We start from the raw sequence: 57,671 nt of genomic DNA, 5'->3' as shown, positions 1-57,671 counted from the left end.
GGAGTTCTTCTTTTAAAAGATTGGATCTAAAAAGTTCCAAAACGAGGTTATTTTGCGTGTCAATTCGTTAATTATGTCTGCTTCAGCGCCTATGGGCTAGCGGATTTCTTTGAGGACGGTGACAAAAGTGGCAAACATTTTAGAAACAAAGCAGCTAACCATTCAGTTTGGGGGGCACCTTGCAGTGAATGAGGTGGATTTCTGCGTTGCGGAAAAGGAATTTAAATCTATTATTGGACCGAATGGTGCAGGGAAAACAACTTTTTTTAATCTATTAAGCGGACAACTAACTCCAACAAAAGGAAGTATTCTTCTTAAAGGTGAGGATATCACCTCTATGCCCCCAGCGATGAGAACCAGAAAAGGGATTGGAAGATCCTTTCAGATTACGAATGTATTCCCTAATTTAACGGTTTTAGAGAATGTAAGATTAGCAGTTCAATCGCAAATGGCGATACGGTACCAAATGCTATTTCATTTTAACAAGTATAAAAAAGCAATAGAGAAATCTTATGAATTGCTCAGGCTAGTACTTTTGGAAGAAAAAGCAGATGCATTGGCAAAAAACTTAGCCCATGGTGAAAAGCGAAAGCTTGAAATCGCCATGCTGTTAGCACTTGAAACGGAAATTTTGCTGCTCGATGAACCAACTGCCGGAATGTCTCTGGAAGAGGTTCCCGCGATTTTGAAGGTAATTCGAAATATTAAGGAGGACGGGAAGAAAACCATCATTCTAATTGAGCACAAAATGGATATGATTCTCGATCTATCAGATTCGGTGACCGTTCTTTTTAATGGCACACTGCTCGCGGATGGTACTCCTAAGGAAATAATGGAAAATGAGACCGTTCAAACAGCATATTTAGGAGGTATGCACAATGGACACTCTGCTTAAAGTAGAAAATCTCCAAACTTATATTGGACAATATCATATTTTACAAGGGATTTCCTTTGAGGTGAAAAAAGGGGATGTAACGGTTTTATTGGGCAGAAATGGCGCCGGAAAAACGACAACATTACGCAGTATTATGGGGCTGAATCCTCCGTCACAAGGAAAAGTATGCTACAAGGGCAGTGAAATACAGGGATTGTCAACCTATAAAATTGCAAATCTAGGGATTGGTTATGTTCCTGAGGATCAGGGAATTTTCAAGGATTTAACCGTTGAAGAAAATATGAAAGTAGCGATGAAAAAACAGGATACAGAAACGTTGGAAAGACTGGAATGGATCCTTCAGCTATTTCCCGATTTAAAAAAGTTTTGGAAAAAGCCTGGCGGATTATTAAGCGGCGGACAAAAGCAGATGCTGTCTATTGCCAGGGCATATTTAAATAATAACCAACTGTTGCTAATAGATGAACCGAGTAAGGGTCTCGCACCGATTATGGTAGAAAAAGTAATGGAATCGATTTTAGAAATGAAAAAGCAAACCACGATTGTATTAGTGGAACAAAATTTTATGATGGCAAGTACACTTGGAAATCGTTTTTTTATTATCGATGATGGCAGGACCGTATATTCGGGAGGGATGTCAGCATTAAAAGAGGATGAGAAGTTAAAAAGAAAATACTTGGGAATTGCATAAACAGGAGGTGAGTCCTTTCATGGCATTGTTTTTGAATTTAATGATTAATGGTCTTGCAACCGGTATGCTCGTGTTTTTACTGGCAGCAGGGTTGACATTGATCTTTGGTTTAATGGACGTATTGAATTTTGCTCATGGCGGTTTCTTTGCCTGGGGCGCTTTCAGTGCCGTTTGGTTTTATTCCTTGTCCGGCAGCTTTTTCGTGGCAACTTTAGGCGCACTTGCAACAGGCGTTATATTGGGAATCATTACGGAAAAAGTCATTATTAAACCTGTTTATGGAAACCATATTCAGCAAATTTTAATAACATTAGGATTTATGCTGGTTCTTACAGAATTCATTAAAGTGGTTTGGGGGCCGAATCAAATGGCTGCAAAAACCCCGCAAGTTTTAACCGGAAGCTGGGAACTGGGGAATGTCATCCTTATTAAATATCGGGTTTTTATTATTATTGTTGCTTTAATTGTGTTTACCTTGGTTCAAGTTGTATTAAAGAAAACAAAAATAGGATTAATCGTTCGTGCGGGAGTTATGGATAAAGAAATGGTGCAGGCACTCGGCATCAATATAAAAAAAGTATTTATGTTTGTATTTATCGTGGGGTCAGCAATGGCTGCTCTTGGTGGTGCTTTAATGGCTCCTTATTCTGGAGTTGTTTATGCAGAAATGGGGATGGAATATGCAATTTTAGCATTTAATGTCGTTGTTATTGGCGGAATGGGAAGTTTTTCAGGTTCATTGTTCGCGGCAATATTAGTCGGCTTATCCGGTTCATTCATGGCATATTTTGTTCCGGATCTTTCTCTTGCCGTTAATATGCTATTGATGGCCATTGTCCTAATCTTTAGACCACAAGGCTTGTTCGTATCTAGGGGGTGAAAAGGATTGAAAAGATTAGGAAGTATTTCACAAATATCCCTCATCATTATCTCTGTTTGTTTAATGGTAATTCCATTTGTTTATGAATCAAGAAGTACGCTGATTTTATTAACACAAATCTTTATTTTTGCTATTTTTGCGATGAGCTATGACATATTGCTTGGATTTACTGGGATTGTTTCATTTGGTCATGCTATGTTTTTCGGAATTGGAGCCTATACAACCGGGATTTTACTCCAGCGAAATGAACCGACAATGGGGCTTTTTCTCCTATCTATAGTCGTTGGAATAGTAATTTCTGCAGTGGTAAGTTATATCGTCGGGCTAATGACACTACGGCTAAAAAGTCATTTTTATGCGATGCTAACCTTGGCTTTTGCCAGTCTTTTTCAGGTTGCTTCCGAAAAATGGCGCACCCTTACATTTGGGAATGATGGATTTACTTTCAGAATTCCGGAAGTACTGATTGACCGAACAACATTTTATCTCATTTGTCTTGTCCTAATGATCATCATTTATTGTGTGCTCCAGCGTTTTACGCATTCTCCAATGGGAAGTGTTTTACTTGCTATCAGGGAAAATGAGCAGCGTGCAGAATCTCTGGGCTATAAAGTGCTTCATTATAAGATAATGGCAAGTATTATTTCAGGCGTTACGGCATGTCTTGCCGGTTCTTTATATACCACATCCTTACGTTTTGTGAATACGAGTGTATTTACAATGGATACTACGTTAGATGCATTATTAATGACCATTATCGGCGGCGTTGGTACATTGCTCGGACCTGTAATCGGTGCGGGATTAATTGAAATTGCCCATCATTGGTTAAGCGGTTTGGCAGAAAAGTACCCAATATTCGAAAGATGGATTATCTTCTTTGGGATTATTTATATATTAGCAGTTATGTTTTTTCCAAAAGGGATTGTTGGGTCCATTCAAGGATGGAAGGCTGAAAAGCGTGTTAAAAGGGGAGCCAATGTGAAACAAGAGAAGAAAATAGCAGGGTAATGCGAGGTGGTAAGAATGAAAATCGGAATATTGAGCACAGGGATTTATATTCCAGAACAGTTTATAACAGGAGAAGAGATTGCAAAACGTGCAGGAATCCCACCAGAAGTGGTAGAAATGAAAATGGGAATCAAAAGGAAGCCTATCCCTGGAGACGAGGATCATACATGTCAAATGGGCATTCTTGCTGCTAAGCAGGCAATTGATAGGGCAGGCATTGATCCTAAAGATATTGATCTCATTATCTATATTGGGGAGGAGCATAAAGAATATCCGTTATGGACTGCTGCAATTAAAATGCAGGAGGAAATAGGAGCTTACCATGCTTGGGCTTTTGATGTGGCTCTGCGCTGCGGAACAACAATCATGGCCATGAAAGTAGCGAAAAGCATGATGATGGCGGATCCTGCTATTCAAACCGTGCTTTTAGCTGGAGGTTATCGTAACGGAGACTTTATCGATTACGGAAATGAGCGTACAAGGTTTATGTTTAATTTAGGTGCCGGCGGCGGGGCAATGCTTTTACAGAAAGGATTAAAGAGAAATATTTTATTAGAATCAGAGATTATGACAGATGGATCTTTTTCGGAAGATGTAGTCGTAACAGCGGGGGGCACAAAGCAGCCAATCACATATGAAGTTTTAGAAAAGGGCCTATACAGGCTTGATGTTCTCGATCCGGAAGGAATGAAACGCAGACTGGAACAAAAATCGATGGATAATTTTTTGAAGGTAGTTCGCGGGAGTCTTTATAAAAGCGGATATACGGAAAAAGATATTAATTATGTCGCTATGCTCCATATGAAGAGATCTGCACATCAATATGTGCTAAAGGAACTTGGATTATCGGAGGACCAGTCTATTTATCTTGAAAATTATGGACATATTGGGCAGATCGATCAAATATTATCTTTAGAGCTGGCAGAAAAGGAAGGAAAACTTCACGGTGGGGATATTGTTGTTTTAGTAAGTGCAGGAATTGGATATGCATGGGGAGCAACTGTTATTAAGTGGGGAAACAGTTTAAATAAGGGGGAATAAGAGATGACTGTTGTGATGAAAAAGGTTGAATTGCCAAATGGAGAAACATTGAGTTACCGGGAACGCTCAGGCGGTGAAGAACTAGTATTACTCATTCATGGGAATATGACCTCCTCGAAGCATTGGGATGTTTTAATCGAGAAAATGGCCCCTTCATATAAGCTTATTGCCGTGGATCTAAGGGGATTTGGAGATTCGACCTATCATAAGCGTATAAAGGGGATTAAAGACTTTTCCGATGATGTGAAGCTGTTTGTCGATGCTTTAGGGCTCCGCGATATTACTATTATAGGATGGTCAACAGGTGGGGCTGTTGGGATGCAATATGCTGCGGACTATCCTGATGATTGTGGGAAGCTTATCTTGTTAGCATCAGCTTCTACACGGGGGTATCCTTTTTTCGGAAAAAAGGAAGATGGAAGCCCGGATTTTGAAAGACGGTTGGTCAACATAGAGGACGTCGAACGAGATCCCGCAACAATTGCTGTTCAAGCTGCATATGACAATAATGATCGTGAATTTTTAAAAGCACTTTGGAATGCTTTGATTTATACACATAATCAACCAGATGCATCCTTGTATGAAGAATATGTCGATGATATGAGAACCCAAAGAAACTTAGCAGATGTGTATCAAGCCCTGAATACATTTAATATAAGTCCTGTTCACAATGGTTTAATCGAGGGTACCAATAAGGCTGCAGCCATTCAAATTCCTGTTCTTATTTTACGAGGGGAAAGGGGTTATGTGGTAAGTGATGAAATGACAAAAGAAATTATTCAGGACATAGGGGATAATGGAAGATTTGTCGAATTAAAGGATTGTGGACATTCTCCATTAATCGATAACTTAGATTTATTAGTGGATAAAGTGGAACAGTTTTTACAGGAGTAGGAGGAAATGAATATGCGTTTAAATGAAAAAGTAGCTATCATTACCGGCGCTGCAGGAGGAATTGGTTTTGCCGCAGCGCAAAAATTTGCAAAAGAAGGGGCAAAGGTTGTCATTGCGGATTTTAATGAGGAAGAAGGAAATGCAAGAGAAGAGGAATTAAAGGCTCATGGACTTGAAGGAAAATTTATTCAAGTAGATGTATCAAATCGCGAGAGTGTCAATCAAATGGTATCGGAAGTGCTGGAGACATACGGTAAAATTGATGTTTTAATCAATAACGCGGGTATTACAAGGGACTCTATGCTGGTAAAAATGAAACAAGAGGACTTTCAAAAAGTACTGGATGTTAATTTAACTGGTGTATTCAATTGCACGCAAGCAGTCGTTCCAACTATGATTGAACAAGGAAAAGGGAAAATTATCAGCACATCTTCTGTAAGCGGGGTATACGGGAACATTGGGCAAACTAATTATGCCGCAGCGAAAGCCGCTATTATTGGGATGACAAAGTCATGGGCGAAGGAGCTTGGGCGCAAGGGAATCAATGTGAATGCAGTCGCACCGGGATTTACGGAGACCAATATGGTTGCAACTGTTCCGGAAAAGGTGATTGATTCCATGAAAGCAATGATTCCTTTACAACGTTTAGGGAAACCGGAAGATATCGCAAATGCTTATCTATATTTAGCATCGGATGAATCCGACTATGTTCATGGTACTGTTCTTCATGTGGATGGCGGGATTATGATGTGAAAATGAGGACCAATCTTAAATGATTGGTCCTTAAATATCCTTTTTTACTTTTTATATGGAAGTAGATTTATTAACTTGAGAGCATACCGGACACCTGTTCCGTTATATGTGACAAAACGGGCTAATTCCCTATGTTTGCGGACAGAGGATCCGTTATTTAGCAAAAAAGTAGTTTTTTCCTTGTGTTTTTACATGAATAACGGAACCAGTGTCCCCTTAATCCTTAAAAGTAGGGCATTTAATCAAAATTACGGATTCTGAGTCCGCTTAAAATATTGTAGTTCCATTTTTATAATGTTTTTCTAAAAATTCCTTCAAGATTCCTTTATGACTTCCGATCATTTGAGCTGGTAATTCCTCAGGTTTAAAATATTGAAGCTGTAGGGATTCATTTTGATCCATGGTTATATTTCCTTCCACCTTATTTGTGTAATAAGCAACTGTTACAACATAAAACTCATCACCATTTTCAGCGACGGCAAAGTGGTTTGCACCGGAATATACATTAATCAGGTTTAAATCATGGACTTTTAAGCCTGTCTCTTCCAAAACTTCTCTGCAAGCGGTCTCTTCGACGGACTCTGCCAGCTCCATTAAACCACCGGGAAGTCCCCATACCCCATTCGGATATGTACGCTGCTGCATTAGAATTCTTTTTTGTTCATCTAAAATTATTACCACTGCACCAACAAAAATAAGCGGCCGATGCCCAACAATAGCTCGTAAATCTTCAATATAACCCATTTTATTACTCCTTATTTTCGACTATTTATGATTAGTATCTCATGTTGTAACTACTTTGTAACTCTTCTTTTTACAATAAAAAGAAAGAGAGAAGGGAGAGTCAGCGGTGGAATTGGATTGGATTTCAAGTCGGACACGATTAACGCCTAATAAAATGGCATTAATGGATGTTACTAATGATACATCTTTAACATATAGCGAATTAAATGAAAGAGCAAACAAATGGTCAACCTTTTTTGCGGAAAAAGGGATTGAAAAAGGTGACAGGGTTACATTGCTTGCTTCTAATCAAAAAGAAGTTTTTGAGATTATGTTTGCGTGCGGCAAGCTAGGAGCGATTTTTGTTCCTCTTAACTGGAGATTATCAGTAGATGAATTAAATTATATTCTTGAAGATTGCAATCCTAAACTTCTTCTTTATAACGAAAAATTTTCAGAAACTGTTTCACATTTAAAAAATGTAAAGAACAACTTTGCATTGAGGGATATTATACAATCAGATATAAGAATAAGTCAGCCATTTGACATTTTGCTTACAGAAACAGATCCATGGCTGATGATTTATACAGGGGGAACAACAGGTAAACCAAAAGGGGTTATTTTATCCCACCAATCGATTATTTGGAATGCGATTAACACAATTATCAGCTGGGGATTAACGAGTGAAGAGGTTACCCTTAACTATCTCCCGTTGTTCCATACTGGAGGAATAAATGCCTTATCTGTTCCAATTTTAATGAATGGTGGAACGGTAGTGATCGGCGATCAGTTCCATGCTGAGGAGGCTGTTCATTACTTAAATAAATATAAGTGTACGATAGCATTGTTTGTTCCGACCATGTACCATATGATGGTCGGAACGAAAGGATTCCAAGCATCAACGTTCCCAAGTATGAAGGTCTTTCTTTCCGGAGCAGCCCCATGTCCTTTATCCATCTATGAAAAATTTTTTGCGAAAGGACTGCCATTTAAAGAAGGTTATGGTTTAACAGAAGCAGGACCGAATAATTTTTTCATTTCTCCTAATGATGCAATATGGAAAAAAGGTTCTGTAGGAAAACCGATGGCGTTTAATCAAATTAAGCTTATAAAGATAGATGGAACGGAAGCAGGTACTGACGAGGTTGGCGAAATTCTTATTAGTGGGAAACATGCTTTCAAGGAATATTGGAATAATCCAATAGAAACAGCGGAAGCCTGGAAGGATAGCTGGCTTTATTCAGGCGATTTAGGAAAAAAAGATAGGGATGGTTATTATTATATTGTCGGCCGTAAAAAGGATATGATTATCACTGGCGGAGAAAATGTGTATCCGCTTGAAATTGAGCACTGGTTATGTGAGCACCCTGATGTGGATGAGGCAAGTGTCGTGGGACTATCAGATGAAAAATGGGGTGAGCGAGTGATTGCATTTATTGTCTTGAAAACTGACCGAATTGGAAAGGAAGAAGAGCTGAAAATTCATTGCTCTCAAAAATTAGCAAAATACAAAATCCCGAAGGAGTTTGTATTTTTGCAGGAATTGCCAAAAACGCATGTCGGGAAAATTGACAAAAAGTATTTAAAGGAACAATACGAACACAATTGGAAGAACGCTTAGTATTAGGCGTTCTTTTTAAAACGTAAGAAAAAATGAAACATTTTCGCCACAAAAACAGTTAACAATATTAGCAATTCCAATCCTCAATATTTTAAAATTATATTATGACCAAGAAAATGGAGGAAAATATATGAACAACCATGAAATTGATTACAAAATTTATGGCGATGATATGCAATTTGTCGAAGTGGAGCTTGATCCCGGGGAAACAGTAGTAGCAGAAGCGGGAAGTTTAATGATGATGGAAGATAATATTCATATGGAAACAATCTTTGGTGACGGCTCCAATAGTTCTTCCGGTTTAATGGGCAAGCTTTTTAGTGCGGGAAAAAGAATGCTGACGGGTGAGAGCTTGTTCATGACAACCTTTACGAACGAAGGATATGGTAAAAACCATGTTTCCTTTGCTGCTCCGTATCCGGGAAAAATCATTCCAATGGATTTAAGTGAATTAGGCGGAAAAATTGTGTGTCAAAAAGATGCTTTTTTAGCGGCAGCTAAAGGAGTATCGGTCGGCATTGAATTTCAAAGAAAGATTGGAACAGGCTTCTTCGGCGGTGAAGGCTTCATCATGCAAAAGCTGGAAGGAGATGGCTTGGCATTTATTCATGCTGGAGGGACGATACATAAAAAAGACTTAGCACCTGGTCAATCGCTGCGTGTTGATACAGGCTGCTTAGTAGCAATGACAAAGGATGTTGATTACAGCATTGAATTTGTGAAGGGAGTAAAAACCGCATTATTCGGAGGCGAAGGACTATTTTTCGCTACCTTAAGAGGACCGGGCACAGTTTGGGTACAATCCCTTCCATTTAGCCGTCTTGCTAGCAGAGTATTTGCAGCAATGCCGCAAGTTGGCGGTTCGAAGGATGAAGGCAGCGTAGCGAAAGGATTATTTAATTTATTTGATGGTGATTGATGAGTAGGGCGATAATAGCCCTATTTTTTTTATGTTTAGGAAATAGAACTTTTGTTCCATTGTATTGCTTCAGATAGTAATAATTGATTTTTCTCTGTCTTTATCCAGTTAGCATAAATACTTCTAGTAATAATTTTTCCATATTTGTTCAAAATACCTCTAAAAGGAGGTTATTTACTTGAATCATGCTAAAGCATTTATCTTAAAATTTATTGCTACATTTGTTGTTTTGTATATTATTCTTGGTGTAGTATACAACATGGCGTTAAGAGATGTTTTCTTTATCTCATTAGTTTTAGGTGTAGTTGCATATATCTTAGGTGATTTGTTTATTTTACCTAGAACAAACAACACAATGGCCACCATATCTGATTTTGTCTTATCTTTAATTGTGATTTGGGTATTAGGTAAGGCTTTAGGATATGACCGAAATTTATTATTAATCTCTTTCATTAGTTCTGTGGTCGTCACTGTATTTGAATTTTTCTTCCATATCTATGTTGCCAAGTTATTTGATACCGGTAGAGAGCGAAGAGATGAAATAAACACAAATCAACGTAATTTGAAATATCAAACAGAGACATCAGAAGAAATTTACCCAGTTAGTCCAAATCAGGATAATGATACAGATAAAGACAGATAAGTAATCCTTCTAATACCCAATTTTATTGGGTATTTTTTATGGAAGTGAAATCGAAGGATTGTCTGAAGAAATTTTAAGCATGGATCCATGTCTTATGATGTTCTGTCCTATTAGAGTCTTGCTGCATCATTTCACAGTGGATAAGGGTATTACTATTTTTGTCAAAGACGACGAAATCTGTACGTTAACGCAGCGTCGTCACGCAAAAAACATCCGATAAAAAATTCCGTAACTCTGGAATAATTCCGGGAATACGGAATAATTGTTCTGTCAAATTTCCGAGTTTTCGGAATCTTTAACGATCCTTTTACCTAATATAATAATTATTCTCATATTTCACCCTGAATTTTACGATTGGCATAAAAATTGCATATTAATTATGAGCTGGGAGTTAAGCAGTGGAGGTGAATGTATCACTGAAATGTAATCGCTTTCTGAAGAGCTGTTAATCACGAATCTTAGGGAAAATTTAACTTAAAAAGGGGATATCTGATGGAAATAATTATTATTCTTTTAGCACTCGGCCTTTTAATGTTTGTTGCGTACCGAGGCTTTTCGGTCATTTTATTTGCTCCGATTTGTGCGTTGTTTGCTGTCTTATTAACGGATCCTAGTCATGTTTTACCGTTCTTTTCTAATGTCTTTATGGAAAAAATGGTTGGGTTTATCAAAAATTATTTTCCTGTCTTTTTACTTGGCGCCATTTTTGGAAAGGTGGTCGAAATGTCCGGACTTGCCGAATCCATTGCAAAAACAATCGTCAAGATCGTTGGAGCAAAAAGAGCTATTTTTGCTATCGTCCTTTTAGGAGCCATTTTAACCTTTAGCGGAGTAAGCTTATTTGTTGCTGTTTTTGCCATCTATCCATTTGCAGCCCATTTATTTCGCGAAGCCAATATTCCGAAGCGCTTAATTCCAGGTACGATCGCACTCGGCTCTTTTGCCTTTACGATGGATGCTTTACCAGGGACACCGCAAATTCAGAATGTTATTCCAACCTCTTTCTTTAAAACCGATATTTATGCGGCGCCAACCCTAGGGATTATTGGATCTATTTTTGTCATAATATTAGGTCTTTTATATTTGGAATCTCGAAGAAAGAAAGCAGAAAAAGCTGGGGAAGGCTATTTAGGTTTTAAGAATGAAGAATTAGCTGCTGCGAAGGAATCTGGTTCTCCTTTAGCATATGAACCTAATTCGATGCCTGATTTACAATCAAACACATCTGTTGCCCGTCAAATACTGGCCTTTGTTCCATTAGTACTAGTAGGAGTTATGAATAAAGTATTTACCATTTTCATTCCAAAATGGTATCCTAATGGTTTTGATTTTTCCGCTATCGGTTTGAAGGCGTTTGGAACGGTTGATGTATCTGCGGTTGCGGCCATTTGGGCGGTAGAAATGGCATTGATCGTTGGGATTATTTCAACCATTCTTTACGATTGGAATAAAGTGAAGACTAATTTTAAAGAAGGACTTAATACCAGCATTGGCGGGGCATTATTAGCAACCATGAACACTGGTGCAGAGTATGGATTTGGCGGAATCATCGCTGCCTTACCGGGATTTACTTTAATCAGCAACGGAATATCACATACTTTTACAAATCCATTAGTGAATGGTGCCGTTACTACGACTACATTAGCAGGTATTACAGGATCCGCTTCCGGAGGGATGGGAATTGCGCTAAGTGCGATGGCAGATAAATATAACGCAGCAATCGCCCATTTTAATATCCCGCCAGAAGTAATGCACCGTGTCATCGCAATGGCATCAGGCGGTATGGATACGCTCCCTCATAACGGAGCAGTTATAACTTTACTAGCCGTAACAGGATTAACACATAAACAATCGTATCGAGATATTTTTGCTATCACGATTATCAAAACACTTGCAGTATTTTTTATTATCGCACTTTATAGTATAACTGGTCTTGTCTAATAGAAAATTTCAAATAAATTAATCATCTTAAGGAGGAGCTACAGTGGAAAATAATTTATCTGGAAGAGTCGCTTTTATAACTGGTTCAGCTAGTGGAATTGGTTTAGAAATTGCGGAAACCTTTGCACGTGAAGGTGCTAAGATTGTTATTTCAGATTTAAATGAAGAAAAGAGCGATACAGCAGTTCAAAAACTTAAAGATCAAGGATACTACGCCACCTCTTTTCCATGCGATGTAACAAATGAAGAGAAATTAACCGATGCACTTGACCAAACGATAAAGGAATTTGGCAGACTAGACATTCTTGTCAATAATGCCGGCTTACAGCATGTTTCACCGTTAGAAGAGTTTCCTACAGAGAAATTTGAATTAATGATTAAAATAATGTTAACTGCCCCTTTTACAGCTATTAAACATGTATTTCCGATTATGAAAAAGCAAAAATTTGGGCGGATTCTTAATATGGCCTCAATAAATGGATTAATTGGATTCAGCGGTAAAGCAGCATATAATAGTGCGAAGCATGGGGTGATTGGTCTTACGAAGGTAGCAGCGTTGGAGGGAGCGGAATACGGAATTACTGTTAATGCCTTATGTCCCGGTTATGTTGATACCCCGTTGGTTCGCAATCAGCTGCAAGATTTAGCCAATACGAGAAATGTCCCTTTTGAAAGGGTAATTGAAGAAGTAATCTTTCCGCTAGTCCCGCAAAAAAGACTGTTAGACGTTTCTGAAATTGCGGATTATGCAGCCTTTTTGGTAAGTGAGAAAGCAAGAGGGGTGACAGGTCAAGCGGTTGTACTAGATGGTGGCTATACGGTACAGTGAAAATTTGAAAAATAAAAAAATTCTCCCCTCCTTTGCTATAATAGTTAATATAAAATCTTGAACGGATGGGGAGAAATACGATGAATTTAGGAATCGGCAGACTTCCATTTAAGTGGCTGGATGAAATCGTCAATCTTGCAGCTGAAAGAATTGTCGTTGTTGATCGCGACGGTATTATTCGTTATATTAATCCAGCTTATTGTGAATTTCTTGGAACAACAATTGAGAAAGCAACGGATCAACCGGTACAGGATATTATCGAAAACTCACGAATGCATATTGTAGCGAAAACTGGTCAGGCTGAATTAGCCGCAATTCAGCCTATCAATAACAGTGAAATGATTGCAAATCGCTATCCTTTGTATATAGAGGAAGAATTAGTTGGCGCCGTAGGAACTGTAATGTTTAAAAATCCTCAAGAGTGGTGGGAGTATTCGAAGAAAATCCAGCCAATCCTCGATGAACTAAACTATTATAAAAACAATTTTGAAAAAGGGTTAACTAGTAAATATACATTCTCTGATTTAATTGGGACAAGCCCCGAATTTATAAAATCTAAAAAGCTAGCTGAAAAAATATCGGTCAATCATTCAGCTGTATTATTAATAGGAGAATCGGGAACCGGCAAAGAATTATTTGCCCATGCCATACACCAAAATAGTCCAAGGCAGCATTTCCCATTAGTCCGTATTAATTGCGCTTCCATACCTGAACATCTGCTGGAATCAGAATTATTTGGATATGAGGAAGGCGCTTTTACGGGAGCGAAAAGAGGAGGAAAAAAGGGGAAATTTGAATTAGCAAACTATGGAACTATCTTTTTGGACGAAATAGGTGATATGCCATTAGCTATGCAAAGCAAACTGCTTCGGGTTTTACAAGAAAAAGAAATCGAACGGGTAGGCGGGCAAACACCGATATTTATTGATGTAAGAATTATCGCTGCAACTCACCGAAATTTAGAGAAAATGGTAGAAGAGGGTAAATTCCGTCAAGATTTATACTATCGGCTAAATGTGATAAGAATTGAGATTCCGCCTTTAAAAAATCGAAAGGATGATATACCCGCAATCGCAACAAATCTCCTAAGAAAACTAGAAAATAGATTCCATCGGCAAGGGGTGGAAATGTCTTTCGAAGTTTTAAACAAACTTATGAACCATAAATGGCCGGGAAATATACGCGAATTAGAAAATGTGCTGGAACGTGCCATTAATGTTTTAGAGGGTACCAACAAAATAGAAATGAAACATCTCCCATTATATTTACAAGACGATCAAATCTATATGAATGGATATCAGGTTTTACATAATGAAAATAGTCAAAATAATATAGATGGAATCGAAACTGTTCGTCCATTAAAAGAAACACTAGCCTTTGTGGAAAAACAAGCTATTTTAAAAGCCTTGAAAATTACAAACGGAAATAAGCAAAAAGCAGCAAAGCTATTAGGAATCGGAAAAACAAAATTATATGATAAATGTAAATGGTATCAAATTAAGTAGCATGAAAGGTTGTGCTACTTTTTCTTTTTGAAAAAACATTGAATAGGTTAAAGCGATCCTCTTTTTAGCAGCAAAGCAGGTAAATCGATACTTCATGATCGTTCTGTTATTATTGTGGTTTTAAAGGAAAAATAGTAATCTATTAATAAGAATATATGTTCTGATACGTATTATATCCAGTATTTTTCTCAAATATTGGCGGATGATTATATTATAATAGATACATATCTAGGAACGGTTTGTTTTGAGAGGAGATGAGTAAATATGTCTGTTCGTTTTGTGATTGGGCGTACTGGTACGGGAAAGTCGAAGCTTTTTATGGATGAAATAACGGAAAATCTTAAAGAATCCCCTAGTGGAAATCCGCTTATTTATATTGTTCCGGATCAGATGACATTCTTATCGGAATATCGTCTCATTAATACCCCGGGATTAAAGGGGATGATTCGAGCTCAAGTATTTAGTTTAACGAGGTTGGCTTGGCGAATTTTACAAGAAACTGGCGGTATCAGCAGAACGCATATTTCTAGTGCCGGCCTCAATATGCTTATTCGCAAAATAGTGGAGGATAAGAAGGACCACTTGAAGCTTTTTGGACGAGCAGCAGATAAGACAGGTTTCATTGAACATGTAGAAACGATGTTAACGGAATTCAAACGATATTGTATTAAGCCGGAAGAACTTGCAATAGAAAATCAGGAAGCACCTAATTCATTGAAGGATAAATTACATGATTTAGAGTTGATATATCACCATTTTGAAGAAGCATTACAGGGAAAGTATCTAGATACGGAAGACTATATGAGGCTATTAGCGGAATCTATTGAAAAATCTACTTATCTGCAAGATGCAGAAATATATATTGATGGTTTTCACAGCTTCACCCCGCAAGAATATATGGTGATTGGCCAATTGATGAGGGTCTGTAAACGGGTTTCTATTGCTTTAACACTTGACCAGTCATTTCGCACGGAGGAACCGGATGAATTACATTTATTCCGTATGTCTGGAGAGGCATATCATACACTCTATAAAATGGCGCTGGATGTGCAGGCAGGGGTAGAGGATGATGTTCTTCTTACTTATCCACATCGCTATGAAAATAGGAGTATCCAGTACTTAGAATCTGTATTTGAGAAAAGGCCAGCAAGACCATTCTTAGAGGATACAAAGATGCGTATTTTCCATTCTGCTAACCGCCGGGCGGAAATAGAGGGGATTGCACGAGAAATCCGCAGGCTAGTAAGGACAAAAGGCTATCGCTATATGGATTTTGCTATTCTAGTTCGGAACGGACAAGATTACCAGGATGTGATGGAGACGGTTTTCTATGACTATGAAATTCCTTATTTCATTGATCAAAAGAGACCAATGTTTCACCATCCTTTAATAGAATTGATTCGTTCAACTATAGAAACTATTAATAGTAATTGGCGCTATGAGTCCGTGTTTCGCGCAGTAAAAACCGATTTGCTGTTCCCATTAGAAAGTAATCATCATGACCTCCGAGAAAAAATGGACCGTCTTGAAAACTATGTAATTGCTTATGGGATAAAAGGTAATAAGTGGGTAAGCAAGGAAAGATGGGTATACAGAAGAATCAGGGGGCTTGAATTAGAAAATGTTCCCCAAACAGATGCGGAAAAACAGATGGAACATGAGCTAAATGAATTGCGTTTATTTATTTCAGCACCTATAAATCGATTATCCAGACGGTTAAAAAATGCGAAAAATGGACAAGAGCTCTGTGAAGCCCTATTTCTCTACTTAGAAGAGCTTGATATCCCTGCTAAACTAGAAAAACTCTGTGTCCTAGCGGAAGAAAAAGGCGATCTCGTATCAGCCAGAGAGCATGATCAAGCTTGGAACGCCGTTATCGATTTAATTGATCAATTTGTTGATATATTCGGAGAGGAAAGCATTTCCCTAAAGGAATTTGCTCTCATAATGGATGCCGGATTAGAGGCTATGAGGTTTTCACTCGTTCCTCCTGCAATTGATCAAGTTCTTGTTGCGAACCTTGAATTATCTCGGCTTTCAGATATAAAAGCAGCATTTGTTATTGGTCTTAATGATGGGGTAATGCCGGCAAGAATGAGTGAAGAAGGAATATTAGCTGACTCAGATCGTGAAGCCTTGCTTCAAAATGGAATTAAGATAGCACCTAGCAGCAAAACAAGGCTTCTTGATGAGGAGTTTATTGCCTATAAAGCATTTACGACACCTTCCAATTATTTGTACTTGTCCTATCCCTTAGCTAATGAAGAAGGTAAAGCATTATTGCCATCACCATATTTGAAAAGAATGAAGGAGCTCTTTCCGAATGCACAGGAAACGGTAGTTGTGAATGATCCATCTGAAATAAATTTCTCAGAACAGCTAGAATATGTCTCTCATCCAAATACAGCTATTGCCTTTTTAACTTCACAGCTGCAGCAAAAGAAACGCGGGTACTCTGTACCAGATTTTTGGTGGGATGTTTATAACTACTATATAAAGAGTGCAAAGTGGAAACAGCCAACGGTCCATATCTTATCGAGCCTTTTTTATCAAAATAAAGCTAAGCAGATAACGGAAAAGACAACTAAGGAACTTTATGGTGATAAAATTTTAGCAAGCGTATCAAGGATGGAGCTTTTCCATGGATGTCCGTTCTCACACTTTGCTACACATGGACTGAAACTGAGAGAAAGACAAATATATAAATTGGAAGCACCTGATATCGGTGATTTATTTCACGGTGCATTAAAATGGATATCCGATGAGATTAGGAAGCACGGATTATCATGGTCTTCTTTAACAAAGGATCAATGTAATGCTTTAGCTAAAGAGGCGGTTGCATATTTGGCTCCTAAGCTCCAGCATCAAATCCTTCTTAGCTCTAACCGCCATCATTATATTAAACGAAAGCTTGAGCAAGTAATTGGACGTGCTTCCCTTGTGTTAAGCCAGCAATCGAAGCAAAGCGGCTTTGTACCTATTGGGATGGAGCTTGATTTCGGCGCTAAGTCTGAATTGCCTCCTCTAACCTTTACGCTGAGGAATGGAACAAAAATGGAATTGCAGGGGCGTATTGATCGTGTTGATAAAGCAGAGGATGACAATGGGGTTTATTTAAGAGTAATTGATTATAAGTCAAGCGCTCGAACTCTGGACCTGACAGAAGTGTATTATGGACTGGCATTACAAATGCTTACCTATTTAGATATTGTAGTGACAAACTCCAAAACTTTAGTAGGTACAGATGGTGTACCTGCCGGAGTATTGTATTTCCATCTCCATAATCCGATTGTTAAGAGCAATAAAATTTTAACACTGGAGGAAATAGAAGAAGAGATTTTCAAGAGCTTTAAAATGAAGGGTTTAATGCTAGACGATGCAAACGTGGTTAAATTAATGGATCAATCATTGGAAAGCGGCACCTCAAAAATTGTATCTGCAGAGTTAAAAAAGGATGGAACATTATCAGCTCGATCACAGGTTGCTGGAAAAGAGGATTTTAAAATCCTTCACAACTATGTTCGAAATCTTTATGAAAAATCAGGGAATGCCATTTCTTCCGGTGTTGTGGATATAAATCCATATCAATTGAAAAAACGAACACCTTGTGAATTTTGTTCGTATAAATCCGTTTGCCAATTTGATCAATCTTTAGACGATAACCAATACAGAATTTTAACACCAGAAAAGCCTAATGATTTGCTGAATTTAATTCGAGAGGAGGTTTTGAGTGGTGAAAACAATTATTCCAATTAAGCCTGTAGATTCCACTTGGACGGATGATCAATGGAAGGCCATAATGGCAAAGGATCAAAATATATTAGTTGCCGCTGCAGCCGGATCTGGCAAAACTGCTGTACTAGTGGAAAGAATCATTCAAAAAATCATCGCTAAAGATGATCCGATTGATGTTGATCAATTACTAGTAGTAACGTTCACGAACGCTTCTGCTGCAGAAATGCGTCATCGTATTGGTGAAGCGTTGGAGAAGGAAATAGAAATCGATCCGACCTCAAACAGGTTGAGGAGACAGCTGACATTGTTGAACAGGGCTTCTATTTCCACACTGCATTCGTTTTGTTTGGAGGTTATTCGCAAATATTATTATTTAATAGATATAGACCCGGGTTTTCGAATTGCCGACGAAACAGAAAGAGAGCTGCTTCGGGACGAATGTTTAGACGACTTATTTGAAACGGAGTATGGAAAAGAAAATAATGAGGCTTTCTTCCATCTAGTGGATACTTTTACCAATGACCGCAGTGATGCTGCGTTGCAGGAATTAGTTTGCAAATTGTATGATTTTTCACGGTCTCACCCAAATCCGGATATATGGCTCGATCAATTAGTAGAAATGTATGATGTTTCAGAGGACATGGATATTGATCAACTTCCGTTTATGGAAGCACTTCGTTTTGATATTTCCTTGCAACTTGAAGGAGCTAAAGGAATGCTCGAGGAAGCATATGAAATGACGAAGCTGCCCGGGGGCCCTGCGCCTAGAGCGGAAAACTATTTGGATGATATTGAAGTCATAAGTAAAATCTTGAAAGTGACTGGCGGTTCTTGGAATCAGCTTTATGAAGCAATGAATAATTGGTCATTCGGGCGGGCAAAGCCATGTAAAGGCGATGAATATAACAAAGACCTAGTAAAAGAAGCGGATGATCTAAGAAAAAAAGCGAAAGAAACAATAGAGAAAATTCGTGATGAACTGTTTTCGCGTAAACCTGAGTATTTCTTAAAAGATATGCGCGAGATGAAAGATGTTATTTTTACCCTCGTTTTGACAGTAAAAGAATTTGCCAAAAAGTTTGAGCAAATGAAAATGGAAAAAGGAATGGTGGATTTTACAGATATAGAGCATTACTGTCTTGGCATATTAGGAAAAATGACAGAAACAGGAGAGACCTTAGAGCCGTCTGAGGCAGCGCTTGATTATCGCAACCAATTTAAAGAAGTGTTAGTGGACGAGTATCAGGATACGAATATGGTACAGGAGACCATTTTGAAACTTGTCACTCGTGTAGGGGACGAAAATGGAAATTTATTTATTGTTGGCGATGTTAAACAATCCATTTATCGCTTTCGATTAGCTGAGCCGAACCTTTTTTTAAATAAATATAACCGATTTTCCCCGTCGGGAGAAAACACAGGATTAAGAATCGATTTGTCCAAAAACTTCAGAAGCAGACAAGAGGTATTGGCAGGAACAAATTATCTCTTTAAACAAATCATGGGGGAAAATGTTGGGGAAATAAATTATGATCCTCAAGCCGAGCTTGTAAAGGGCGCTTCATATCCGGAAGATTCCCAATATCCGATAGAATTGGCTTTTATAGATCTGGAAGATAGTAAAGGCGATGATTCGGAAGAGTACACGGAAATGAATGATGAGTTTGATAAAATAGATTTAGAGAAATCTCAGCTTGAGGCGCGTTTCATGGCGCAGAAAATTAAGAAACTAATAAGTGAACAAAAGGAAGTATTCAATCCTAAAACGGGCACCTATCGACCAATTCAATATCGGGATATTGTTATTTTACTTCGTTCCATGTCGTGGGCCCCAGAAATTATGGAGGAGTTTAAGTTAGCTGGAATCCCGATATATGCAAATCTTTCAACGGGATATTTTGAAGCAACAGAAGTGAGTATTGTTATGTCTTTGTTGAAAGTGATTGATAACCCATTTCAGGACATTCCTCTTGCAGGAGTGTTAAGATCTCCTATTGTTGGGTTAGATGAGGAACAATTAGCAACGATTCGCATTCATTCAAAGCAAGGGACATATTATGAAGCGCTTGTATCATTTTTAAAAGAGAGGCCGACAGAAGAAACGGAAGAGATATATGAAAAGCTCAACCGCTTTACCAAAAAGTTAAGTATTTGGCGAGATAATGCAAGGGTGGGTGCCTTAACTGACTTAATCTGGCAAATATATCGGGATACTCATTTTTATGACTTTGTCGGTGGATTACCTGGAGGGAAGCAACGACAGGCAAATCTGAGATCTTTATATGATCGTGCTAGGCAATATGAGTCAACCTCTTTCAGAGGCTTATTCCGATTTTTGCGGTTTATCGAAAGAATGCAAGAAAAAGGAAATGATCTTGGTGCTGCAAGAGCAATAAGTGAACAGGAGGATGTGGTCCGAATGATGACCATTCACTCCAGTAAAGGGTTAGAATTTCCAATTGTCTTTGTTGCCGGTTTATCGCGAAAATTTAACATGATGGATATACAGCATTCGTATTTATTTGATAAAGAATTTGGATTTGCGTGCAAGTATATGAATGTTGAGAAAAGAATTACCTATCCATCATTGCCTCAGCTTGCTTTTAAAAGAAAGAAAAAATTGGAAACTTTATCCGAGGAGATGCGTGTTCTTTATGTCGCATTAACGAGGGCAAAGGAAAAGTTATATTTAGTCAGCACCTTAAAAAGTGCTCAAAAATCGATTGGAAAATGGAAAAAGAATGGATTACATGTTGATTGGCTGTTGAAGGATGACGTAAGAGCAAGAGCAACATCCTATATTGATTGGATAGGACCTGCATTAGTTCGTCATCATGATTCACCACTTGCTGATGGGAAGGAATGTTTGGTAGAGGAAATCTGGAACCATCCATCAAAATGGAAAATTATGATTCATTCAAAAAAAGAATTCATGCAAATGGAAACGGTACAGGCTGAATCGTTGAATTGGAAAGAAACGGTGAAACATGGAGAGGCTATGAGCATACAGACGGAAAATAAAGAACAAATTTACAAAAGGTTGGATTGGTCCTATTTCCATGCTGCTTCCACAATTAGACGTTCGAAACAGTCCGTTTCGGAAGTGAAACGTATGTATGAGGTTCGCGACGATGCTTCTAGTTCGGAAGTAGTGAAAGCTTTTGAAAAGCCAATATCCGGACGTCCGAGATTTATGCGGGAGAAGAAACTTTCTCCAGCTGAAAAGGGGACGGTATTGCACATGGTAATGCAACATGTACCATTACATGAAATGCCGACGATTCATTCCATTGAAATACTACTCGAAGACATGGTGAAAAAGGAGCTTCTCACAAGTGACCAAATTAGTGTGGTGGAGCCGGAAAATGTCGTTCGATTTTTTGAAACAGAGCTAGGACAGCTAATGTTAAAATCGAAAATGGTAAAAAGGGAGGTTCCTTTCAGTTTAGCAGTACCTGCTTCTGAAATGTATCAAGATCATACATTAAAGGATGAGTCTATCCTGATTCAAGGGGTTATCGACTGTTTGATAGAAGAAAAGGACCATATTATTTTGCTTGATTATAAAACAGACGGAATTTATGACCGATTTAAAGGTGGTTTTGAGGAGGCAAAGCCTGTTTTGGAAAAAAGATATAAAACGCAGCTCGATTTTTATGAAAAAGCCCTGCAGGACATTTTACAAAAGTGCGTAAAAGGCAAATATCTTTATTTCTTCGACGGCGGCCATCTCTTACAGTTGGGATAAGGGGACCTGTCCCCCATTCCCACGAAAAAACAAAGGCTTTGATCACTTGTGACAAAGCCTTTTTAATTATTTCCGATAATTGGTTGGTCAAGTACTGAATAATTAAATGTATTATTTAAGCTGAGAAAATTATTGTTAATGACTATTACTCCTGTTGTAAAAGCTCCGGAACCGGAGGATATTTTTGTATTTGATTTTGGAGAAGTAAAGGCAGAATCTCCGAATTGCGTAACTCCGCCGCTCATATTGACAATCTGTAATGGCCCGATAATTGCAGGCATGAAAAACATCCTTTTTTCATTTAGTCTTCATGTTCCACATACTATGCGGAAAGTTTCCAGGACGTTCAACTTTCAGGAGCGCTTTTTAACTGACGAACATGGTGTGTTCTTGCTTCTAGGTAAGCATCTCCAATAGTGCCTATTTGAAAAAGAGAAGCGGTGGATATACCGATAATTCTTACACGATCAACTTTAATTACAGGGTCAATGTTATAACGGTGAAATTGTATATTTTCTGTGATAGGAGGAATTGGTATCAATTCACTAAAAATGGGGAAATCCTCAAAAGGAGCTTCAAATCCAAAAAATAATTCTTCCTCGCGCTGGACGGCAAAGGCTCTCGAATTTGCTTTAATATGAGTGGTATCTCCTACATGAACATTCGAGCTAAAAACGACATCATTAATTTTACATTCTTGAACGACAGAACTTCTAATTCCCTCCATTTCCCCTATCCTCTTGGAGTAAATGGCACGAAAGGTCCAATAATAAGCGATTCTGCAGGTGTATCAAATGTGGAGGCCTGCTGAATACTTTCTGCATCTCCGATAATAAAAAGGGAAGAGCTGGCAATCCCGATAATTTCAATATTTTCAACATGTAATTCTCGATTAATAACATTAAGTTCCATTCGAATTTCCTCCATTCAAGTTGTTTGGAAGCTTGGAGATAAACATAAAGACTGCCTGATCTATATCAGCCTTCATTTTTTGATAAACTTGGTTTAATAAATCTTCTTTGGATGTATTACCAAGATTTTGCCCGGCCAGGATATTAAGATAATGATCCACTCTTTGCGGAATTTGTTTCTGGAGATCATCAATAATAAAATCTTGATATTGCTGATCCAGTGTCATTCCTAATTGTTGTTCAGTGTCATTAATAACCATGTGTATATCGTTTCCTGCATAATGATTTAGTTTACTTATTAGTTCTTGTCTAAAATCGGGGTCAGATACTATTGGTGGGTTATGCGGATTATTTTGAGGTATATCCATATCCTCAATGGTTTCCGTTAAGTCTGCTGGATTTAATCCGATGTTTAAAGTACCATCCAATTTTTCAATTTTTAATTGATCAAATTTATATTCTAATCTTTCCACATTAATGGGAGGCTTTTCTTTTAAAGCTTCCACCTCTTTTTTCAATTCCTTCAGCATTTTTTCAAATCGGGATATTTTTTTTTCTTGATGATGGATATATTGATAAAGTTGTTGTATATATGCATGAATATCTACCATTGTGATAACCTCTCTTTTTATCAATATTTATCCCTTTAAAAAAATAAAGGATGTATAATGAAATCAACCCTAAGACGGTAAGGTGTTTCTATAAGCAATTTTTTATCTAGGCCCTCCGGAAGTTTGAAATGGTACCACAAATGTAGTGGGCTGTCCTCCAGTAGTTGTTGCTGTGCCGGGAGTCGGAGCAGGTCTAATAAAACCTCCAGTATTATATAAATAGGAAGCTGGTTTAATGATCCCTGCACTCCCAATCTGAAAAACGGAAGAATTGGAAATACCACCGATTTTTATCATGCGGATTTGAATGGTTTGTTGTAAATAAATTTTCATGGGTACCACCTTTTTGTGCAAGTATAGAATTGTATTAAAATGTTTTTATATAAATTATTTGACTGGTGTAGTCCTTATCTAGCTTCGGAGCCTATCGGTTGGCGGATTTCTGCGTCTTCTCCCTACGATAAGTCAACATTGACTCGTGAATTGCCTCGCTGTGATTCCCTTGGTCTCGCCTGCGACTACGAAATCTGCACGCCGATGAACAAGGCCCTTACTTTGTGATTAGAAATTCAAATAATTTCCTTGATCTAATCCGTCTATGTCAAATGTATTAGTCGCCGATTGCTGATTTTGAATCGTTAACGTTTCTCCTGTGTTAAATGATCCCGCGCCAGCAAACGTTTTAACAGATGCGTTTGGAATAATTTGAAATACATCACCAATATTAAATACACCGCTCGAACCAATATTCATAATTTGAACGGCACCAACAAATCCAGGCATCACCGTTCACATCCTTTTGATTTAAATTTATTGCGTAGAAATAGGCATTTCACTTATATTCCATATCATATGAGTGATTTAATGAAAGGTGATTAATTAGCCTAAATGTACATCACGTTGTAAAATGGAATGGTGAATAAATAATAATGCATGAGGTAAAAATATGAAGTTGCAAATGGAACCGTTACATAAAGAAAAAAGAATTTCCACTTTAGATGTATTAAGAGGAATCAGTCTTTTGGGAATTGTGATTGTAAATATAATTTCTTTTAATGCGCCTGTCCTATACTATAATCCATACGAATGGTGGAAGGATGGTGATGCAGCGGTTTACAAGTGGGTTGAAATTATATTTCAATCAAGCTTTTATCCCATCTTTGCGATGATGTTTGGATACGGAAGCGGTATTTTACGTGATCGAATAAAGGAGAAAGGACTAACCTTTTCAAAAATATATATAAAAAGGTTACTATTCTTGTTATTGATAGGGTTACTTCATGCCTTTTTAATTTGGTCTGGCGATATATTGGCAAATTACGCAATATACGGAATGCTGTTAATGGTTTTATTAGAATTATCAGGAGAAGTGCTTATGATCAGCGGTATTATGCTTTTTCTGATTCCAAATTTATTGTTCATTTTATACATATTGGTAAATGCGCTAATCGATCCGAATACGACATTAATGTATGCAGATATTGCGAACGTAAATAAAGCTTTCAACGCGTATACCACAGGAAGCTACTGGGAAATCACGAAGCAAAGGGTGGAAGATTGGACAGCTGTAAATGGATCATCCAATCTTTTTTTCTCCGTTTTCTCTATCTTGCCCTTAATGATGATTGGAGCCGGTGCTTCTAAAATGAAATGGCTACAAAATGCAAAAACACATAAGCGGAAATGGTTGTTCCTTTTTATCGTATCTTTTATCGTAGGAATCTTTTTAAAATCCTTGCCAGTAATAATTGATTCTAATCTTGCTTTTAAGCTTGTACAACAATCAATTGGGGGAACGATTTTTAGTTTTGCGATTGTGGCTTTCATTGTTCTGCTGATGACGAATCGTATTTGTGAAAAAATTTTACGGCCAATAGCAGCGGCAGGAAGAATGTCTCTGACGATTTATTTAGTTCAATCGATTGTAGGGTCGCTGATTTTCTATCATTATGGACTTGGCTTGTATGGAGGGCTTACTCTGCTATCCTGTGTAATGATAGGGATATTTATTTATATTATTCAAGTGATTTTAGCGGAAATTTGGTTTATAAAGTTTCAATATGGTCCATTGGAGAAAGTATGGCGTATGGTAACATACGGGAAAAAATAATAGAGGAATTCACTGAAAAAGGCAGAATATTTAACAATAAAATAATAAAATTAAAGGTGGAAATAGTATGAAGCTATTAACATTTAAAAAAGAAAACAAGGAACAATTTGGAGTGCTGAATGAGAGCACGGGAGATATATTAAATGTTTCTCAGTTAGCATTAAATGACCATCCATCGTTACCTGCCTCCATACTAGAGGCAATTGAAAAAGGCGACCAATTTATTATGAATATGAAGGAATTAATGGAGAAAGAAGATTTATCCGCTTTTTATGAAAATGTGGATTCCATTGAGTGGCTTTCCCCAATCCCGAAACCTCAAAAAAACATAATGTGTGTAGGGAAAAATTATCGTGATCATGCGATTGAAATGGGGAGTGAGGCAGATATTCCTAAGAATGTCATTGTCTTTACGAAAGCGCCAACTACCGTTACCAGTCATTTATCAGAGGTAGAATCCCATAGTGAAATTACCAATCAATTAGATTATGAAGGTGAGTTAGCTGTCATAATTGGAAAGAAAGGACGAAGTATAAGCAGGGATGAAGCGCTTGAATATGTATTTGGCTATACGATAATTAACGATGTAACTGCACGCGATATTCAAAAGCGTCATAATCAATATTTTATCGGTAAAAGCTTAGATGGAACATGCCCAATGGGACCTTGGATTGTTCATCATTCTGCAATAGAAAATCCGAATCAATTAAATATTGTTACAAAGGTGAATGATGAAGTCCGCCAAAATTCTAATACAAAACATTTCATTTTTCCAGTCGAAGAAATTATCTCTGTACTTTCAAAGGGAATGACGCTGGAACCAGGTGATATTATTGCTACTGGAACGCCAGCAGGTGTAGGAAATGGGTTCAATCCTCCGAAATTTTTAGCATCTGGAGACAGAATCGATATAACAGTTGAAGGAATAGGAACTTTGACAAATGTGGTAAAATAATCTGTAAAATATATCTATTGATCTGGCATTATGATAATATTGGATGAGTCATATAATGCTTATTAATAAAAAAATGTTAGGAGGTTAAAAAATGCTTACTCGTACAGATGCCCATGTCACTACTTGGGTCATTGCGATTATTCTTTTTATCGTGGCATTGCTTTTACATAAGGCTGGTAGAGAAAAGGCAGCAAAAATCGTTCATATGATAGTTCGCCTATTCTACATTTTAGTTATTATTACTGGTGCGTTACTGTTCTTCAATAACCAATCCATAAATCCGGGACTATACGGTGTTAAATTACTTGTTGGATTACTTGTTGTCGTATTAATGGAAATGATTTTAGTAAGAACGGTGAATAAAAAAGGTACCGGACTTTTATGGGTGTTGTTTATCATACTATTTCTAGCTGTACTTTATATTGGATTAAGGCTGCCAATGGGCTGGCATCCATTCGCATAAAGAGGAAGTCGCTCTGGAATGAGCGGCTTTTATTTTTGGGTAAATATCGACAATATATTACAAATATATTACAATAATAATAGTATGAATATTTTAATTATTGTCAAGTCAAGGTGGTGAGCAATTTGGCAAAATCGTTTCAGTCTTTATTCGAAAATCAATCTCAGCTCCAGTCATTTATCGAAGAAAACGAACTTCCGCAGTATCCTGTTTTATGCGTTCACATATCCGCCGGTAAAATGGATTTAACAGAAATCGGGAATCTAATTACATCTATTAAGCATTTACTTCCACAAGCTGTAATTGTGGGATGTAGTTCTGCTGAGAAGATATTACATAATACTATTCTCTCCGATAAGCCTGTGATCACTTTCACCACCTATGAGAAAACAAAAGTCCATTCCGTAATTCTTGAAATGAACAATAATATAGATTTGCTAGCAATTGTGGAAAAAATAACCGCAGAATATGTAACCTCTGAAACGAAGATGATACAGCTATTTACCAATCAGAAATTAGGGGATATTGACATTATATTAGATGATTTTCACAGGCTGAACCCCGATGTCTTCATCATTGGTTGTAATACCTCTGATCTAATAAAGGATAATTCCTATTTATTCACGGATAAAGGAATAGTGAATAATGGAATAGTGTTTCTATTATTTGATAATCAGGATTTGCTAATTGAAACAATGGAAAATGGAGAGTGGTCAGAAATCGGCTTCTCTTTTAAAGTTACAAAAGCTAAAGGAAATTTATTATATGAAATAAACGGAAAGAAGTCTCTACATATATTGAAACAGTACTTGGGGAAACCGTTTATTCAGCGTCTCCCTAGTTCAAGCTTTCATATTCCATTTTTAATCTATCGAAACGAAAGAAAACACATTGCTTTTATTCGTAATGTCTATGAAGCAAGTACGATTGAATTATCTATCCCTGTTATAGAAGGGGACAGGATATCATTTGCGATTCAAAATTTGGAGGAACTATTTTCGACCTCTCAAAAGGGGTTAAAAAGGCTGAAAAAAAAGCCAGCGGACACCATTCTTGCTTTTCATTGTGCTTATAAAATAGATGGCATGGAGCATCTAATTAAGTATAATAGAGAAGTTTTAAAACAGAATGCTCCTGTAACAGATTTTTATTGCTATGATGATATTGGATATCGATCGAAAAATCAGCCTAAACCATTATCACCATCATCTATTTATTTAGCGATATCCGAATCAAATGCAGTGAATAAGCTGATGCCAGAGAATCCATTTATAATACCCGCTGCAACATATTCCATCACAGCATTAACAAATCTTGTCAATGAAACGGCAAAGGATGTTAAAATATACAAAGAGAATGCCAGGAATTTGGAAGCCTACTATCATGCTTTATATGAAAATAATATGGATGTAGCTTACACACTGGATTTAAAGGGTAATTTTACCAGTGTAAATCAATCCTTTGAAAAAGCAATAGGATATACGTCGGCCGAACTAAAGGGAAAAAGTTCAATAAGGCTAGTTACGGATAATGATATCCCAAAGGTACAACGTCATTTTCGCCGAACAATAGGTGGAAAAATACAATACTATAAGGTAAGTATAAAAACTAAAATGGACAGAATAGAGTCTTTTCATATTAAAAATATCCCAGTTATGGTGAATGGTGAATGTGTAGGTGTATTCGGAATTGGGAGGGACATTAGCGAAAATATAAGATTTGAAGAGAAAATTTCGCAGCTGGCAAACTATGATGAAGGAACAGGATTGCCTAATCGAACAAAATTTAATGAAATTTTGGAAGAAATGCTGCGAAGGGCAAAGAAGAAGCGGCGGGCTCTTGCTATTCTTTTTTTGGATATCGATCGCTTTAAAATGGTGAATGACACTTTAGGGCATTATGCAGGGGACTTAATATTAAAAGAGCTTGCAATTAGGATGAAGAATGAACTTTCTAATGGTGCTTACCTTGGTAGATTTACTAGTGACAAGTTTAGTATTTTATTAACGAAGGAATCAAATCCGGAAGCGATCATTCAAATCGGAAAACAGTTATTAAAGCTGGTGGAGAAGCCTTTTTCTTATCAAAAGAAAGAATTTTTTCTCAGTGCAAGCATTGGGATTAGCATGTATCCTTATGACGGTGATCAGAGTGAGCATTTATTGAAAAATGCTGATATAGCCTTAAGTCGAGCAAAATTACTAGGTGGAAATGGAATGGTCTTTTTCTCCGATGAAATGAATCAGGAAACACTTCATCGTGTGGAGATGGAGAGTCAATTAAGAAGGGCGATAAAAAATAATGAATTATTTCTTACCTTTCAACCGATTATTGACAGTTCAAGTCATCAAATGAAATCCTGCGAAGCGTTAATTCGGTGGAAGCATCCGGAACGGGGAATTATCCCACCATTTGAATTTATCCCGCTCGCAGAGGAAACTGGACTCATCCATTCAATAGGAAAATGGGTGCTGAAAACAGCTTGCAAACAAATGAAAGAGTGGCATAATGAAGGGTTGACAGATGCTAGTATTTCTATTAATGTTTCCGCTTCGCAATTTCAAAATAGATGGTTCATAGAAGATGTAAAAAATGCTCTGGCTTATTCTGACCTGGATTCCAAATATCTACATCTTGAACTTACTGAGTCTGTAATGTTGAATGATTCCATTAAAACGATTGATACAATGCATGCCCTGCGGAATATTGGGGTAAAAATATCGATTGATGATTTTGGAACTGGATATTCATCCCTAAGTTATTTACGCCATTTGCCAATTCATCTATTAAAAATAGATAAATCATTTATACAAAATTTAGATGTTCAAACCCCGGATTTTGCTATTGTTCATTCTATTATGACGATGGGGCAAGGACTTGGACTCGAGGTTATTGCAGAAGGCGTCGAGACAGATAAGCAGTTTGCTATTTTAAAGAACATGAACTGCCATTATATCCAAGGGTATTTAATTGAAAAACCAATGGATTCTGCCCGAATGAAAGAGTGGCTGCAAAATTATCGTTATATTGGTCAAAAATAGCGAAAACGTCTATCTTGAGATAGACGTTTTTTATAAATTTGAGATTTTTTCAACAATCGTTCTTTTCCCTGTACTTAATGTAAATTCAAAACGATCTTGGCACTCTTGTTCGTATGTAAAATGATGCTGTACATTGCAAATGCATTCTCCATTGTCGAATATCAAAAAATTAACGCCGTTTCGGTTTTCCTCTTCATCAAGATAGGATAATTGATTATGACCATAAATACAATCATAAATGGAGAAGTCCAATAGGTTCAGGTTATAAATAAAATAAAATAGTACATCGTCCGTGAGTTCATTTAATAATATTTCCAAAGCAAACGTAATTTGTTTTCGTATTCTAATTTTCATTTTATCTTGGAGGAAAAGAGTGGAAGTAGGCAAAGTGATTTTTCCATCCTCCTCTAATATACCTCTCAACCACTGATGCCTATGGAAGATTTCTACCTCTTGCAAGGAATATTGCTCCAGCATAAACGCTTCATCAGTTTCTTCATCAAAGAAAACCCACTGATCATTGATGTTCTCAATACTCCCGGTGATAAAGGCACGATTTTGGTTTTTGATTAGATGATTTCTTTGCTGTTGGTCCATCGATTACCCTCCATTCGTCAACCTTGCTATATATTCTTTGTTGACAAAGCGAGGGTAATTCATACCTCTATTTCTCTTGTGGTCAAATAAAAGTCAAAGAATATGTAGATATTTAAGAATTAACTTTAGAATTGTTTGACTATCTGTACTATTAAGGGATAATCTTATTTCATGAGGCTATTTTTTAGGAGGAACGGGGTATGTTGAAAAAGGTTTTAGCATTTTGCATCATTCCGTTGCTCATTTTTTGTGCAGTACCTGCGAATGCTGCGGGAAAAGAGCAACGAGATTGGCAGAGTCAAAATGTGTACTATTTAATCGTCGACCGCTTTAATAATGGGGACGATTCTAATGATTACAACACGAATACAAAAAAAGATTTAAGTTTTCAAGGCGGCGACTTTCAAGGGATTATCGACCGACTCGACTACATAAAAGATTTAGGTTTTACAGCCATTTTACTAAATCCCATTTTCGATAATGACTCAAATGGCTATGCCGGTGATCGAATAACCAACTTCTTTAAAACGGACGAACATTACGGATCCATGAAAAAATTTCAGCAGCTTGTGAAAGAAGCTCATAAGAAAAAGATGAAGGTCATGCTTAATTTTGTAACAAATCAAATAAGTCCTGATCATCCATGGGTTAAGGATCCAACAAAAAGCGATTGGTTAAAAGGGAAAACCAAAGATGGCATGATTGTCTTAAATCAAAATAACCCGGATGTGAACCAATACTTTATTAAAGCAGGAAAATGGTGGGTACAAAAAACGGGCATCGATGGTTATTATTTAAGTAATGTAGAAGATGCACCAATCAGCTTTTGGAAGGATTTCAATTCTGCAGTTAGATCGGTGAACAAAGATTTTTTCTTACTGGGCGATGTCCATACTAACAATGTCAAGACGATCAAAACATACGAACAGGCTGGATTTGATGGTTTTTATGATAATCCTCAGAATCAGCCATTGCGAAATGCATTCTCAAATATTAATGAGTCTGCAACGTCTTTGATGGATATATTGAAGAAAAACAAACATACATATAATTCAGACACAATAAATGCAATTTATTTTGATAATCCATATATGACGCGCTTTACACGTGACATGGTGAACGCTAATAAATATCCAGGCACAAGATGGAAGCTTGCATTAACGTATATGTATACGCAGCCGGAGATGCCTGTTATGTATTATGGATCAGAAATCGCGATTGATGGCGGAAATGCACCTGAAAATCGCAAAATGATGAATTTCCGCGCGGATAAGGACCTTATGGACTATATGACGCAAATTTCCGATTTAAGGGCGAAAAACCCGGCACTGGTAAAAGGGACATTCACACCGCTTTATGATAAAAATGGAATGACCATTTATAAAAGGGAATATAAGGGCGATATCAACATCGTTGCAATCAATAACACAAATTCCACTCAAGGTATTTCCATTGATGCTTCCCAGTTTAAAGGGGATAAAGAATTGCACGGACTTTTGGAAGGCGGAATTATCCGGACAGATAATGGTAAATTTAAGCTTGTTCTCGAACGGGAAACCTCAGAAATATACAGAGTGGTTGATAAAACGGGAATTAATTTCGGCTTCATCAGCGTATTAGTCATTGTTTGGGTTCTTTTCTTTGCTTTTATTATTGCTGCGAAGAAAAGGGGAAAACGAAATGCCAATTAAATAACAGAAAAAGAGGTTGTCTTCAGTGTTTATACACTTTAAGGGTAACCTCTTTTTCATTCTATATTTTATCCATTTACAATCGTTCCGCCATTCACATGAATCATCTGCCCCGTTACATAGCTGGAATCCTCTGATGCTAAATAAACGTATGCTGGTGCAAGCTCATATGGCTGTCCTGGTCTTCCAAACGGCACATTTCCACCGAATGTTTCGACTTGTTCCTCAGGGAATGTAGAAGGAATAAGCGGGGTCCATATAGGTCCAGGAGCAACACCGTTCACGCGAATTCCTTTTTGTACTAATGAGAGAGCTAATGAGCGAGTAAAGGTAACAATTGCACCTTTTGTAGCCGAATAGTCGATTAACTGCTCATTCCCTTGATATGCTGTAATGGAAGCCGTATTAATGATTGCACTTCCCTTTGAAAAATGGGGAAGGACAGCTTTTGTCATGTAAAAGAATGAAAAAATATTCGTTTGAAAAGTTCTTTGTAATTGATCAGCTGTTATATTCAAAATGCTTTGCTGTGGGTGCTGTTCTGCGGCGTTGTTCACTAGAATATCTACTTTTCCAAACTGATCTACCGCTTTTTTTACTGCATCCATGCAATGCTGTTCATCACCGATATCTCCTGGGATAAGAAGACATTCCCGATTTTCTTTTTGAATCAGCGTTAATGTTTCCTTCGCATCGTCATGTTCGTTTAAATAACAAATGGCAACATCGGCGCCTTCTTTAGCAAAATAGAGTGCAACAGCCTTGCCAATCCCGCTGTCCCCACCTGTAATAATCGCTGTCTTTCCAGCTAATTTTCCGCTCCCCTTATAACCAGGATTCATAGATTTTGGCAAAGGATTCATCTTCGATTCAGTACCCGGCTGTGTATTTTGATGTTGTTTCGGCATCGTTTTTTTCGGTTGATTTTGTCCAGTACTCATCATTTCAACTCCATCCTAGATGTAATCTTCCATTATTCTTTACATATAGGAAATAGTTATGAGTGAATTCTTGCATCAAAAAAACAGGTGGGACCCACCTGTTTCTATCGGTAATTTACAAACTGTACATCTATTGTTAAATCTGCTTCTCTTATTGCTGCAATAATTTTTTGCAAATCATCACGGCTTTTTCCAGTTACACGAACTTGGTCATCCTGTACTTGGCTTTTTACCTTAACTCCACTGTTTTTAATAATAGTATTAATCTTTTTGGCGTTTTCCTTATCAATGCCTTGAATCAGCTTTGCACGTTGTCTGACAGTTCCTCCTGAAGCATTTTCCACTTTCCCGTAATCCAGATTTTTCACGGGTACACCGCGTTTAATTAATTTGCTGAACAATACATCCTTTACTTGACCCAATTTGTACTCATCATCGGAAACTAGAACAAGTTCTTCTTTATCTAGTTTAATATCACTTTTACTTCCTTTAAAATCATAGCGTGTTTGGATTTCCTTCAACGCTTGCGTTATCGCATTTGTAACCTCCGAAAAATCAACTTGGGACACGATATCAAACGAGCTTTCTTTTGACATAATTAACCTCCACCGTTACGTAATATTAACAATATTATAGACAAACGAATGGAGGGAAACAACTTTTTTGCGGTAATCACGATAAATAAAAAAAGACAAGGAATGTTCCCTGTCTTACAAGTGATTGGTTTTCTTTGAATATTGGTGTTTTCCAGCCTTGCGATTTTTTTCTCGCATCATATTTTTTTCGTGTCTTAGAGCATTGTTGTCTTGTGCTTTTTTATCATTATCAGATGTATGCGACATGAGATGATTTCCCCCTTCAAATTGTACATCCTTAATATGACCAAGGCAGGAGAATTTTATGAGCTAACGGCGCTTATTCAAAAAGAAAACCGCTAATGTTCCAGGTCCAGCATGAGAGCCAACAGCAGACCCAATGATATTGATATAAAACTCTTTTACTCCAAAACGCTCTTCAATTAAATTCTTTAGGTTCAAAGCAGCTTCTTCATCATCCCCATGGCAAATTCCGATACATTGATCCTGTAGTCGCTCGCCTCTTTCCCCCATCAAATCAAGCATCCGCTGAAGTACTTTTTTCTTTCCTCTTAATTTTTCAAGTGGAATAAGCTTTCCGTCCTCCACATGAAGAAGCGGTTTAATATTTAAGAGTCCGCCTAAAAACGCGGAGGCTTTCGATAATCTTCCGCCCTTTGCGAGATAATCTAGATCATCTACTGTAAATAAATGCTCCATATGTTGGCTGTTAAAAATGGAAGCTTCAATAATTTGTTCTTTTGTTGCATTTGCCTTTAACATACTGGCAGCATTCTTTACAACGAGTCCATAGCCGACTGAAGCACACTTGGAATCAATGATCGTTAAATCTAAATCGGGGTACTCCTCTAATACTTGTCCACGCACCATTTCAGCTGTTTGGTAAGTTCCTGATAATGCAGAAGAAAAAGCAATGTATATCCCTGTTTGTTTTGATTTAGCAAGATCAGTAAATACCTGCTCAAATACCTCCGGTGATGGCTGGGAGGTTTTCGGAACCTTACCTGAACGAATTCCATCAAATATCTGTTTCGGATTAATAGTTTTAATATCTAGATATTCCTTGTCATCCATGTAAACATTGAGTGGAATTAAAGTCACATTATTTTCTTCAAAAAATTCGAGTGGTAAATCACATGCACTATCAGCAAACAACTTAATAGCTGTCATTTCATTTTCACCTAAGCTTTCGATTTATATTTCCTTTAATTTTATCTATTTTGCCTAAATTTCACAATCGTTTTGGTATGAACTTCCTCTAATTAGGTGAATAGTAAGAATGAGGAGGATTTTTTTATGAAAAAGGAACTTCTAATAGAACATGGTAAAAAAATAGTTGTCGTTCTAGTAGGTGCTATTTTAAATGCATTTGCCATGAACTATTTTTTAAAACCAGCAAATGTCTACTCCAGTGGGTTTAGTGGAGCTGCACAGCTTTTATCCAATATTTTTAACCAATATACTCCATTACATTTGTCGATGGGATTGCTTTTGTTAATATTAAATATTCCAGTTGCTATCCTTGGATGGCTAAAGGTCGGAAAGTTATTCACATTGTATAGCTTTGTGTCCGTCGTTTTAATGTCTGTCTTTTTAGAGATTATTCCCGTACATAAAGCTTCCGGAGATATTCTGTTGTATGCAGTATTTGGAGGCGTCCTGACTGCAATTGGTGTCGGAATCACATTAAAGTTCGGAGCATCGACAGGTGGCCTCGATATTATTGCTATGGTTTTATCAAGGATGAAAGATAAACCGGTTGGAATTTATTATTTTGCTTTAAATGCAGTCATTATTGTAACAGCGGGATATTTATACGGATGGGATAAAGCACTTTATACGCTTGTCTCATTATATGCATCGACAAGGGTTATTGATGCTATCCATACACGCCATCAAAAATTAACGGTCATGATTATTACGAAAATTCCTACAGAGATGAAGAAGGCCATCCATGCTAAGCTTGTGCGCGGAATTACATTAATTCCTGCTAAAGGAGCGTTTTCAAATGAGGATCGGGAAATGTTAATGATTGTCATTACTCGGTATGAATTATATGAGATGGAACATATCATTAAAGAGGTAGATCCAAATGCATTTACAAATGTTGTGCAAACAACGGCAGTTTACGGGTTTTTTAGGAAGGATTAATTTCGGAAGGATGGAACATACTATGTGGTGAGATTTTTCCATTTTTGGAAGGGAGATCACCATGAAAAAAATTCTTCGTTTTCTTTGTTTGATGATGTTAGTTTTACCTGAATTTGCGTATGCCACGGGGGAGGATAGTACTTCTATGGTATCATGGGATGCTAAACTAAAGGCCTATGCTGATCATTTGGAAATAAAATTAATTGTTCGGAATAATTCTGATAAGGATGTGAAATTGGAATTTCCGACAAGTAAGCTATACGATTTTTCTATAATGGACGGAAAGAGAGAAGTTTTTCGTTTAAGCAAAGGAAGGTTTTATTTACAAGCATTTCAATATGTAAATATACCAAGCGGAAAGGAAAAAGTCTGGACCATTAATTGGGATTATAAAAGCAATGGACAAAGAATTTCTTCCGGAAAATACACTTTAATAGCAGAATTATTGCCATCTAAAATAAACGGCATTCCTAAATCCACACAATATGTAACGAAACAAGAATTTACGGTGCCTTCTTTGCATGACATCCAAATCGAAGGCAGGGCTGGAAATTACACCATTAAGGGTGTATTAGAGGATTCTAATGAAAAATATTATTATACAGTTGATGATGGGCATCGAATTATATTGAAGAAAAAAGCCATACGAATTTCTGGGGATACAAACACATTTCAAATTACACTTCGTCTTCCACATGAAATTTTTGCACAGAACGAGTCACTGATTTTTTCCATCTTTAATTCAAAAGACGAACCGATTTTTATTCAAAATCTAAAAAAATAGCTGCCAAAAACCGGCAGCTATTTCAATTGTTCTAACTCATTTTGCATTTCACTTAATTGATTTTGCTCGGCAATGGTAGAATTTGCGAATGCGGAGGAAAGTGCATTCTTTGCCTTTTGCATCGCTTGTTCATCATTAGGAGATCCTTTTGCTCTTTCAACAAAAAACTTAGCTTGTTGAAATAACCTATTTGTCATTATTCGACTCCTCCTAATGAAGATTCCTTCATGAACTCTAGCTGACGTTCTTCTGCTTCAGCATATGTGGATCGGTATGGAAAGCGCTCATCATGCTTGGATACTGCATCTTTTCCTTGCTGAACAAAACGTTTCGATTTGTTTCTTTTACCCAAACGAAACACCGTCCTTCGCTAGAATTAAACGAATAAAGATCCGTTCTTTAAATAGTATGGATTTCACACCGCATTCAAATCAGGTAAAAAAATGGAATGATTGTTATTTAAGCTTGAAAAATTCTTCCAAAAATACAGAAACTCCGTCTTCCATATTGCTTGCAGTAACATGATTTGCTAAATCCTTAAGCGGCTTAATGGCATTGCCCATTGCGACGCCAATTCCCGCATATTCAATCATTTCAAAATCATTGTCCTCGTCACCAAAAGCAATAATATTCTCCTTAGGGATGTTGTAATAATTGGCAACTCTTTCAATGCCATTTGCTTTACTCAATCCGTATTTAACAATTTCAATAATATGCCAAGGTGCGCCCCAACGTCTATGGTCAATCACTTCAGCATGAACATCTGACAGAGTCGCGCGAATTTTTGGTACATCTTTTTCTTCAGCATGGATTAATAATGAAGTTGGATTATCCTGTAGGAAGGAAAGTAAATTTCCTGTTGTAACTTTTGGACTTTCATAATGGAATATTTCCAATAACTTTTCATCATGATAGTGCAAATAGACATGGTCCAGTACTTCCGCAATAATATTATGGATATTATATTGATGACAAGTGTCGACGATATCTTTTGCAATATCAATACCAATAGGTTGATGGTACATGCCCCAATCTGCTTCTAATGGATGATGAACAAATGCGCCATTAAAATTGACGATAGGGGATTTCAAGTTTAGTTCCTGATAATATCTTTTACTGGATCTAAATGGTCTCCCGGTTGAAATCATGACAATATGGCCTTGCTCCTGAAGCTTATTTATAGTGCGGGCATTTCTTTCCGAAATGTTTTTGTCATCTGTAAGAAGGGTGCCATCCAAATCTAAAGCAATTAAGTGCGGTCGTTGTGACATTTGATTTCTCCTTTGCTGATTCTTATCTTTGGGAAAATCCAAGTAAATTTGATAAACTGTCTTTGGGAAAGGCTCTTTTCTTAGTGCTGCATGTGTAGAATGAAACTCATTTTTTATAAGTGAATGCCTTTTTATGAAAAGATGCCCTAAACTAAATATACAATTTAGCCAATCGAAATATTAAAAAAATGTTTGTAGTTTCAATATACTAAATAATAGTAATAATTAGAAGGAATATGTGTCAGAAGGAGCCATCACTGTGATTCAAATACAAAAAGAAATGATAGAAGATATACCAGTTTTACATGTTGGGAAGGATCAGGTTTTTAAAGAAAAAGCCCCTCTTGTAATTTTTATTCATGGGTTTGAATCAGCAAAAGAGCATAATCTTCATTACGCCTATTTATTAGCTGAAAAAGGTTTTAGAGTAGTTTTACCTGAAATTTTGTTTCACGGTGAAAGACAGACAGAATCGTCTCAAATGGAAGTGTTGTTTAAATTTTGGGAGATTATTTTAAAAACAATCCATGAAATTAATGTAATTAAGAATTATTATGTGAAAAGCGGTAATACAGACGCAGATAGAATTGGACTAGTTGGAACGTCCATGGGCGGGATTATTACATCTGGTGCCTTAACAAAATACGATTGGATTAAAGCGGCAGTTATTTTAATGGGAAGTCCAAATTACGAGGCATTTGCTCTTGAACAAATTCAAAAATTAAAGAATAACGGCATCAAAATTCCACTGACCGATAAGGAATTGCAGGACCAAATATCCGCTTTGGAGGAATATGATTTAAGTAAACATTTAGAATTAATTAAGATGCGTCCTATTTTATTCTGGCATGGTGTAAAAGATAACATGGTTCCTTACCAGCCTACATATGATTTTTATAAAACGATTCAATATTTGTATGCTGAAGCTCCAGAACGATTAGAGTTCATAACAGATAAGAATTCAGGGCATAAGGTTTCTAGAAATGGCTTGTTGAAAACAGTGGATTGGTTTGAAAGATGGCTTTAAAGATGTTTAATTTCTTTTTTTACGTCAAGTTTGCTATGATATGATTAAAGATATGAAGGAGTGAATTAGAATGGATGAGGAACTAAGAGAAAGTATTCTTGGTGCTTTAGAACAAGTAATTGACCCCGAGCTTGGAATAGACATTGTCAATCTTGGGCTTGTATATGATTTAGATTTAGATGATTCTGGGAAATGTACAGTTACTATGACATTAACTGCAATGGGATGCCCGCTAGCTGGTGTTATAGTTGACCAGGTTCAAACGGCACTGCGGGATTTACCTGAAGTGAAGGAAACAGAAGTGAACATTGTCTGGAATCCGCCATGGTCAAAAGACCGCTTGTCTCGTTATGCAAAAATCGCTTTAGGCATTAGCTAAGCCCTTTTCTTAATTTGAAAACTTAAAATAACAGCCTTTTTTGGGTTAAAAATAAATAAAATTTATTCAAAACGATGCCCTTGTAATCAATTCGGTTTAGGATTTATTACAAATGAAGAAGGCAAAAACAATGAAAAAAACTGCATAAGCTAAAATGGAAAAAACATACGCTTATGTCCCTTCTGAAATGATGCAAAATAGTATTGACGCTACTTTAAGGAGGGAAAACCGTATGGGACAACGACGCCGATTTCATTCCGGAGATAAAGCTCCTAATAACGGAGTGTATGTGGAAGTTGGAGAAAATGGCAGTATGGTGATTAATCCGAAAAGTATCAGACTAAAAGCGGGAGATCATTTCCCGGAAACCTCAAATGATGAGCGTCATTGGACATATAAGCGCAAACCTTAAGCCATCCTGATTTGGATGGCTTTTTGTATGGACTGATGTGTTTGACTGAATTATTTTGAGTAGTGCTTGAATTATTCGGAGAAGTGCCTGAATTAATTATATTTCACATAATAAACGAATAATTTTCCGGAAACAATTTGTGAGGTTATTGAAACATTATTGATAATCCATATGTAAAACACATAAGCAACCTACAATTTTGCTCTTTGGTAATATATAGCATAAAATAAACTTATCATTATTCACACTTGGGGTGATGAAAAAGTGGATATAAATAAAATGACATTTTCCGTACAGGAAGGCTTGGCGGAAGCCCAACAAATTACCAACAATATGCAGAATCCGGAGGTAGATATCGTCCATTTATGGAAAGCACTAACTGAAAAACCGGATAGCTTGTTGGTTAGTATTTATGAGAGAGCAGGCATCGCCAAACAGGATTTGGAAGCCTTAATAGATGAGATAATAAAGAAAAAACCAAATGTGTCCGGCACTAGTACCGGAGGGCAATATCTTTCATCCAATTTACAAAAGCTATTTTTAGATGCCGAAAAGGAAGCAAAACAATTAGAGGATGAGTATCTTTCCGTAGAACATTTAATTCTTGGATTAACGAACCAACAGCATAATGAGATATCCAGTTTTTTAATAAAAAAACAAATAACGAGAGATAAATTACTTTCGGAAATCATGCAAATAAGGGGGAATCAAAAGGTGACATCACAAAATCCGGAAAGCTCGTATGATGTTTTGAAAAAATATGGACGAGATTTAGTAGCTGCTGTTAAAGAGGGAAAAATTGACCCTGTAATAGGAAGAGATAGTGAAATACGCAATGTAATCCGAATCTTATCAAGGAAAACGAAAAATAATCCTGTTTTAATTGGCGAGCCTGGTGTCGGAAAAACTGCGATTGTTGAAGGTTTAGCCCAACGTATTGTTAGAAAGGATGTACCGGAAGGGTTAAAGGATAAATCGATTTTTGCCTTAGATATGGGATCTTTAATTGCTGGAGCTAAATTCCGAGGTGAATTTGAGGAGAGACTGAAAGCAGTTCTTCAGGAAATAAAAAAGAGTGAAGGCCGTATTCTTTTATTCATTGATGAATTACATACCATTGTTGGAGCTGGTAAAACGGAAGGTGCGATGGACGCAGGGAATATGTTGAAACCGATGCTTGCAAGGGGAGAACTTCATTGTATTGGTGCGACGACCCTAGATGAATATCGCAAGTATATTGAAAAAGACCCGGCCTTGGAAAGAAGATTTCAACAAGTACTGGTACAGGAGCCAACGGTGGAAGATACTGTTTCTATTTTACGCGGGCTTAAGGAACGGTTCGAAATTCATCACGGTGTAAATATTCATGATCGTGCTTTAGTTGCGGCAGCAACATTATCCAATCGCTATATCACCGATCGCTTTTTGCCAGATAAAGCGATTGATCTTGTTGACGAGGCATGCGCAACGATACGGGTAGAAATAGACTCAATGCCTAGCGAATTAGATGAGGTAACAAGACGTGTGATGCAGTTGGAAATTGAAGAAGCTGCACTGAAGAAGGAATCTGATGAAGCGAGTAAGGAACGTTTAGCAATTTTGCAAAAAGAATTGGCGGATTTCAAAGAAAAAGCGGATGCGATGAAAGCGAAATGGCAAGCTGAAAAAACTGAATTGTCAACAATTCAGGAAAAACGCGAACAACTTGAAAAACTGAGGAGACAACTGGAGGAAGCAGAGAACGATTACGATTTAAATAAAGCGGCTGAATTACGTCATGGGAAAATACCAGCAGTAGAGAAAGAACTGAAGGAGTTAGAGGGTACACTTGCAGAGCATAAAGGAGAAAATAAGCTTTTACGTGAGGAAGTCACGGAAGAAGAAATTGCTGACATCGTTGCCAGGTGGACGGGAATACCGGTTTCCAAATTAGTGGAAGGGGAAAGAGAGAAACTTTTGAAGCTAGAAAGTATCTTACATGAGCGAGTCATTGGACAGGATGAGGCAGTTCGTGCTGTGAGCGATGCAGTGTTGAGAGCTAGAGCTGGGATTAAAGATCCAAATCGGCCAATAGGTTCCTTTATTTTCCTCGGACCTACGGGTGTTGGAAAAACAGAGTTGGCAAAAGCATTGGCACAAGTGCTATTTGATAGCGAAGAGCAAATGATTCGAATCGATATGTCGGAATATATGGAGAAGCATGCTGTATCCAGACTAATTGGGGCGCCTCCAGGATATGTAGGTTATGAGGAAGGCGGCCAATTAACGGAGGCAGTTAGAAGGAAACCTTATTCCGTTATTTTGATGGATGAAATTGAGAAGGCACATCCGGAAGTATTTAATATTTTATTGCAGGCATTAGATGATGGGCGAATTACCGATTCTCAAGGAAGAACGGTCGATTTTAAAAATACCGTAATCATTATGACATCCAACATCGGATCCGCCTTCCTGTTGGAAAGAGAAAATAACGAAAATGAAATTGATGAGGGAACGAAAGAAAAGGTATTAAAACAACTTCGTGCGTCCTTCCGACCTGAGTTCTTAAATAGAATCGATGATATTATATTATTTAAGCCACTGAACATGAAAGATATTAAAGGAATAGTTTCGAAGCTAGTCGATGAACTTCAAAAGAGATTGAGCGATCAATATATAAATCTTGAAATGACAGATGAAGCAAAAGGCTGGATCGCAACTTCTGCATATGATCCAGTCTATGGTGCCCGTCCATTAAAACGATTCATTCAACAACAAATCGAAACAAAATTAGCTAGGGAAATTATTGCAGGTCATGTTCATCCCCACAATACAATTGAGATAGGATTAAATAATAATCAAATAAAGGTTTTCATAAAAAAATAACCTCGCGATTGCGAGGTTATTTTTTACTCTTCTGTAGCAGGTGAATTAGGAATAACAGATGACAGGATAAAAATCATAACTGTTACGACTACGCTTAAAATCGACATAGTACCAATAGAATATTGAGTATCAGTCATTGCACTTCCTACATATCCTAACATTTGTACAAGTAGAAATGTCCAGAACAAAGTCCAAAAATATTTCATCTATAACACCTCAAATCTGCTGTAATTTATGTATATGAAAAATATTATTATCCGCTTACATCTTATCATAGCTTCTCATTTTTAGAAAGTGAAAATTCTAGGAAGTTTTAAGCTTAATATTTCATGAGTTTGCCCTTTGTCTAACACCATTGGCTATCTTCCAGAGGATGAGCAAGGCGCTTTTCTTTTCTTATTTTCTGCCCAATTATGGAATAATTGGGCTTTTCTCCTTACATTTTTTAATCGCTGGGAATACATTGTATTGAAATATGACAAATGCCTTAGAGGAAAAGAGGCAATGTTTTGTATTTACTTTTAAGGAGAAATCTTTATGTTTAATGAAACATTTCAATTCGAACAAGAGTGGTGTATGATTCACTATCCCGAAAAACCAAATGGTTTTGCTATTTTCATTATTGGTGACACTCAGCATTATGTGAATGATGAAACGAGTTTTTGGTTAGAAAACAAAGGCAGGGAAATGATGATAAGTGCATTTACAAACGAAGGATATTTGGTTTACTATTCCAATCTTTTTGGACGTAATTGGGGAAATGATATTGCAGTAAAACATGCTTTTCGATTATATCAATATATAATTCGTCAAGAAATATTAAATAATAAGATTCATGTTTTAGGGGAGGGAATGGGAGCATTGGCGGCAATTAAGCTAATTCCGTTTTTAAAGGAGAATATAAGGTCCCTTGTATTAATCTCTCCTTGTGTATCATTAGAAGCGCATATGAATCAAGAGCAAAGAGGAAAGTTTTTTTATAAAAAGTTGCTCAGAGAAGTACAATTTGCCTTTCAACAACAAGGAGAAGGAAATCCGGAAGAGTGGCAAGAAGATATTACAACTAATCTAGTCGAAATGAAGAAAGGCTTGTGTATTTTTCAAAGGATTGATAATAACAGCTATAAAAGTCAAACAGAACGATTAAAGGAAATAATGGAGCAACGAAATAGGAATCATTCTCCATCAACATTCCATTTTGTTTTATCTGATCAGCAAATGAATATGACGAATAAATTGATTTCTTTTCTAAAAGAACAAGAAAACGACTTGTAAATATTCATGAAATAAATATGTGTGCATACGATACATGTATATGAAAGGGGGAACAGGATGGAAAGTACAATCGTTTGTGGTGCAATGCATTTTGTCGGATTTGAAATTTGTAAGGAACTATTAAATCGCGGATGCAGTGTTATTGCGATAGATAATGAAGAGCAGGCAGAAAGATTTCATTTGGAAAAATGGTTGGAAATCGGGAGAAATGCTAATTTAATGCGACTATCAATAGAAGAAATAAGGGATGAAATAGATTCTGAGACAGTTTGTTTTATCCCTTTTATTGATTTTCTACGGTCTTCTGAAAAAATGAATGATTTACTAAATACTGTTGAAAATCTAATTCAAATGGAAAACATTACAGAATATCACATCATTTATCCAAGTCAATATTATCATTCATTTTCAGATATGGATAAAAGTAAATTGCATACAATTTTTCAAAAAAACAATAGAATAAAAAAAGTGGTAGAATATTATGCTCCGACTTTATATGGTCCGTGGCAGCCTAATACTTATTTATTTCAGCAATTGATTGAAGGGAAACCGACAGATGATTATTTAGATGATCAGCGGGATGCTATTTTTATTGAGGATGCTGTAAAAGAAATTGTAGGCAATACGAAAGCAACTGAACATGGGCAAAGCTTATTGCTGAGAAATGTGCAATCTGATACTTGGCGGAATTGTATCCTTTTTCTAAATGAATCCTTTTCAATGCCCGATGAAAAAAAAATGATCGATAATAGTGATATACAAATAATAAATGTTAAAGAACAGCGTTCCTATCAAGAAGGATTAATCATGCAAATGGAGTGTTTTAAACGATTTTATGAATGACACTTCCCAATTTGTGCTTTCAAGGGTAGAATAAAGTGGAAATCTAACCATTCATTCTGATAGAATTTGTAGGTGGAAATTTCTTATTTTTACTTCGGCATAATATTTAGGAAATTAATTTTTTGGACATGGTGAGAATATGTTGCAACATAAATAACTGGCAATATTGTGTGCATATTCATTTGGTCAGCTTATAATGAAATGCAAACAAAAATAAAGCTTATAACAAATGCCGTTAAAAGCTTGAAAAGGGTATTAAAAAGGGAAAACTTCCAAAAGATATGGCAGGAGGAAAAAGCTCAGATGAACCAAGATAAATCATTGGAATTTATGCAAATAGCAATGAAATATTTGCCTGAAGCAAAAGCAAAACTTGATGAAGCGGGAATTGAATTATCCTTTGAAATGTTGTCTCCTTTTATGGAACTATTTACAAATGTCATGAATGAAGCGTATGAATTAGGAAAAAAGGATGCATTAGAGGAATAGTGAAAAAGATAAAAATCAGCAAAAGAATGCTGATTTTTATTCTTTTTCTTTCTGTATAAAACTTTGAATCATTGGTGCGACTTTTTTAAACATAGGTTTCAGTTCATTTAAAGAAACAATTAATTGATCTACATGGGTCATTAATTCATCCATATTAACATTGCTCAAATGTTTATTATTAAGAATACTGTTTAACCATCCATCCATCTGAGGTGAATCATTCGTTGCAGGCTGGCTGCGATTTTGCCGGTCATTACGATTTTGGCGGTTTCTATTCCCAAAAAACATTGAATCGAATGGATGTACTGGCCGTGTATTTTGTTCTTGTTCTTGTTGTTGTCCTGTTTCTGCTTTCATTTCTTCACCAGTCTGATTAAGTTCCTCCTCACTCATCAATAGACACCTCCTATCATGATACGATATGCATAAATTTGATTGGGAGAATAGACGATTGACACAGGTAAACTATCAGAGTGACAAAAATGGGTCGTCCTGCTATAATTAGTAGCAGGTCATAATAATTGATACTTAATTTTTTATCGCTTTTGAAGCATCATAAGTACCATTAGGGTTTAGATTATGAACAGTCTTAGAAAAGACGGTTTAATAATATTTTCGCAGAAAGAAGGGAAGGCAACTATGAATGCAGGAATAATTGGCATTGGTAAGTATAGTCCAGAAAAGGTATTAACGAATTTTGATTTGGAAAAAATGATGGACACCTCAGATGAATGGATTCGAACTCGTACTGGTATAGAAGAAAGACGAATTGCGTCTGATGATATAAATACTTCGGATATGGCTTACGAGGCAGCCTTAAAGGCATTGGAAAATGCAAATTTAACAGCTGAAGATATTGATCTCATACTAGTAGCAACAGTAACACCAGATATGCCCTTCCCATCTGTAGCTTGCCTCCTCCAGGATCGTCTCGGTGCAACGAAAGCAGCAGCAATGGATATTAGTGCTGCTTGTTCGGGATTTATGTATGGAGTTGTAACAGCAAAACAGTTTATTGAAACCAATACGTATAAACATGTGTTAGTCATTGGTGTTGAAAAGCTTTCGAAAATCACAAACTGGGAGGACCGAAACACGGCTGTTCTATTTGGAGATGGTGCTGGTGCAGCTATTATTGGACCTGTATCAGAAGGAAGAGGAATATTGGCATTTGACTTAGGTGCAGCTGGTGTCGGAGCAAAGCATTTATACGAAAATGAGCATGGTCATATTATTATGAATGGCCGTGAAGTATTTAAGTTTGCAGTAAGACAAATGGGAGAGTCCAGCGAAAAGGTAATTGAAAAAGCAGGACTAAAAAAGGAAGATGTAAATTTCCTAATCCCGCATCAAGCAAATATACGCATTATGGAATCTGCAAGACAACGCCTTGAACTCCCTATTGAAAAAATGTCTAAAACAGTTAATAAATATGGGAATACCTCTTCGGCCTCCATTCCAATCTCACTTGTGGAAGATGTAGAAGCAGGAAGAATTAAAGAGGATGATGTAGTAGTTCTTGTTGGTTTTGGCGGTGGCCTTACTTGGGGTTCAATAGCTCTAAGATGGGGAAGATAAGATTACTAATAAGAAGATTAAATGGAAATTTGGAAAATATAACAATCTTCTTGGGTTATATAAAAAGGAGATGGATTTAAAATGAATAATAGACGTGTTGTTGTAACAGGTTTAGGAGCAGTCACTCCTGTGGGGAATGATGTAGAGACTGCTTGGAAAAATATTCTTGCGGGAAATTCAGGGATTGGTCTATTAACAAGACTAAATCCAGATGATTTCCCTGCAAAAGTGGCTGCGGAAGTAAAAGATTTTGATATTGAAAATTTTATTGAGAAAAAAGAAGCTAGGAAAATGGATCGTTTTACACATTATGCTATTGCAGCTTCCATGATGGCTGTGAAGGACGCAGATTTAACGATCAATGATGAGAATGCTTCACGTGTTGGAGTTTGGATTGGTTCAGGGATTGGCGGAATGGAAACATACGAAAATCAATTGCGAGTATTCATGGAAAAAGGATACCGTCGCGTGAGCCCATTTTTTGTTCCAATGATGATTCCTGATATGGCTGCAGGACAAGTTTCTATTTTTCTTGGTGCAAAAGGGATTAACTCTTGTACAGTAACGGCTTGTGCAACTGGAACAAACTCAATTGGAGATGCATTTAAAGTTATCCAACGTGGAGACGCTGATGCTATGATAACAGGTGGTGCTGAAGCGCCAATTACCAATATGTCTGTTGCTGGCTTTAGTGCCAATAAAGCACTTTCTACAAATCCGGATCCAAAGACAGCTAGCCGTCCTTTTGACTTAAACCGCGATGGTTTTGTCATTGGCGAGGGGGCTGGAATCATTGTTCTGGAAGAATTAGAACATGCCTTAGCACGCGGTGCGAAAATTTATGCTGAAATCGTTGGTTATGGCGCGACAGGTGATGCTCATCACATCACAGCACCAGCACCAGGCGGTGAAGGCGGAGTTCGCGCTATGAAAATGGCTATTAACGATGCAGGGTTAAACCCAGAGGATATCGATTATATTAATGCCCATGGAACAAGTACAGATTACAATGATAAATTTGAAACAATGGCAGTAAAAACTGTTTTTGGCGATTACGCTTATAAATTACCGATAAGCTCAACAAAATCCATGACAGGACACCTCCTTGGCGCAGCTGGCGGTGTAGAAGCAATATTCAGTATTTTAGCGATAAAAGATGGTATTCTTCCTCCAACTATTAATATTGAAACTCCTGATCCAGAATGTGATTTGGACTATGTGCCAGGTGAAGCTCGTAAGCAAGAAATTTCTGTTGCCATGAGTAACTCTTTAGGCTTCGGTGGTCATAATGCAACGATTGTATTTAAAAAGTTTGAGAAATAAATCGTTAAAGAGATAGGTTTTCACAGCCTATCTCTTTTTTTGTGCAAAAACATATACTGTAGTGGATAGGGAGGTGTTTAAAAATGGGGTAATAAGGACGGATAAATGGTTAGAAGAATCTTTTAACACTCCGGAGGAAATTTGTTCAAGAACAAGAGGAACCTCCAATTTAAGAAAAGACCGTGGTTTCTATCAGTATTTAAAAAGCTTCGGAATGTACCAGCCTTCCAGTTTTAATAAAAATATTTTTGAAGCATTAAAAGAAGGGTCTTACTGGCAAAAAGTAAATCGATTATATGAAAAATATAAAAACTTATGGAATGGACCTGAAGTTAATATATATATATTCCCTATAAATGGTGTAAATCGCCAATTAATGAGGCAAACAAATGGAAAATCAGGTGTTACATTTGAAAAAAATCTGTATTTATTTCTTTCTCCTCTTCAAGATTTGAAGGAGTTGGAAGCACTTTTTGTCCATGAATATCATCATGCAGCAAGAATGAATAATCTTCAAAAGATGCCTCTTGACTACACATTATTGGATTCGCTTATACTGGAAGGATTAGCAGAAACGGCAGTGGAAGAGTATTGTGGTGAAAAATATCTTGCCGAATGGACAAGAGGCTATTCTGAAAAGCTATTAAAGCGATTTTGGAAAAGTGATTTTAAAGAAAGGTTAATGATTAACAGAAGAAATTGGATGCATGATGATCTTCTTTTCGGCAGAAAATTTGTTCCAAGAATGATGGGATACGCGCTTGGGTACAAAATCATATCTGAGTATAAAAAGAATCATCCATTCTCCATCGAAAAAACATTAGCAACTCCCTCAGAAAACTTGCTCATAGACGATTTTTTAGAATAGAAGACAGCGAGGAAAACTAAAAACACTCCAAGCTCTAAGCTTTAAGCGGACACAGAATCCGTTATTTTTAAAAAATGGCCTAATTTAAAGGTTAAGCGGACACAGAATTCGTTATTTGCAAAAAAACAGATGAAAATCACTGTTTTTTAACAGAATAACGGAACGTGAGTCCGGAATCATACGGAAATAGACCATTTTGTCACGCATAACGGAACTGGTGTCCTCTAAAATTATGTTTATAGGAACATTAAGAGTATCTTGAACAATAATTTCCAAATGAACAATAATGTCGAAGGAATAATTTAACTCCTTGCTGCCTATACTGTTTGATAAACAGTTATGAAGCGAGGGGTTAATCAAATGCTGTATCTTCATGATGTATGGGTAAATTGGTTCGAAGGGGAAGAAAATGGTTACAATGTATGCCATTTTCACGAATGGCGTCGAGATGATGTTATTGAACTATTAGATCAAGTTCCACTGCTGCTGATTGAGTCCGTATTGTTTGAATACATAGAGAATGATTTAGGAGAGCTTCCACAAGGACTACTAAATGATATTTATCAGAAAGCCTATTTACGAAAAAATCATGAACGAATTCAGGTAGATTATTGTTTTGTCGTAACAGATGGCAAAGGGATATTAGCAGTGGATACAATCGGTTATCAAATTCCGATTCGTAAAAGCCGTTTAATTCCAAGACAGGAACAGTTAGTATATGATATGATTCAAGACCATGAACCAATCTCTTATAAATTTGAAATAAAGAAAAATGAAAAGGGATATCATATACTTTCCCCTGAGCCATTTTTAATGAACGGATTAACAAGAAAGGAAAGACAGTTAAAACAGCTCCTTTTTATGGCATTAGACCAGTTATATTCGTCCAAAAATACAGCAGAGATTCGTTATTGGTACACTGAATGGGCACCAGAATGTTATCAGGAAATTCAAAGTATGAAATTTGAAACAGTATGGGAGAGACTCTATACAGAGGTAAAGCTTGGCTGGTCAGAAAAGCATGCTAATCTATGTGAAAACCTGATTAAAGGACAGCCATTCTTTGAAAAACTTTGGGAGATGGAAAATGGCTCCAAAAGTGAACTCCTATAGATGAAAAAAAGAACTGGACAAGCTTCCAGTTCTTTTTTTATCGTTTTCTACCTAACCCCATAGCATTTTCCATCTTCTTTAGCATTTTTTTTGCTACTGTATTTGCTTTTTCTGCACCCATATCTAAAATATCATCTAATTCTTGAGAGTCGATTAGGGAATAATATTTCTCTTGAATAGGTGTTAAAGCTTCCATTACAACATTTGCTAAATCCCGTTTAAAATCACCATATCCTTTTCCTACATATTTTTCCTCTATCTCATGAATAGGCAGACCGCCTAAGATGGAGTAAATGGAAAGTAGATTGGAAATTCCAGGTTTATTTTCTTTATCGTATTTTACAACCCCATCCGAATCTGTAACAGAGCTTTTAATCTTCTTTTCAATCGTTTTAGCATCATCAAGCAAGGAAATATATCCCTTTGAATTTGGATCCGATTTACTCATTTTCTTGGTTGGATCCTGTAAGGACATAATTCTGGCACCAACTTTCGGGATGCTAATCTCCGGAATGGTAAAAATATCATTATATTTTTTGTTAAATCTTTCTGCTAAATCTCTCGTTAATTCCATATGCTGTTTCTGATCTTCGCCGACAGGCACCAAATCGGTTCCGTATAGGAGAATATCAGCAGCCATTAGCGGTGGATATGTTAATAGTCCTGCTGAAACGGCTTCCTTTCCTGCTGATTTATCTTTAAATTGAGTCATTCTTTCCAGCTCACCGATATAGGCAATACATTGAAGCATCCAACCTGCCTGGGCATGTGCAGGCACTTCGGATTGAATAAAAAGGGTTACTTTATTCGGATCTAATCCAACCGCCAAGTATAATGCTGCAAGGCTTTTAATATTTTTGCGTAATTGTAAGCGATCCTGAGGAACTGTAATGGCATGCTCGTCTACAATGCAAAAATAACAATTATATTCTTCCTGTAAATCAACAAATTGTTTTAATGCTCCGATGTAATTTCCCAGAGTGATCGTTCCGCTAGGTTGAATACCTGAAAATATTGTTTTCATAAAGTTCCCTCCAAATTTTTAAACTTTTTAAATATTTCATTCTTATACATAATAATAGAGAATTAATGCGAAAGCCATTAGAAGCAACATTATTAGAGCGTTATAAAACATAGGCTTATAATTAAATGTAATTAGCTCTGAAACTGGCCTCATTTCATCAAGTTCTTCCTTTGATAACTTATTTTTATTAAACACCCGTCTAAATCCTTCAGCAGTAACATCGAAAAATCCAGTATTAAGAATGAAGATTGATATGGATATAAATAGTAGAATTCCCCCAATAATGAAAGAAATATTTATATATTGAAGCAATCCAATAGCGTGGTATCTAATAAAAGATAACAGAAACACTAATATTTGTGATGGAAAAAACCACCAAACAAGTCTTTTTATCAAAAATATCACCTCTATAGTAAAAGAATAAATAGTATGGAACAAATAATCAACTAAGTAAGTAATGAGGGTAGAAATGCAATAATTTCGCTATTTCACAAAATTTAATTAACCAAATGACAACTGTTAAATCGTATATAATTTGGTAAAAATAGGCGCTTAAATGTTTTGAATTTTATTTTTTTAATATAATTTATGTACAAATTCAAAAAAAAATGTATAATAGACAATGTAGAAAGTTTTCAGAAAAATAGGAAAAGGGAGGAAGATTATGAGAAAGACAAAAGGTAGATTAGGAATTCTACTTGCACTGTCATTAGTTCTAAGTATGATTCTTGGAGCTTGTGGAAGCAAAAGCTCTGATAGTAGCAATTCTAGTGCATCTAAAGGTAATGCAAGTGGTAAAGAAGTTCTGAATATTATGGAATCTGCAGAAATTCCGACAATGAATACTTTTATGGCACAAGATGCCGTATCCTATAATGCAATGAACCAAGTATTCGAGGGATTAATGAGACTTGGCCAAGATGGAGTAACTCCTGTACTTGGTATGGCTGCAGAAAAGCCAACTGTAAGTAAAGATCAAACTGTTTATACTTTTAAACTTCGTGATGCAAAATGGTCTAATGGAGATCCTGTAACAGCAAACGACTTCGTTTATTCTTGGAGACAAGCAATCGATCCTAAAAATTCATCACCATATGGTGCATATATGATGGGCGGCGTTATCAAAAACGCTAGCGAGATTGCAGCGAAAAAGAAAAAACCTGAAGAGTTAGGTGTTAAGGCAATCGATGATAAAACTTTAGAAGTAACATTGGAACATCCTATTGGATACTTCGAATCATTAATGACATTCCCGTTATTCTACCCAATGGATCAAAAATATATTGAATCTAAAGGGAAAGAATACGCTTCTAACAGTGACAACATGGTTTACAACGGTCCGTTCACTTTAACAAAATGGAACGGAACTGGAGATTCTTGGACATATGAAAAAAATCCAAACTATTGGGATAAAGATTCTGTAAAACTTTCTCAAATTAATGTAAACGTAGTTAAGGATCCTGGAACAGTTATCAACCTATATGACACAAATAAACTTGACTGGGGTGTACTGAGCGGTGAATATGCGGCTCAATACAAAAGTAATCCGGATTATAAAGTATTATCCGATCCAACTGTTTACTACCTTAAATTCAACCAAGAACGTTCAAATCAAAAAACTGCTCTAGCTAACACAGATATTAGAAAAGCAATTTCAATGGCATTTGATAAAGAAGCAATGGCAACAACCATTCTTGCAAACGGTTCTACTGCTGCGAATGGCTTGTATCCAAAAGATTTCCTTAAAACTCCAGGCGGGGAAGATGTTCGTAAAGCAAATGGAGATTTAGTGAAATATAACGCAAAAGAAGCTAAAGCTCTTTGGGAAAAAGGTTTAAAAGCAATTGGCAAATCCAAAGTGTCATTAGAATTATTAAGCGGCGATACGGATTCTGCTAAAAAAATGGATGAATACCTAAAAGGTCAATTAGAAAAGAATTTACCAGGCTTAACTATTACATTAAGCGAACCGCCATTTAAAGTTCGTCTAGACCGTGATAATAAACAAGATTACGATATTGAATTTGCTGGTTGGGGTCCAGATTATCTTGACCTATACACATTCTCTAACTTGTTCCTAACTGGTGGAGATCAAAACAGAATGAGCTATTCTGACCCTGAGTACGATAAGTTAGTAAACGATGCCTATTCTAAACTAGGCAAAGGGGTTACGAAAGATCAATATTTCCAAATGCAATTAGATGCTGAAAAAATTCTTATCCAAAAAGATGCAGCGATTGCTCCAATTTATCAAAAAGCAATTGCCGTTTTACAAAAACCATATGTAAAAGGAATTGTAAAACATCCATTTGGTCCTGGTTACAGCTACAAATGGGCATCTATTCAAAAATAAATTTATGTAACAAGTACAGATGGAAAGAGAGTATATAAACAGATGTACTCTCTTTTTCCCTACTTTAAAATTGTCGAACTTTGACGAATTTTTAATTTTTATTGAAGGTTTTTTAGGAGGTGCAGTAATGGCGAAATACTTTGTCCAACGTGTTATTTATATGATTATTACATTATTTCTCATCGCTTCGATCACGTTTTTCCTCATGAAGCTAATGCCGGGAACTCCTTTTAACGCTCAGGGAAAATTATCACCTGAACAGATTCACATTATGAATGAGAAATATGGATTAAATGATCCAGTGCCTGTACAATATGCCCATTATATGTTGAATCTATTAAGAGGTGATTTAGGTACTTCTTTCCAATTAGATAACCGCGATGTTTCCACCCTTATTGCCGAACGTATCGGACCATCCGCAACTTTAGGTATTGAAGCATTAGTTTTTGGTACTATAGTCGGTATACTCTTAGGTGTATTGGCAGCATTGAAACAAAATACTTGGTTAGACTACGGAAGCACTTTAATCGCTGTTATTGGAAAATCGATACCATCTTTTGTATTTGCAGCCGTTTTACAATTATGGATTGGTGCAAAGTTACAATGGCTGCCTGTTGCTTATTGGAACGGATTTTCCTACACGATTCTTCCGTCAATAGCATTGGCCATGTTCCCAATTGCGATTGCAGCAAGGTTCATGAGAACCGAAATGATTGATGTGTTAAGTTCCGATTATATCGTTTTAGCAAGAGCAAAGGGTGCAAGTGCCTTTGAAATTGCCTTCAAACATGGATTTAGAAATGCATTAATTCCATTGATTACGGTTATGGGACCGCTTGCAGTTGGTTTAATGACAGGCTCCCTTGTAATTGAAAATATTTTCTCAATTCCGGGAATTGGGAACCAATTCGTTCAATCGATTACCACAAATGACTACGGAGTCATTATGGGTACAACATTATTATTTGCCATTATGTTAGTCGTCATCATTTTAATCGTCGATTTATTATATGGAGTGATTGACCCACGTATCCGTTTATCGGGAGGGAAAAAATAATGATAGTAGAAGAAAAAATTTCAGCAGAACAATTTCAACCCGCCCATATAGATGCAGCAAAAGGGGAAGTTATTGAAAAGCCAAGCTTATCATTTTGGCAAGATTCATGGCTTCGTGTTCGTAAAAATAAGGGTGCTATTGTGAGTCTGGTTTTGCTTGTATTATTAATACTGATGGCATTTATTGGGCCGCATATAAACCATTATGGATTCAATAATCAAAACCTTACAAAATCTAACTTGCCTCCACGTATTCCTGGAATAGAAAAACTTGGGATCTTTGACGGAACACAAAACGTTGGAGGACAAAAAGTAAATCTTTACGAACAAAAGGGCATCAAGGATTATTATTGGTTTGGAACAGACTCATTAGGACGCGACCTTTTCACACGTGTTTGGAAAGGAACACGTATTTCCTTATATATAGCATTTCTTGCTGCAGCAATTAATATGGTTATTGGTGTTGCATATGGAGCTATTTCCGGTTATTACGGCGGCAAAGTAGATAATGTTATGCAAAGGATTATCGAAGTATTATCCGGTATCCCTGATCTAGTTGTCGTTATCCTCATGATATTAATATTGAAGCCGGGGATCTTATCTATTACAGTTGCTTTGAGCATTACCGGTTGGGTTGGTATGGCCCGAGTCGTTCGCGGGCAAATCCTAAAGTTGAAATCTCAGGAATATGTATTAGCTGCAAAAACATTAGGAGCTAAAGATGGAAAGATTATTTTCAAACATTTAATTCCTAATATGGCCAGCGTTATTATTATCAATACAATGTTTATCATTCCGAGTGCTATATTTTTTGAATCTTTCTTAAGCTTTATTGGTTTGGGTCTTGAAGCACCTAAAGCTTCATTAGGTACCCTAATTGAGGACGGATATAAAGTGTTAAGATTCCTTCCGTATCAAATGCTATTCCCGGCTGCTATTTTGAGTATTATTATGATTGCGTTCAACTTATTAGCCGATGGTCTTCGTGATGCACTAGATCCGAAGATGCGTGATTAAAAGTGGGGTGAAATAAATGGGAAAAATATTAGAAGTAAATGATCTTCATATCTCATTCCATACCTTTGCTGGTGAGGTCCAGGCAATTCGCGGTGTCAACTTTGAATTAAATGAAGGCGAGACACTTGCAATTGTGGGAGAATCTGGGTCTGGAAAGTCTGTAACCACAAAGACAATCATGAGATTATTACCTAGCCATAATTCCGAAATTAAATCGGGTGAAATATTATTTGAAGGTAAAGATATAACGAAATTATCCGATAAGGAAATGCAAAAAATTAGAGGAAAAGAAATATCTATGATATTTCAGGATCCAATGACATCGTTAAATCCAACTATGACAGTTGGAAAACAAATCATGGAGCCTTTGATAAAACATCAAAACCTAAGTAAGAGTGAAGCAAAAAAACGTGTCATAGAGCTTTTGAAAATGGTTGGTATTCCGAAAGCAGAGATTCGTTTTAAACAATACCCTCATCAATTTTCAGGCGGGATGAGACAGCGTGTCGTTATTGCAATCGCACTTGCTTGTAATCCTAAAATCCTTATTGCAGATGAGCCTACCACAGCACTTGACGTAACTATTCAGGCACAAATATTAGAACTAATGAAGGATTTGCAGAAGAAAATTAACACTTCCATTATCTTTATTACACATGATTTGGGAGTAGTGGCAAATGTGGCTGACCGTGTAGCGGTTATGTATGGCGGAAAAATTGTGGAGGTTGGAACGGTAGATGAGATTTTCTACAATCCTCAGCATCCATATACTTGGGGATTAATTAGTTCGATGCCTAGCTTGGATACAGATGATGAAGAATTATATGCAATACCTGGTACACCACCGGATTTATTACATCCACCAGTTGGCGATGCCTTTGCACCTCGTAATGCATATGCGATGAAAATCGACTTGGAGAAGCAACCGCCAATGTTTAAAATATCTGAAACTCACTATGCAGCAACATGGCTATTACATCCAGATGCACCAAAAGTAGAGCCGCCTGCTGCAGTTAAAAAACGCATGCGTAAATTTCATAATGAGGCAGATACCTCTCTGAATAAGGAGGTCGTAAAGAATGTCTAGCAATGAAAAATTATTAGAAATAAAACATCTAAAGCAATATTTTAATAAAGGAAAAGCAAATGAAGTAAAAGCTATTGACGATATTTCATTTGATATATATAAGGGAGAAACGCTGGGACTTGTTGGTGAATCCGGATGCGGGAAATCGACTACAGGCAGAACCATTATTCGGTTATATAACGCGACAAGTGGAGAAGTACTATATAATGGTGAAAATGTTCACGCTAAAAAATCCCGTTCTGAATTAAAAAAATTTAATCAGAAAATGCAAATGATCTTCCAGGATCCACAAGCATCATTAAATCCTAGAATGAAGGTTGCAGATATTATTGCGGAAGGTATCGATATACACGGTCTAGCAAAGTCTAAAGAAGATAGAATGAATAGAGTTTATAAGTTACTTGATACAGTTGGTTTAAACCGTGAACATGCTAACCGGTATCCTCATGAATTTTCTGGTGGACAGAGACAGCGTATTGGAATAGCACGGGCATTAGCAGTAGAACCTGAATTTATTATTGCCGATGAGCCAATTTCTGCGCTGGACGTGTCCATTCAAGCCCAAGTTGTTAACTTATTGAAGAAACTTCAAAAAGAAAAAGGGTTAACCTATTTGTTTATTGCCCATGACCTATCTATGGTGAAATATATTAGTGACCGTATCGGAGTTATGTATTTCGGAAAATTAGTAGAACTAGCTCCTGCTGATGATCTTTATAATAATCCGTTGCACCCGTATACACAATCATTACTTTCAGCGATACCACTTCCGGATCCTGATTATGAGCGTTCTCGCGTCAGAAAAACGTACGATCCGAAAATCCACCAATACGCGGAGGGTGAAGAGGTAAAAATGCGGGAAGTTGCACCTGGACATTTCGTTTATTGCTCAGAGAAGGAACTAAAACAATATAAAGCTTTATATAAATAAAAAAAAAATCGATCCTTTTGGGTCGATTTTTTTCATAATTAGGCAAAGCATTTTTTTTTTTTTAAGGAAAGTACTTTTCAACA

At 36.8% G+C, this 57,671-nt stretch carries 57 protein-coding genes; 38 read left to right on the top strand and 19 right to left on the bottom strand.

The window, feature by feature from the left end; all coding sequences use genetic code 11:
• Window positions 1-127 precede the first annotated feature (127 nt).
• From NSQ59_RS18985 to fabG, 7 genes are all read left to right on the top strand, one after another.
• Window positions 128-895 (top strand): ABC transporter ATP-binding protein, encoded by a 768-nt coding sequence (locus NSQ59_RS18985; protein WP_126647977.1) that lies wholly within the window; start codon window positions 128-130, stop codon window positions 893-895.
• Window positions 879-1,586 (top strand): ABC transporter ATP-binding protein, encoded by a 708-nt coding sequence (locus NSQ59_RS18980; protein WP_126647978.1) that lies wholly within the window; start codon window positions 879-881, stop codon window positions 1,584-1,586. The genes NSQ59_RS18985 and NSQ59_RS18980 overlap by 17 nt, the downstream gene beginning before the upstream one ends.
• A gap of 19 nt (window positions 1,587-1,605) precedes the next feature.
• Complete coding sequence (locus NSQ59_RS18975; protein ID WP_340832426.1) at window positions 1,606-2,466, top strand: branched-chain amino acid ABC transporter permease; 861 nt, start codon at window positions 1,606-1,608, stop codon at window positions 2,464-2,466.
• A 63-nt stretch (window positions 2,467-2,529) separates the two neighbouring features.
• A complete protein-coding gene (locus tag NSQ59_RS18970; RefSeq protein ID WP_126648017.1) occupies window positions 2,530-3,474 on the top strand; it encodes a branched-chain amino acid ABC transporter permease in 945 nt (314 codons plus the stop codon).
• A 15-nt stretch (window positions 3,475-3,489) separates the two neighbouring features.
• A complete protein-coding gene (locus NSQ59_RS18965; protein WP_055740824.1) occupies window positions 3,490-4,515 on the top strand; it encodes a 3-oxoacyl-ACP synthase in 1,026 nt (341 codons plus the stop codon).
• 3 nt (window positions 4,516-4,518) lie between these two features.
• Window positions 4,519-5,409, top strand: a complete 891-nt coding sequence (phaZ, locus tag NSQ59_RS18960; protein ID WP_340832425.1) for an intracellular short-chain-length polyhydroxyalkanoate depolymerase — start codon at window positions 4,519-4,521, stop codon at window positions 5,407-5,409.
• 12 nt (window positions 5,410-5,421) lie between these two features.
• Entirely contained in the window at window positions 5,422-6,162 is a 741-nt protein-coding gene (gene fabG / locus NSQ59_RS18955; RefSeq protein ID WP_340832424.1) for a 3-oxoacyl-ACP reductase FabG, read from the top strand.
• Between the two features lie 267 nt (window positions 6,163-6,429).
• On the opposite strand, the gene NSQ59_RS18950 is transcribed toward fabG, so the two are convergent.
• Window positions 6,430-6,906, bottom strand: a complete 477-nt coding sequence (locus NSQ59_RS18950; protein WP_055740821.1) for an NUDIX hydrolase — start codon at window positions 6,904-6,906, stop codon at window positions 6,430-6,432.
• Between the two features lie 106 nt (window positions 6,907-7,012).
• Between NSQ59_RS18950 and NSQ59_RS18945 the strand changes: the two genes are divergently transcribed.
• The 8 genes from NSQ59_RS18945 to addA all read left to right on the top strand — a co-directional run bounded on the left by NSQ59_RS18945 (window position 7,013) and on the right by addA (window position 21,826).
• A complete protein-coding gene (locus NSQ59_RS18945; RefSeq protein WP_340832423.1) occupies window positions 7,013-8,506 on the top strand; it encodes an acyl-CoA synthetase in 1,494 nt (497 codons plus the stop codon).
• A gap of 130 nt (window positions 8,507-8,636) precedes the next feature.
• Window positions 8,637-9,425, top strand: coding sequence for a TIGR00266 family protein (locus NSQ59_RS18940; protein WP_055740820.1), 789 nt, complete (start codon window positions 8,637-8,639; stop codon window positions 9,423-9,425).
• Between the two features lie 178 nt (window positions 9,426-9,603).
• Window positions 9,604-10,068 carry a DUF2512 family protein gene (locus NSQ59_RS18935; RefSeq protein ID WP_183101930.1) on the top strand — a complete coding sequence of 155 codons (465 nt, stop codon included), beginning with the start codon at window positions 9,604-9,606 and terminating at the stop codon, window positions 10,066-10,068.
• A 492-nt stretch (window positions 10,069-10,560) separates the two neighbouring features.
• Window positions 10,561-12,009 carry a GntP family permease gene (locus tag NSQ59_RS18930; RefSeq protein WP_055740818.1) on the top strand — a complete coding sequence of 483 codons (1,449 nt, stop codon included), beginning with the start codon at window positions 10,561-10,563 and terminating at the stop codon, window positions 12,007-12,009.
• Window positions 12,010-12,052: 43 nt separating this feature from the next.
• Complete coding sequence (locus NSQ59_RS18925) at window positions 12,053-12,838, top strand: 3-hydroxybutyrate dehydrogenase (RefSeq protein WP_126647985.1); 786 nt, start codon at window positions 12,053-12,055, stop codon at window positions 12,836-12,838.
• An 80-nt stretch (window positions 12,839-12,918) separates the two neighbouring features.
• Entirely contained in the window at window positions 12,919-14,343 is a 1,425-nt protein-coding gene (locus NSQ59_RS18920; RefSeq protein ID WP_340832421.1) for a sigma-54 interaction domain-containing protein, read from the top strand.
• 264 nt (window positions 14,344-14,607) lie between these two features.
• The gene (gene addB / locus NSQ59_RS18915; RefSeq protein WP_340832420.1) at window positions 14,608-18,099 is read left to right on the top strand and encodes a helicase-exonuclease AddAB subunit AddB; all 3,492 of its coding nucleotides are present in this window, start codon (window positions 14,608-14,610) and stop codon (window positions 18,097-18,099) included.
• Window positions 18,077-21,826 (top strand): helicase-exonuclease AddAB subunit AddA, encoded by a 3,750-nt coding sequence (addA, locus tag NSQ59_RS18910; protein ID WP_340832419.1) that lies wholly within the window; start codon window positions 18,077-18,079, stop codon window positions 21,824-21,826. The genes addB and addA overlap by 23 nt, the downstream gene beginning before the upstream one ends.
• Window positions 21,827-21,888: 62 nt before the next feature.
• Here the strand turns inward: addA and NSQ59_RS18905 are convergent, their stop codons facing one another.
• From NSQ59_RS18905 to NSQ59_RS18880, 6 genes are all read right to left on the bottom strand, one after another.
• Window positions 21,889-22,107 carry a spore germination protein gene (locus NSQ59_RS18905; protein WP_126647988.1) on the bottom strand — a complete coding sequence of 73 codons (219 nt, stop codon included), beginning with the start codon at window positions 22,105-22,107 and terminating at the stop codon, window positions 21,889-21,891.
• A gap of 65 nt (window positions 22,108-22,172) precedes the next feature.
• Window positions 22,173-22,553 carry a spore germination protein GerPE gene (locus NSQ59_RS18900; protein WP_340832418.1) on the bottom strand — a complete coding sequence of 127 codons (381 nt, stop codon included), beginning with the start codon at window positions 22,551-22,553 and terminating at the stop codon, window positions 22,173-22,175.
• A 5-nt stretch (window positions 22,554-22,558) separates the two neighbouring features.
• Window positions 22,559-22,738, bottom strand: a complete 180-nt coding sequence (locus NSQ59_RS18895) for a spore gernimation protein GerPD (RefSeq protein WP_340832417.1) — start codon at window positions 22,736-22,738, stop codon at window positions 22,559-22,561.
• Window positions 22,728-23,348: a spore germination protein GerPC gene (gene gerPC / locus NSQ59_RS18890; RefSeq protein ID WP_055740810.1), complete on the bottom strand. Its 621-nt coding sequence runs from the start codon at window positions 23,346-23,348 to the stop codon at window positions 22,728-22,730. The genes NSQ59_RS18895 and gerPC overlap by 11 nt, the downstream gene beginning before the upstream one ends.
• A 102-nt stretch (window positions 23,349-23,450) precedes the next feature.
• The gene (locus tag NSQ59_RS18885) at window positions 23,451-23,681 is read right to left on the bottom strand and encodes a spore germination protein GerPB (RefSeq protein WP_055740809.1); all 231 of its coding nucleotides are present in this window, start codon (window positions 23,679-23,681) and stop codon (window positions 23,451-23,453) included.
• 228 nt (window positions 23,682-23,909) lie between these two features.
• The gene (locus NSQ59_RS18880) at window positions 23,910-24,131 is read right to left on the bottom strand and encodes a spore germination protein (RefSeq protein ID WP_055740808.1); all 222 of its coding nucleotides are present in this window, start codon (window positions 24,129-24,131) and stop codon (window positions 23,910-23,912) included.
• A gap of 163 nt (window positions 24,132-24,294) precedes the next feature.
• On the opposite strand from NSQ59_RS18880, the gene NSQ59_RS18875 reads away from it, so the two are divergent.
• The 4 genes from NSQ59_RS18875 to NSQ59_RS18860 all read left to right on the top strand — a co-directional run bounded on the left by NSQ59_RS18875 (window position 24,295) and on the right by NSQ59_RS18860 (window position 29,917).
• Window positions 24,295-25,458 carry a DUF418 domain-containing protein gene (locus tag NSQ59_RS18875; protein WP_083489386.1) on the top strand — a complete coding sequence of 388 codons (1,164 nt, stop codon included), beginning with the start codon at window positions 24,295-24,297 and terminating at the stop codon, window positions 25,456-25,458.
• Between the two features lie 67 nt (window positions 25,459-25,525).
• Window positions 25,526-26,413: a fumarylacetoacetate hydrolase family protein gene (locus tag NSQ59_RS18870; protein ID WP_340832416.1), complete on the top strand. Its 888-nt coding sequence runs from the start codon at window positions 25,526-25,528 to the stop codon at window positions 26,411-26,413.
• Between the two features lie 91 nt (window positions 26,414-26,504).
• Window positions 26,505-26,876 carry a YisL family protein gene (locus NSQ59_RS18865; RefSeq protein ID WP_055740806.1) on the top strand — a complete coding sequence of 124 codons (372 nt, stop codon included), beginning with the start codon at window positions 26,505-26,507 and terminating at the stop codon, window positions 26,874-26,876.
• Between the two features lie 125 nt (window positions 26,877-27,001).
• Window positions 27,002-29,917, top strand: coding sequence for an EAL domain-containing protein (locus NSQ59_RS18860; protein ID WP_340832415.1), 2,916 nt, complete (start codon window positions 27,002-27,004; stop codon window positions 29,915-29,917).
• Window positions 29,918-29,947: 30 nt separating this feature from the next.
• Here the strand turns inward: NSQ59_RS18860 and NSQ59_RS18855 are convergent, their stop codons facing one another.
• Window positions 29,948-30,514: a DUF2777 family protein gene (locus tag NSQ59_RS18855; protein WP_340832414.1), complete on the bottom strand. Its 567-nt coding sequence runs from the start codon at window positions 30,512-30,514 to the stop codon at window positions 29,948-29,950.
• 200 nt (window positions 30,515-30,714) lie between these two features.
• Between NSQ59_RS18855 and NSQ59_RS18850 the strand changes: the two genes are divergently transcribed.
• On the top strand, window positions 30,715-32,205 hold the full coding sequence (locus NSQ59_RS18850) for an alpha-amylase family glycosyl hydrolase (RefSeq protein ID WP_340832413.1): 1,491 nt from the start codon (window positions 30,715-30,717) through the stop codon (window positions 32,203-32,205).
• Window positions 32,206-32,273: 68 nt separating this feature from the next.
• On the opposite strand, the gene NSQ59_RS18845 is transcribed toward NSQ59_RS18850, so the two are convergent.
• From NSQ59_RS18845 to NSQ59_RS18830, 4 genes are all read right to left on the bottom strand, one after another.
• Window positions 32,274-33,146: an SDR family oxidoreductase gene (locus tag NSQ59_RS18845; RefSeq protein ID WP_055740802.1), complete on the bottom strand. Its 873-nt coding sequence runs from the start codon at window positions 33,144-33,146 to the stop codon at window positions 32,274-32,276.
• Between the two features lie 104 nt (window positions 33,147-33,250).
• Complete coding sequence (locus NSQ59_RS18840; RefSeq protein ID WP_055740801.1) at window positions 33,251-33,742, bottom strand: YajQ family cyclic di-GMP-binding protein; 492 nt, start codon at window positions 33,740-33,742, stop codon at window positions 33,251-33,253.
• A gap of 114 nt (window positions 33,743-33,856) precedes the next feature.
• Complete coding sequence (locus NSQ59_RS18835; protein WP_083489385.1) at window positions 33,857-33,988, bottom strand: DUF3941 domain-containing protein; 132 nt, start codon at window positions 33,986-33,988, stop codon at window positions 33,857-33,859.
• A gap of 63 nt (window positions 33,989-34,051) precedes the next feature.
• Window positions 34,052-34,912 carry a DegV family protein gene (locus NSQ59_RS18830; RefSeq protein ID WP_126647997.1) on the bottom strand — a complete coding sequence of 287 codons (861 nt, stop codon included), beginning with the start codon at window positions 34,910-34,912 and terminating at the stop codon, window positions 34,052-34,054.
• A gap of 126 nt (window positions 34,913-35,038) precedes the next feature.
• Between NSQ59_RS18830 and NSQ59_RS18825 the strand changes: the two genes are divergently transcribed.
• A complete protein-coding gene (locus NSQ59_RS18825) occupies window positions 35,039-35,893 on the top strand; it encodes a YitT family protein (RefSeq protein ID WP_340832412.1) in 855 nt (284 codons plus the stop codon).
• 61 nt (window positions 35,894-35,954) lie between these two features.
• Window positions 35,955-36,677: a BsuPI-related putative proteinase inhibitor gene (locus tag NSQ59_RS18820; protein ID WP_055740798.1), complete on the top strand. Its 723-nt coding sequence runs from the start codon at window positions 35,955-35,957 to the stop codon at window positions 36,675-36,677.
• A gap of 17 nt (window positions 36,678-36,694) precedes the next feature.
• Here the strand turns inward: NSQ59_RS18820 and NSQ59_RS18815 are convergent, their stop codons facing one another.
• The 3 genes from NSQ59_RS18815 to NSQ59_RS18805 form a co-directional block, all read right to left on the bottom strand.
• A complete protein-coding gene (locus tag NSQ59_RS18815; protein ID WP_055740797.1) occupies window positions 36,695-36,874 on the bottom strand; it encodes a DUF3813 domain-containing protein in 180 nt (59 codons plus the stop codon).
• Window positions 36,874-37,029 (bottom strand): hypothetical protein, encoded by a 156-nt coding sequence (locus NSQ59_RS18810; protein WP_163258612.1) that lies wholly within the window; start codon window positions 37,027-37,029, stop codon window positions 36,874-36,876. Before NSQ59_RS18810 ends, NSQ59_RS18815 begins: the two co-directional genes overlap by 1 nt.
• A 103-nt stretch (window positions 37,030-37,132) precedes the next feature.
• Window positions 37,133-37,948 carry a Cof-type HAD-IIB family hydrolase gene (locus tag NSQ59_RS18805; RefSeq protein ID WP_055740796.1) on the bottom strand — a complete coding sequence of 272 codons (816 nt, stop codon included), beginning with the start codon at window positions 37,946-37,948 and terminating at the stop codon, window positions 37,133-37,135.
• A gap of 259 nt (window positions 37,949-38,207) precedes the next feature.
• Here NSQ59_RS18805 and NSQ59_RS18800 point away from each other — a divergent pair, with 259 nt between their 5' ends.
• The 4 genes from NSQ59_RS18800 to clpB all read left to right on the top strand — a co-directional run bounded on the left by NSQ59_RS18800 (window position 38,208) and on the right by clpB (window position 42,631).
• Window positions 38,208-38,975 carry an alpha/beta fold hydrolase gene (locus NSQ59_RS18800; protein ID WP_340832411.1) on the top strand — a complete coding sequence of 256 codons (768 nt, stop codon included), beginning with the start codon at window positions 38,208-38,210 and terminating at the stop codon, window positions 38,973-38,975.
• A 70-nt stretch (window positions 38,976-39,045) separates the two neighbouring features.
• The gene (locus NSQ59_RS18795; protein WP_055740794.1) at window positions 39,046-39,354 is read left to right on the top strand and encodes a metal-sulfur cluster assembly factor; all 309 of its coding nucleotides are present in this window, start codon (window positions 39,046-39,048) and stop codon (window positions 39,352-39,354) included.
• Window positions 39,355-39,586: 232 nt separating this feature from the next.
• Window positions 39,587-39,766: a YjzC family protein gene (locus NSQ59_RS18790; RefSeq protein WP_055740793.1), complete on the top strand. Its 180-nt coding sequence runs from the start codon at window positions 39,587-39,589 to the stop codon at window positions 39,764-39,766.
• 264 nt (window positions 39,767-40,030) lie between these two features.
• Window positions 40,031-42,631 carry an ATP-dependent chaperone ClpB gene (clpB, locus tag NSQ59_RS18785; protein ID WP_340832410.1) on the top strand — a complete coding sequence of 867 codons (2,601 nt, stop codon included), beginning with the start codon at window positions 40,031-40,033 and terminating at the stop codon, window positions 42,629-42,631.
• Window positions 42,632-42,654: 23 nt separating this feature from the next.
• On the opposite strand, the gene NSQ59_RS18780 is transcribed toward clpB, so the two are convergent.
• Window positions 42,655-42,837: a YjzD family protein gene (locus tag NSQ59_RS18780; protein WP_055740791.1), complete on the bottom strand. Its 183-nt coding sequence runs from the start codon at window positions 42,835-42,837 to the stop codon at window positions 42,655-42,657.
• Between the two features lie 331 nt (window positions 42,838-43,168).
• Between NSQ59_RS18780 and NSQ59_RS18775 the strand changes: the two genes are divergently transcribed.
• From NSQ59_RS18775 to NSQ59_RS18765, 3 genes are all read left to right on the top strand, one after another.
• The gene (locus tag NSQ59_RS18775) at window positions 43,169-43,906 is read left to right on the top strand and encodes a hydrolase (protein WP_340832409.1); all 738 of its coding nucleotides are present in this window, start codon (window positions 43,169-43,171) and stop codon (window positions 43,904-43,906) included.
• Between the two features lie 57 nt (window positions 43,907-43,963).
• On the top strand, window positions 43,964-44,749 hold the full coding sequence (locus NSQ59_RS18770) for a hypothetical protein (protein WP_340832408.1): 786 nt from the start codon (window positions 43,964-43,966) through the stop codon (window positions 44,747-44,749).
• 303 nt (window positions 44,750-45,052) lie between these two features.
• The gene (locus NSQ59_RS18765; RefSeq protein WP_055741274.1) at window positions 45,053-45,238 is read left to right on the top strand and encodes a ComZ family protein; all 186 of its coding nucleotides are present in this window, start codon (window positions 45,053-45,055) and stop codon (window positions 45,236-45,238) included.
• A 36-nt stretch (window positions 45,239-45,274) separates the two neighbouring features.
• Here NSQ59_RS18765 and NSQ59_RS18760 read toward each other — a convergent pair whose 3' ends face one another.
• Window positions 45,275-45,631, bottom strand: coding sequence for a hypothetical protein (locus tag NSQ59_RS18760; RefSeq protein WP_340832407.1), 357 nt, complete (start codon window positions 45,629-45,631; stop codon window positions 45,275-45,277).
• A gap of 246 nt (window positions 45,632-45,877) precedes the next feature.
• Between NSQ59_RS18760 and NSQ59_RS18755 the strand changes: the two genes are divergently transcribed.
• The 4 genes from NSQ59_RS18755 to NSQ59_RS18740 all read left to right on the top strand — a co-directional run bounded on the left by NSQ59_RS18755 (window position 45,878) and on the right by NSQ59_RS18740 (window position 50,120).
• Entirely contained in the window at window positions 45,878-46,816 is a 939-nt protein-coding gene (locus NSQ59_RS18755; protein ID WP_055741273.1) for a beta-ketoacyl-ACP synthase III, read from the top strand.
• A gap of 81 nt (window positions 46,817-46,897) precedes the next feature.
• Window positions 46,898-48,139 carry a beta-ketoacyl-ACP synthase II gene (gene fabF / locus NSQ59_RS18750; protein WP_055740787.1) on the top strand — a complete coding sequence of 414 codons (1,242 nt, stop codon included), beginning with the start codon at window positions 46,898-46,900 and terminating at the stop codon, window positions 48,137-48,139.
• A gap of 73 nt (window positions 48,140-48,212) precedes the next feature.
• On the top strand, window positions 48,213-49,007 hold the full coding sequence (locus NSQ59_RS18745) for a DUF2268 domain-containing protein (protein ID WP_055740786.1): 795 nt from the start codon (window positions 48,213-48,215) through the stop codon (window positions 49,005-49,007).
• Between the two features lie 360 nt (window positions 49,008-49,367).
• Window positions 49,368-50,120, top strand: coding sequence for a YjbA family protein (locus NSQ59_RS18740; RefSeq protein WP_055740785.1), 753 nt, complete (start codon window positions 49,368-49,370; stop codon window positions 50,118-50,120).
• A 37-nt stretch (window positions 50,121-50,157) separates the two neighbouring features.
• Here the strand turns inward: NSQ59_RS18740 and trpS are convergent, their stop codons facing one another.
• Window positions 50,158-51,144, bottom strand: coding sequence for a tryptophan--tRNA ligase (trpS, locus tag NSQ59_RS18735; RefSeq protein WP_340832405.1), 987 nt, complete (start codon window positions 51,142-51,144; stop codon window positions 50,158-50,160).
• A gap of 42 nt (window positions 51,145-51,186) precedes the next feature.
• The gene (locus NSQ59_RS18730) at window positions 51,187-51,540 is read right to left on the bottom strand and encodes a DUF3899 domain-containing protein (RefSeq protein WP_055740783.1); all 354 of its coding nucleotides are present in this window, start codon (window positions 51,538-51,540) and stop codon (window positions 51,187-51,189) included.
• A gap of 268 nt (window positions 51,541-51,808) precedes the next feature.
• On the opposite strand from NSQ59_RS18730, the gene NSQ59_RS18725 reads away from it, so the two are divergent.
• The 5 genes from NSQ59_RS18725 to NSQ59_RS18705 all read left to right on the top strand — a co-directional run bounded on the left by NSQ59_RS18725 (window position 51,809) and on the right by NSQ59_RS18705 (window position 57,588).
• On the top strand, window positions 51,809-53,497 hold the full coding sequence (locus NSQ59_RS18725; RefSeq protein WP_340832404.1) for a peptide ABC transporter substrate-binding protein: 1,689 nt from the start codon (window positions 51,809-51,811) through the stop codon (window positions 53,495-53,497).
• A 127-nt stretch (window positions 53,498-53,624) separates the two neighbouring features.
• Complete coding sequence (opp3b, locus tag NSQ59_RS18720; RefSeq protein WP_340832403.1) at window positions 53,625-54,554, top strand: oligopeptide ABC transporter permease; 930 nt, start codon at window positions 53,625-53,627, stop codon at window positions 54,552-54,554.
• Complete coding sequence (gene opp3C / locus NSQ59_RS18715) at window positions 54,554-55,570, top strand: oligopeptide ABC transporter permease (RefSeq protein WP_055740780.1); 1,017 nt, start codon at window positions 54,554-54,556, stop codon at window positions 55,568-55,570. Before opp3b ends, opp3C begins: the two co-directional genes overlap by 1 nt.
• Before the next feature lie 16 nt (window positions 55,571-55,586).
• A complete protein-coding gene (locus NSQ59_RS18710; protein ID WP_055740779.1) occupies window positions 55,587-56,657 on the top strand; it encodes an ABC transporter ATP-binding protein in 1,071 nt (356 codons plus the stop codon).
• Window positions 56,650-57,588, top strand: a complete 939-nt coding sequence (locus NSQ59_RS18705) for an ABC transporter ATP-binding protein (RefSeq protein WP_055740778.1) — start codon at window positions 56,650-56,652, stop codon at window positions 57,586-57,588. Before NSQ59_RS18710 ends, NSQ59_RS18705 begins: the two co-directional genes overlap by 8 nt.
• The last annotated feature ends 83 nt before the right edge of the window (window positions 57,589-57,671 follow it).

The organism is Margalitia sp. FSL K6-0131 (assembly GCF_038008735.1).
Lineage (GTDB): Bacteria > Bacillota > Bacilli > Bacillales > Bacillaceae_C > Margalitia > Margalitia shackletonii.
Note: the sequence above shows the minus strand (reverse complement) of the source record. Positions and strands in the feature narration are given on the sequence as shown.

Bases quoted from the DNA above. Each gene is read 5' to 3' on its own strand.
- NSQ59_RS18980 (WP_126647978.1), top strand. From the start codon at position 879: ATGGACACTCTGCTTAAAGTAGAAAATCTCCAAACTTATATTGGACAA.
- NSQ59_RS18975 (WP_340832426.1), top strand. From the start codon at position 1,606: ATGGCATTGTTTTTGAATTTAATGATTAATGGTCTTGCAACCGGTATG.
- NSQ59_RS18970 (WP_126648017.1), top strand. From the start codon at position 2,530: ATGGTAATTCCATTTGTTTATGAATCAAGAAGTACGCTGATTTTATTA.
- NSQ59_RS18965 (WP_055740824.1), top strand. From the start codon at position 3,490: ATGAAAATCGGAATATTGAGCACAGGGATTTATATTCCAGAACAGTTT.
- phaZ (WP_340832425.1), top strand. From the start codon at position 4,519: ATGACTGTTGTGATGAAAAAGGTTGAATTGCCAAATGGAGAAACATTG.
- fabG (WP_340832424.1), top strand. From the start codon at position 5,422: ATGCGTTTAAATGAAAAAGTAGCTATCATTACCGGCGCTGCAGGAGGA.
- NSQ59_RS18950 (WP_055740821.1), bottom strand. From the start codon at position 6,906: ATGGGTTATATTGAAGATTTACGAGCTATTGTTGGGCATCGGCCGCTT.
- NSQ59_RS18940 (WP_055740820.1), top strand. From the start codon at position 8,637: ATGAACAACCATGAAATTGATTACAAAATTTATGGCGATGATATGCAA.
- NSQ59_RS18930 (WP_055740818.1), top strand. From the start codon at position 10,561: ATGGAAATAATTATTATTCTTTTAGCACTCGGCCTTTTAATGTTTGTT.
- NSQ59_RS18920 (WP_340832421.1), top strand. From the start codon at position 12,919: ATGAATTTAGGAATCGGCAGACTTCCATTTAAGTGGCTGGATGAAATC.
- addB (WP_340832420.1), top strand. From the start codon at position 14,608: ATGTCTGTTCGTTTTGTGATTGGGCGTACTGGTACGGGAAAGTCGAAG.
- NSQ59_RS18905 (WP_126647988.1), bottom strand. From the start codon at position 22,107: ATGCCTGCAATTATCGGGCCATTACAGATTGTCAATATGAGCGGCGGA.
- NSQ59_RS18900 (WP_340832418.1), bottom strand. From the start codon at position 22,553: ATGGAGGGAATTAGAAGTTCTGTCGTTCAAGAATGTAAAATTAATGAT.
- NSQ59_RS18895 (WP_340832417.1), bottom strand. From the start codon at position 22,738: ATGGAACTTAATGTTATTAATCGAGAATTACATGTTGAAAATATTGAA.
- gerPC (WP_055740810.1), bottom strand. From the start codon at position 23,348: ATGGTAGATATTCATGCATATATACAACAACTTTATCAATATATCCAT.
- NSQ59_RS18885 (WP_055740809.1), bottom strand. From the start codon at position 23,681: ATGAAAATTTATTTACAACAAACCATTCAAATCCGCATGATAAAAATC.
- NSQ59_RS18880 (WP_055740808.1), bottom strand. From the start codon at position 24,131: ATGCCTGGATTTGTTGGTGCCGTTCAAATTATGAATATTGGTTCGAGC.
- NSQ59_RS18875 (WP_083489386.1), top strand. From the start codon at position 24,295: ATGAAGTTGCAAATGGAACCGTTACATAAAGAAAAAAGAATTTCCACT.
- NSQ59_RS18870 (WP_340832416.1), top strand. From the start codon at position 25,526: ATGAAGCTATTAACATTTAAAAAAGAAAACAAGGAACAATTTGGAGTG.
- NSQ59_RS18865 (WP_055740806.1), top strand. From the start codon at position 26,505: ATGCTTACTCGTACAGATGCCCATGTCACTACTTGGGTCATTGCGATT.
- NSQ59_RS18855 (WP_340832414.1), bottom strand. From the start codon at position 30,514: ATGGACCAACAGCAAAGAAATCATCTAATCAAAAACCAAAATCGTGCC.
- NSQ59_RS18850 (WP_340832413.1), top strand. From the start codon at position 30,715: ATGTTGAAAAAGGTTTTAGCATTTTGCATCATTCCGTTGCTCATTTTT.
- NSQ59_RS18845 (WP_055740802.1), bottom strand. From the start codon at position 33,146: ATGAGTACTGGACAAAATCAACCGAAAAAAACGATGCCGAAACAACAT.
- NSQ59_RS18840 (WP_055740801.1), bottom strand. From the start codon at position 33,742: ATGTCAAAAGAAAGCTCGTTTGATATCGTGTCCCAAGTTGATTTTTCG.
- NSQ59_RS18835 (WP_083489385.1), bottom strand. From the start codon at position 33,988: ATGTCGCATACATCTGATAATGATAAAAAAGCACAAGACAACAATGCT.
- NSQ59_RS18830 (WP_126647997.1), bottom strand. From the start codon at position 34,912: ATGACAGCTATTAAGTTGTTTGCTGATAGTGCATGTGATTTACCACTC.
- NSQ59_RS18825 (WP_340832412.1), top strand. From the start codon at position 35,039: ATGAAAAAGGAACTTCTAATAGAACATGGTAAAAAAATAGTTGTCGTT.
- NSQ59_RS18820 (WP_055740798.1), top strand. From the start codon at position 35,955: ATGAAAAAAATTCTTCGTTTTCTTTGTTTGATGATGTTAGTTTTACCT.
- NSQ59_RS18815 (WP_055740797.1), bottom strand. From the start codon at position 36,874: ATGACAAATAGGTTATTTCAACAAGCTAAGTTTTTTGTTGAAAGAGCA.
- NSQ59_RS18805 (WP_055740796.1), bottom strand. From the start codon at position 37,948: ATGTCACAACGACCGCACTTAATTGCTTTAGATTTGGATGGCACCCTT.
- NSQ59_RS18795 (WP_055740794.1), top strand. From the start codon at position 39,046: ATGGATGAGGAACTAAGAGAAAGTATTCTTGGTGCTTTAGAACAAGTA.
- NSQ59_RS18790 (WP_055740793.1), top strand. From the start codon at position 39,587: ATGGGACAACGACGCCGATTTCATTCCGGAGATAAAGCTCCTAATAAC.
- NSQ59_RS18780 (WP_055740791.1), bottom strand. From the start codon at position 42,837: ATGAAATATTTTTGGACTTTGTTCTGGACATTTCTACTTGTACAAATG.
- NSQ59_RS18775 (WP_340832409.1), top strand. From the start codon at position 43,169: ATGTTTAATGAAACATTTCAATTCGAACAAGAGTGGTGTATGATTCAC.
- NSQ59_RS18770 (WP_340832408.1), top strand. From the start codon at position 43,964: ATGGAAAGTACAATCGTTTGTGGTGCAATGCATTTTGTCGGATTTGAA.
- NSQ59_RS18765 (WP_055741274.1), top strand. From the start codon at position 45,053: ATGAACCAAGATAAATCATTGGAATTTATGCAAATAGCAATGAAATAT.
- NSQ59_RS18760 (WP_340832407.1), bottom strand. From the start codon at position 45,631: ATGAGTGAGGAGGAACTTAATCAGACTGGTGAAGAAATGAAAGCAGAA.
- NSQ59_RS18755 (WP_055741273.1), top strand. From the start codon at position 45,878: ATGAATGCAGGAATAATTGGCATTGGTAAGTATAGTCCAGAAAAGGTA.
- fabF (WP_055740787.1), top strand. From the start codon at position 46,898: ATGAATAATAGACGTGTTGTTGTAACAGGTTTAGGAGCAGTCACTCCT.
- NSQ59_RS18740 (WP_055740785.1), top strand. From the start codon at position 49,368: ATGCTGTATCTTCATGATGTATGGGTAAATTGGTTCGAAGGGGAAGAA.
- trpS (WP_340832405.1), bottom strand. From the start codon at position 51,144: ATGAAAACAATATTTTCAGGTATTCAACCTAGCGGAACGATCACTCTG.
- NSQ59_RS18725 (WP_340832404.1), top strand. From the start codon at position 51,809: ATGAGAAAGACAAAAGGTAGATTAGGAATTCTACTTGCACTGTCATTA.
- opp3b (WP_340832403.1), top strand. From the start codon at position 53,625: ATGGCGAAATACTTTGTCCAACGTGTTATTTATATGATTATTACATTA.
- opp3C (WP_055740780.1), top strand. From the start codon at position 54,554: ATGATAGTAGAAGAAAAAATTTCAGCAGAACAATTTCAACCCGCCCAT.
- NSQ59_RS18710 (WP_055740779.1), top strand. From the start codon at position 55,587: ATGGGAAAAATATTAGAAGTAAATGATCTTCATATCTCATTCCATACC.
- NSQ59_RS18705 (WP_055740778.1), top strand. From the start codon at position 56,650: ATGTCTAGCAATGAAAAATTATTAGAAATAAAACATCTAAAGCAATAT.